Origin of the sequence: Luteimonas abyssi (genome assembly GCF_001482195.1) — a bacterium.
GTDB classification, from domain to species: domain Bacteria; phylum Pseudomonadota; class Gammaproteobacteria; order Xanthomonadales; family Xanthomonadaceae; genus Luteimonas; species Luteimonas abyssi.
In genome coordinates, this window is record NZ_KQ759763.1 from 2,278,285 (window position 1) to 2,334,894 (window position 56,610).

At 70.0% G+C, this 56,610-nt stretch carries 53 protein-coding genes, 1 tRNA gene and 1 pseudogene (1 of these 55 only partly in view); 25 read left to right on the forward strand and 30 right to left on the reverse strand.

Going from position 1 to position 56,610, the window contains the following annotated elements:
- On the reverse strand, positions 1-2,948 hold a 2,948-nt coding region (locus tag RG19_RS09585), incomplete at its 3' end, for an ESPR-type extended signal peptide-containing protein (protein ID WP_274377923.1).
- A gap of 185 nt (positions 2,949-3,133) precedes the next feature.
- A complete protein-coding gene (locus RG19_RS09590) occupies positions 3,134-4,084 on the reverse strand; it encodes an AraC family transcriptional regulator (protein ID WP_238376616.1) in 951 nt (316 codons plus the stop codon).
- Between the two features lie 567 nt (positions 4,085-4,651).
- On the opposite strand from RG19_RS09590, the gene RG19_RS09595 reads away from it, so the two are divergent.
- The 13 genes from RG19_RS09595 (at position 4,652) to RG19_RS09655 (ending at position 16,979) form a co-directional block, all read left to right on the forward strand.
- Entirely contained in the window at positions 4,652-4,852 is a 201-nt protein-coding gene (locus tag RG19_RS09595; RefSeq protein ID WP_058835083.1) for a Flp family type IVb pilin, read from the forward strand.
- Between the two features lie 9 nt (positions 4,853-4,861).
- A complete protein-coding gene (locus tag RG19_RS09600; RefSeq protein ID WP_058835084.1) occupies positions 4,862-5,386 on the forward strand; it encodes an A24 family peptidase in 525 nt (174 codons plus the stop codon).
- Positions 5,379-5,846 carry a TadE family protein gene (locus RG19_RS09605; RefSeq protein WP_058835085.1) on the forward strand — a complete coding sequence of 156 codons (468 nt, stop codon included), beginning with the start codon at positions 5,379-5,381 and terminating at the stop codon, positions 5,844-5,846. Before RG19_RS09600 ends, RG19_RS09605 begins: the two co-directional genes overlap by 8 nt.
- A gap of 61 nt (positions 5,847-5,907) precedes the next feature.
- Positions 5,908-6,903, forward strand: coding sequence for a Flp pilus assembly protein CpaB (gene cpaB, locus RG19_RS09610; protein ID WP_058835086.1), 996 nt, complete (start codon positions 5,908-5,910; stop codon positions 6,901-6,903).
- Positions 6,903-8,219: a type II and III secretion system protein family protein gene (locus tag RG19_RS09615; RefSeq protein WP_157515226.1), complete on the forward strand. Its 1,317-nt coding sequence runs from the start codon at positions 6,903-6,905 to the stop codon at positions 8,217-8,219. Before cpaB ends, RG19_RS09615 begins: the two co-directional genes overlap by 1 nt.
- Before the next feature lie 19 nt (positions 8,220-8,238).
- Positions 8,239-9,474 carry a P-loop NTPase family protein gene (locus RG19_RS09620; protein ID WP_157515227.1) on the forward strand — a complete coding sequence of 412 codons (1,236 nt, stop codon included), beginning with the start codon at positions 8,239-8,241 and terminating at the stop codon, positions 9,472-9,474.
- A gap of 29 nt (positions 9,475-9,503) precedes the next feature.
- Positions 9,504-10,826 (forward strand): TadA family conjugal transfer-associated ATPase, encoded by a 1,323-nt coding sequence (locus tag RG19_RS09625; RefSeq protein WP_238376688.1) that lies wholly within the window; start codon positions 9,504-9,506, stop codon positions 10,824-10,826.
- Entirely contained in the window at positions 10,823-11,764 is a 942-nt protein-coding gene (locus tag RG19_RS09630; RefSeq protein WP_058835089.1) for a type II secretion system F family protein, read from the forward strand. Before RG19_RS09625 ends, RG19_RS09630 begins: the two co-directional genes overlap by 4 nt.
- Positions 11,765-11,804: 40 nt before the next feature.
- On the forward strand, positions 11,805-12,740 hold the full coding sequence (locus RG19_RS09635; RefSeq protein ID WP_058835090.1) for a type II secretion system F family protein: 936 nt from the start codon (positions 11,805-11,807) through the stop codon (positions 12,738-12,740).
- Between the two features lie 157 nt (positions 12,741-12,897).
- Complete coding sequence (locus RG19_RS09640) at positions 12,898-13,566, forward strand: tetratricopeptide repeat protein (protein ID WP_157515228.1); 669 nt, start codon at positions 12,898-12,900, stop codon at positions 13,564-13,566.
- Complete coding sequence (locus RG19_RS09645; protein WP_238376617.1) at positions 13,563-13,982, forward strand: DUF3613 domain-containing protein; 420 nt, start codon at positions 13,563-13,565, stop codon at positions 13,980-13,982. The genes RG19_RS09640 and RG19_RS09645 overlap by 4 nt, the downstream gene beginning before the upstream one ends.
- A 7-nt stretch (positions 13,983-13,989) precedes the next feature.
- Positions 13,990-16,134, forward strand: coding sequence for a TadG family pilus assembly protein (locus RG19_RS09650; RefSeq protein ID WP_058835093.1), 2,145 nt, complete (start codon positions 13,990-13,992; stop codon positions 16,132-16,134).
- A 101-nt stretch (positions 16,135-16,235) separates the two neighbouring features.
- Entirely contained in the window at positions 16,236-16,979 is a 744-nt protein-coding gene (locus RG19_RS09655; protein ID WP_082672588.1) for a DUF2968 domain-containing protein, read from the forward strand.
- 202 nt (positions 16,980-17,181) lie between these two features.
- On the opposite strand, the gene RG19_RS09660 is transcribed toward RG19_RS09655, so the two are convergent.
- The 9 genes from RG19_RS09660 to ffh all read right to left on the reverse strand — a co-directional run bounded on the left by RG19_RS09660 (position 17,182) and on the right by ffh (position 23,762).
- A complete protein-coding gene (locus RG19_RS09660) occupies positions 17,182-17,607 on the reverse strand; it encodes an RNA-binding S4 domain-containing protein (protein ID WP_058836528.1) in 426 nt (141 codons plus the stop codon).
- 55 nt (positions 17,608-17,662) lie between these two features.
- Complete coding sequence (locus tag RG19_RS09665) at positions 17,663-17,944, reverse strand: hypothetical protein (protein ID WP_157515229.1); 282 nt, start codon at positions 17,942-17,944, stop codon at positions 17,663-17,665.
- 246 nt (positions 17,945-18,190) lie between these two features.
- Positions 18,191-18,610, reverse strand: coding sequence for a 50S ribosomal protein L19 (gene rplS / locus RG19_RS09670; protein WP_058836529.1), 420 nt, complete (start codon positions 18,608-18,610; stop codon positions 18,191-18,193).
- A 137-nt stretch (positions 18,611-18,747) separates the two neighbouring features.
- Positions 18,748-19,527, reverse strand: a complete 780-nt coding sequence (trmD, locus tag RG19_RS09675; RefSeq protein ID WP_058835095.1) for a tRNA (guanosine(37)-N1)-methyltransferase TrmD — start codon at positions 19,525-19,527, stop codon at positions 18,748-18,750.
- A 4-nt stretch (positions 19,528-19,531) separates the two neighbouring features.
- Positions 19,532-20,047: a ribosome maturation factor RimM gene (gene rimM, locus RG19_RS09680; RefSeq protein ID WP_058835096.1), complete on the reverse strand. Its 516-nt coding sequence runs from the start codon at positions 20,045-20,047 to the stop codon at positions 19,532-19,534.
- A 51-nt stretch (positions 20,048-20,098) separates the two neighbouring features.
- Complete coding sequence (gene rpsP, locus RG19_RS09685) at positions 20,099-20,359, reverse strand: 30S ribosomal protein S16 (protein WP_058835097.1); 261 nt, start codon at positions 20,357-20,359, stop codon at positions 20,099-20,101.
- Positions 20,360-20,410: 51 nt separating this feature from the next.
- Positions 20,411-21,253 carry an aminotransferase class IV gene (locus RG19_RS09690; protein ID WP_082672589.1) on the reverse strand — a complete coding sequence of 281 codons (843 nt, stop codon included), beginning with the start codon at positions 21,251-21,253 and terminating at the stop codon, positions 20,411-20,413.
- Positions 21,250-22,317 (reverse strand): NAD(P)H-dependent flavin oxidoreductase, encoded by a 1,068-nt coding sequence (locus RG19_RS09695; RefSeq protein WP_058835098.1) that lies wholly within the window; start codon positions 22,315-22,317, stop codon positions 21,250-21,252. Before RG19_RS09695 ends, RG19_RS09690 begins: the two co-directional genes overlap by 4 nt.
- A 74-nt stretch (positions 22,318-22,391) precedes the next feature.
- A complete protein-coding gene (gene ffh / locus RG19_RS09700; protein ID WP_058835099.1) occupies positions 22,392-23,762 on the reverse strand; it encodes a signal recognition particle protein in 1,371 nt (456 codons plus the stop codon).
- A gap of 579 nt (positions 23,763-24,341) precedes the next feature.
- Here ffh and RG19_RS09705 point away from each other — a divergent pair.
- The 5 genes from RG19_RS09705 to RG19_RS09725 all read left to right on the forward strand — a co-directional run bounded on the left by RG19_RS09705 (position 24,342) and on the right by RG19_RS09725 (position 30,076).
- Positions 24,342-25,130 carry a cytochrome C assembly family protein gene (locus tag RG19_RS09705; RefSeq protein WP_058835100.1) on the forward strand — a complete coding sequence of 263 codons (789 nt, stop codon included), beginning with the start codon at positions 24,342-24,344 and terminating at the stop codon, positions 25,128-25,130.
- Between the two features lie 102 nt (positions 25,131-25,232).
- Positions 25,233-25,691, forward strand: coding sequence for a MarR family winged helix-turn-helix transcriptional regulator (locus tag RG19_RS09710; protein WP_058835101.1), 459 nt, complete (start codon positions 25,233-25,235; stop codon positions 25,689-25,691).
- A gap of 2 nt (positions 25,692-25,693) precedes the next feature.
- Positions 25,694-27,196 (forward strand): efflux transporter outer membrane subunit, encoded by a 1,503-nt coding sequence (locus RG19_RS09715; RefSeq protein WP_058835102.1) that lies wholly within the window; start codon positions 25,694-25,696, stop codon positions 27,194-27,196.
- Positions 27,193-28,476, forward strand: a complete 1,284-nt coding sequence (locus RG19_RS09720) for an HlyD/EmrA/EmrK family protein (RefSeq protein ID WP_082672590.1) — start codon at positions 27,193-27,195, stop codon at positions 28,474-28,476. The genes RG19_RS09715 and RG19_RS09720 overlap by 4 nt, the downstream gene beginning before the upstream one ends.
- A 25-nt stretch (positions 28,477-28,501) precedes the next feature.
- On the forward strand, positions 28,502-30,076 hold the full coding sequence (locus RG19_RS09725) for a DHA2 family efflux MFS transporter permease subunit (protein ID WP_058835103.1): 1,575 nt from the start codon (positions 28,502-28,504) through the stop codon (positions 30,074-30,076).
- A gap of 81 nt (positions 30,077-30,157) precedes the next feature.
- Here the strand turns inward: RG19_RS09725 and radA are convergent, their stop codons facing one another.
- From radA to murJ, 9 genes are all read right to left on the reverse strand, one after another.
- Entirely contained in the window at positions 30,158-31,567 is a 1,410-nt protein-coding gene (gene radA, locus RG19_RS09730) for a DNA repair protein RadA (protein WP_058835104.1), read from the reverse strand.
- 309 nt (positions 31,568-31,876) lie between these two features.
- Complete coding sequence (locus RG19_RS09735) at positions 31,877-32,185, reverse strand: hypothetical protein (protein ID WP_058835105.1); 309 nt, start codon at positions 32,183-32,185, stop codon at positions 31,877-31,879.
- Between the two features lie 81 nt (positions 32,186-32,266).
- The gene (locus RG19_RS17250; protein ID WP_162267065.1) at positions 32,267-32,998 is read right to left on the reverse strand and encodes a 2OG-Fe(II) oxygenase; all 732 of its coding nucleotides are present in this window, start codon (positions 32,996-32,998) and stop codon (positions 32,267-32,269) included.
- A gap of 82 nt (positions 32,999-33,080) precedes the next feature.
- Positions 33,081-33,156: transfer RNA gene (locus RG19_RS09740), tRNA-Thr, on the reverse strand.
- A 61-nt stretch (positions 33,157-33,217) separates the two neighbouring features.
- Positions 33,218-34,165, reverse strand: coding sequence for a 4-hydroxy-3-methylbut-2-enyl diphosphate reductase (ispH, locus tag RG19_RS09745; RefSeq protein ID WP_058835106.1), 948 nt, complete (start codon positions 34,163-34,165; stop codon positions 33,218-33,220).
- A 302-nt stretch (positions 34,166-34,467) separates the two neighbouring features.
- Positions 34,468-34,968 (reverse strand): signal peptidase II, encoded by a 501-nt coding sequence (gene lspA, locus RG19_RS09750; protein WP_058835107.1) that lies wholly within the window; start codon positions 34,966-34,968, stop codon positions 34,468-34,470.
- Between the two features lie 136 nt (positions 34,969-35,104).
- Positions 35,105-37,915 (reverse strand): isoleucine--tRNA ligase, encoded by a 2,811-nt coding sequence (ileS, locus tag RG19_RS09755; RefSeq protein WP_058836531.1) that lies wholly within the window; start codon positions 37,913-37,915, stop codon positions 35,105-35,107.
- Positions 37,916-37,985: 70 nt separating this feature from the next.
- On the reverse strand, positions 37,986-38,984 hold the full coding sequence (locus tag RG19_RS09760) for a bifunctional riboflavin kinase/FAD synthetase (protein WP_082672593.1): 999 nt from the start codon (positions 38,982-38,984) through the stop codon (positions 37,986-37,988).
- 109 nt (positions 38,985-39,093) lie between these two features.
- Positions 39,094-40,710 (reverse strand): murein biosynthesis integral membrane protein MurJ, encoded by a 1,617-nt coding sequence (murJ, locus tag RG19_RS09765; RefSeq protein WP_082672594.1) that lies wholly within the window; start codon positions 40,708-40,710, stop codon positions 39,094-39,096.
- Between the two features lie 200 nt (positions 40,711-40,910).
- Here murJ and rpsT point away from each other — a divergent pair, with 200 nt between their 5' ends.
- Positions 40,911-41,180, forward strand: coding sequence for a 30S ribosomal protein S20 (rpsT, locus tag RG19_RS09770; protein ID WP_058835108.1), 270 nt, complete (start codon positions 40,911-40,913; stop codon positions 41,178-41,180).
- A gap of 397 nt (positions 41,181-41,577) precedes the next feature.
- Here the strand turns inward: rpsT and cgtA are convergent, their stop codons facing one another.
- The 3 genes from cgtA to rplU all read right to left on the reverse strand — a co-directional run bounded on the left by cgtA (position 41,578) and on the right by rplU (position 43,863).
- A complete protein-coding gene (cgtA, locus tag RG19_RS09775) occupies positions 41,578-42,624 on the reverse strand; it encodes an Obg family GTPase CgtA (RefSeq protein ID WP_058835109.1) in 1,047 nt (348 codons plus the stop codon).
- A 645-nt stretch (positions 42,625-43,269) separates the two neighbouring features.
- Entirely contained in the window at positions 43,270-43,530 is a 261-nt protein-coding gene (gene rpmA / locus RG19_RS09780; protein ID WP_058835110.1) for a 50S ribosomal protein L27, read from the reverse strand.
- Between the two features lie 12 nt (positions 43,531-43,542).
- Complete coding sequence (rplU, locus tag RG19_RS09785) at positions 43,543-43,863, reverse strand: 50S ribosomal protein L21 (RefSeq protein WP_058835111.1); 321 nt, start codon at positions 43,861-43,863, stop codon at positions 43,543-43,545.
- A 279-nt stretch (positions 43,864-44,142) separates the two neighbouring features.
- Here rplU and uvrA point away from each other — a divergent pair, with 279 nt between their 5' ends.
- Both uvrA and RG19_RS09795 read left to right on the forward strand, forming a co-directional pair.
- A complete protein-coding gene (gene uvrA, locus RG19_RS09790) occupies positions 44,143-47,148 on the forward strand; it encodes an excinuclease ABC subunit UvrA (RefSeq protein ID WP_058835112.1) in 3,006 nt (1,001 codons plus the stop codon).
- A 50-nt stretch (positions 47,149-47,198) separates the two neighbouring features.
- Positions 47,199-47,606 (forward strand): acyl-CoA thioesterase, encoded by a 408-nt coding sequence (locus RG19_RS09795; RefSeq protein ID WP_058835113.1) that lies wholly within the window; start codon positions 47,199-47,201, stop codon positions 47,604-47,606.
- Between the two features lie 786 nt (positions 47,607-48,392).
- Here the strand turns inward: RG19_RS09795 and RG19_RS09800 are convergent.
- The 3 genes from RG19_RS09800 to RG19_RS09810 all read right to left on the reverse strand — a co-directional run bounded on the left by RG19_RS09800 (position 48,393) and on the right by RG19_RS09810 (position 50,478).
- On the reverse strand, positions 48,393-49,232 hold the full coding sequence (locus RG19_RS09800; protein WP_058836534.1) for a DUF4097 family beta strand repeat-containing protein: 840 nt from the start codon (positions 49,230-49,232) through the stop codon (positions 48,393-48,395).
- Between the two features lie 101 nt (positions 49,233-49,333).
- Positions 49,334-49,903, reverse strand: a complete 570-nt coding sequence (locus RG19_RS09805) for a hypothetical protein (protein WP_058835114.1) — start codon at positions 49,901-49,903, stop codon at positions 49,334-49,336.
- The gene (locus tag RG19_RS09810) at positions 49,900-50,478 is read right to left on the reverse strand and encodes an RNA polymerase sigma factor (RefSeq protein ID WP_058835115.1); all 579 of its coding nucleotides are present in this window, start codon (positions 50,476-50,478) and stop codon (positions 49,900-49,902) included. Before RG19_RS09810 ends, RG19_RS09805 begins: the two co-directional genes overlap by 4 nt.
- A gap of 162 nt (positions 50,479-50,640) precedes the next feature.
- On the opposite strand from RG19_RS09810, the gene RG19_RS09815 reads away from it, so the two are divergent.
- The gene (locus tag RG19_RS09815; RefSeq protein ID WP_058836535.1) at positions 50,641-51,402 is read left to right on the forward strand and encodes an enoyl-CoA hydratase/isomerase family protein; all 762 of its coding nucleotides are present in this window, start codon (positions 50,641-50,643) and stop codon (positions 51,400-51,402) included.
- A gap of 32 nt (positions 51,403-51,434) precedes the next feature.
- Here RG19_RS09815 and RG19_RS09820 read toward each other — a convergent pair whose 3' ends face one another.
- The 3 genes and pseudogenes from RG19_RS09820 to RG19_RS09835 form a co-directional block, all read right to left on the reverse strand.
- On the reverse strand, positions 51,435-52,397 hold the full coding sequence (locus tag RG19_RS09820; RefSeq protein ID WP_058835116.1) for a sulfurtransferase: 963 nt from the start codon (positions 52,395-52,397) through the stop codon (positions 51,435-51,437).
- A pseudogene (locus tag RG19_RS09825) lies at positions 52,394-53,223 on the reverse strand (NUDIX hydrolase). Before RG19_RS09825 ends, RG19_RS09820 begins: the two are co-directional and overlap by 4 nt.
- Before the next feature lie 148 nt (positions 53,224-53,371).
- Positions 53,372-54,073 (reverse strand): FKBP-type peptidyl-prolyl cis-trans isomerase N-terminal domain-containing protein, encoded by a 702-nt coding sequence (locus RG19_RS09835; protein ID WP_058835119.1) that lies wholly within the window; start codon positions 54,071-54,073, stop codon positions 53,372-53,374.
- 216 nt (positions 54,074-54,289) lie between these two features.
- On the opposite strand from RG19_RS09835, the gene RG19_RS09840 reads away from it, so the two are divergent.
- The 3 genes from RG19_RS09840 (at position 54,290) to nth (ending at position 56,293) form a co-directional block, all read left to right on the forward strand.
- Positions 54,290-55,072 (forward strand): enoyl-CoA hydratase/isomerase family protein, encoded by a 783-nt coding sequence (locus RG19_RS09840; RefSeq protein ID WP_058835120.1) that lies wholly within the window; start codon positions 54,290-54,292, stop codon positions 55,070-55,072.
- 19 nt (positions 55,073-55,091) lie between these two features.
- On the forward strand, positions 55,092-55,469 hold the full coding sequence (locus RG19_RS09845; RefSeq protein WP_058835121.1) for a hypothetical protein: 378 nt from the start codon (positions 55,092-55,094) through the stop codon (positions 55,467-55,469).
- Positions 55,470-55,612: 143 nt separating this feature from the next.
- Complete coding sequence (gene nth, locus RG19_RS09850) at positions 55,613-56,293, forward strand: endonuclease III (RefSeq protein WP_058835122.1); 681 nt, start codon at positions 55,613-55,615, stop codon at positions 56,291-56,293.
- Between the two features lie 232 nt (positions 56,294-56,525).
- Here the strand turns inward: nth and RG19_RS09855 are convergent, their stop codons facing one another.
- Positions 56,526-56,610 carry the end of a porin gene (locus RG19_RS09855; RefSeq protein ID WP_058835123.1) on the reverse strand. 1,223 nt of this gene lie beyond the right edge of the window, so only the last 85 of its 1,308 coding nucleotides appear in the window; the start codon falls outside the window, past its right edge; the stop codon is at positions 56,526-56,528.

The window sequence follows — 56,610 nt, forward strand, 5'->3', positions numbered from 1 at the left end:
GTGACGTTCCCGGCCGCATCCAGGCCGGCGCCTGCACCGAGATAGCCGGCCAGCGCGAGGTTCGCGCCGTACAGCTGCGCACCGGTGACCGCATCGGCACTGACCGCGGTCACCGCACCCGCGGCCACATTACCCAGGCCGACCGGCGCACCGCTGCCGTCGCCGGTCAGCGTGACCCGGTTGATCAGGTTGCCGTCGACATCGACGTCGTAGCGCACCGCCAGGCGGTCCAGTTCGCCGGCGATCTGGGTGACGTTGGCCAGCGACGTGCTGACCGAACCGAACGCGCTCCCCACGTCGCTGTAGTTGCCGCTGCCCAGCGTCCCGTCGGCGCCCACTTCATTGAGCAGGTAATCGGGGGCGGTGACGTTCCCGGCGGCATCGAGCCCCGCGCCCGCGCCGAGATAGCCGGCCAGCGCGAGATTGGCGCCGTACAACTGGGCGCCGTTGACCGCATCGGCACTGACCGCGGTCACCGCACCCGCGGCCACATTGCCCAGGCCGACCGGTGCGCCGCTGCCCGTCCCGGTCAGGGTGACCCGGTTGACCAGGTTGCCGTCGACATCCACGTCGTAACGCACCGCCAACCGGTCGAGCTCGCCGGCCACCTGGGCGACGTTGGCCAGCGAACTGCTGACCGAGCCGAACGCCCCGCCCACGTCGGCGTAGTTGCCACTGCCGAGCGTGCCGCCCGGGCCGACTTCGGTGAGCGCATAGTCGGGTGCGGTCACGTTCCCCGCGGCATCCAGCCCGGCGCCGGCACCCAGATAGCCGGCCAGCGCGAGGTTGGCGCCATGCAACTGCGCACCGGTCACGGCCTCGCTGCTGCCGGCCGCCACGGCGCCGGCCGCGACGTTGGCCAGCGTCGTCGGGCCGGTACCGTTGCCGAAGGTCACCCGGGTGAAGTCCGGCACGCCACCGATTTCGTCGTAGCGCACCGCGAACACCTCGACGGTGTCGATCAGTTCGATGGCGCCCCGCAACTGGGCGACGTTGACCGCATCGGTATCGGCGCTGCCCGCGGCGAGATGGGTGAGCTGACGCTCCTGCCCGGCACGTCCGATGGACACCTCGCCGGCGGCGTTCTGCGCGGCGGTCAAGCCGTATGCCGTGTATCCGGTCTGCGGGCCGCGATCGGCCGCGGAGCGATAGCCGAGCGCCACGCTGTTGACCTGGCTCGACGTCGCCTCGGACCCCAGGATGGTCTGCGCATGCGCGGTGCCCAGCGCGCTGTCGCCGACCACCACCGAGTGGCCCAGTCGCGCGTTGTAGTCGGACGTCGGCACACCGGTCGGGTCGAGAGGATCGTTCAGGCCATTGCCGGGAAAGGCGATCGAGGCATCCACCCGCGGCAGCTCGTGGCGGGCATTGGCGCCGATCACGACTTCCTTGGAGCCGTTCGCGTAGGCGCCGTCACCGACCAGGACCTGGAAGTCCTGGGCGGGGTTGACCGCCCAGCAATCGGTGCTCACCAGGCCCAGCAGGTTGGCGCACCGCGACGCCCAGCCGGGCGCCCGGTCGGGCAGGACCAGGCCGAGCAGGCCGCCGGCGGCACCGTTGTTGATGTTCTGGATGTAGCTGTCGGAGGTGACCCCGCCGATGAGCGTGAGATGCGAGCTGCCGCCGGTGCTGGCGTTGCCCAGCGAGCCCAGCAGCGTGCCGACCGGCGTGACGTTGGCCACCGGAAGGCCGAGCACATTGGTCACCGCGTACGCCTGCATCACGTTGGCGCTGTTGACCGCGAGGTTGCCGTTGCGCACGAAGCCGTCGCCGCCGAACAGGCTGGCACCGGTCGGCCCGACGAGCTGGCCGACCCCGCCCACCAGGCCGCCGGTGCCGATGACAAGGCCGGTGTTGGGCTCGTAGGGACGCGGGAACTTCGGGTTCGAGGGTGGAATCGCCTGCGGTTCGACCGGATCGAAGATGCCGCCGACCACGTTGCCGACACCGCCCGCGACGCCGCCCACGACCGGAGCGACCACGCCATTCACCACGCCGCCGACGACATTGCCGACGCCGCCCACCACGGGCCCGACCACGTTGTCGACGACACCGCCGATACCCCCGACCACGCCACCGATCAGACCGCGTCCATGCGCCGTCTCGCGCTGTGCGAACACCGCCAGGTCCACTTCGGCGCCGTCCTCCGGTGCATCCGGGTCTCCGCTGCCGATCGCGGCGGTCGCCTCGGCGGCCGTCCCGAGCGTCAGCGCATGATCGCCGGTACGCACATCGAGCCCTGCGTCGACGTCGAGTGCGATATCCAGCTCCAGGCCGAGACCTTCTTCGCGCGCGAGCAACGCGACCGGCGCCGCGTGGACCGGCAAGGGCGCCGGCGCGCGCGGTGCCTCGTTCATGGCGACCGCCGTGCCGGCCGCGAGACGCGCGGTCACCGACGTGGCGGCCTCGGGCAGCACGCGGGCCAACGCGGCTCCGGTGTCGACGCGCGTCTCCACCGCGGCCTGCACCCGCGGCGTCGCGGCCGACGCCTGCCGGACGACGGCGCGCGGTGTCTGCGCGATGGCGACCAAGGCTTCACGGGCCGCCGGCACGACGCTCGGCGGAACACGAGAAGCGACGGCCGCATCCGCCTTCATGCTGGGGGGAGCATGGACCGGAGCGGATGCGGCCGCCGCAAGACTGACGCCTGCCGAACCCGCAGCGCCTGCGTCGACCCTTCCCGCGGCGGATGCGGCGACCGCGACCGGTTGCGGCGCATACTTGTCCGCCAACGCGAGCATGTCCGACATCCGCGTATCGACCGTGGCGCTGGCCGTGTCGACGTGCAATGCGAACGAAAGACCGATGAACAGCGCGGCCAGCACGCAACGCAATTCGCGTTCACGGCCGACGGGACCCGCGAGTCCGCGGCGTGCGGACGCGAGTTCGGAGCACACCACGAGCATCCGGCGCTCGCGGTTCCAGATCAGACGATAGATGCGGTTCATGGCGCCCCCCAGGCGTTGATGACGTGGACGAGGGCGCTCTGTGCGTGCCTCGTGGGGGGATTACAGCGTCGGGACTGCGCGCCGCTTGCGCTGCAACGGCACATCGTGCCGCCTTTCCGGCAGGCGCTTCAGCGAAAGCGGCAGGACGATGAGCGTAATCGGCAAACGTCGTCCTGGCCGCCTCGTCAGTTCAACGAGGCGCCTTCATCGTGTGGTGGGTGGCGCATCAACGTTTCGCTGGGCAGCTCGCCGAACACGCGTCGGTAATTGTCGGCGAATCGCGACAGATCCCAGAGGCCGCAGGCGAGCGCGATCGCCTTGACCGTCCTGCGCGCGCCGTCGGCCATCGACAGGCTGCGGCAGGCCGCGCACAACCGCAGCATCGACAGGTATCGCGTGGGCGACAGCCCCAGCATGTGCTCGAACGCGTAGCGCAGCGCGCGCTCGCTGACGCCCGCCGCCGTGCACAACTCCTGCAGATAGATGTCGCGACGCATGTGTTGGCGCATGAAGGCTTCGGCACGCTGCACGATCAAGTAGTGCGAGTGGTGCGCGCGCGGGCAGACCGGACGTTCGCGCGTACTGGCCGCCAACGCTGCCTGGATGTGCTGTTCGAGCAAGGCCTCGACTTCGTCGTCGAGCAGGCGACCGTCGACCACGCGACGCGCCAGCCCCTCGCAATGCATCCGCAGGCGCTCGCCCCAGCCCCCGCCTTCGGTGCGGAACAACGAGAGCGCCCGCGACGGCGGCAACCCCTCCCGCAGGCTGAGCTCGGTGAAACGGCGCTGCAGGCGGCGTACAGGCATCAACACGAGCAGGACGTGCGAGTTCTCGGACAGCACGAACTCGCTGATGCCCTCGGCCAGCACGGTCAGCGCGAGGCCGGACGACAACGGCGTGCCATGGCACCAGCTCTTCGCCGGGTCGGTGGACTGCACGAAGCCGACCATGCACCAGTCCAGCGGCAGCATGAAGCGCCCCCGGAACCGGAAACCGGTCCTCGCCGAAAGAAACAGTGCACCGTCGTGGACGCGCGATTCGAGAGCCACGCGTGGATTGCCGCCATCGAGCAGCGTCAGTTCCAGATCGCAGACCCGCAACACGCCGGTCAGCGTGGCCAGATCCGTGGATCGCATTCCTTCGGTCGATTCGATGTCGGTCGCCATCCAAGCAGCCCCCCATTCTTCCTGGGAGAGCACCATCCGCAGCATCGCCAACGGTCCGGATCCGATCGCATCCTGTTGTCCGCCCGCATCCTGCGGCGCGTTTGAGGCTCCGGTTCCTACCGCCGGTCGGTCGACCGGCAAGGCGAAGCAGCGTTTGGGGCCCCCCGACCCAACTTCGACGTTGATCTAATCAGTCCACCCGTCCGGACAATGCACATTTTCGGCAGTCTGCGGCGCCTGCTCAACGGCCCCCGCACGATGGATCGGGTGTTTTCCGTTTGCGTTCATTTTCTTCACACGGAATTTTCACGTCGGTTGCCGAATTTGTGCAGCGAACACGCATCCATCGTGACGAGGATGTGTTCAACGCGCCGTGGAGCGCGTGAGGTGCGCGACACGGGGGAAGCGCACTGTCCGGAGCCGACGCTCGCAGACCGCAGCTTCGACATCGGGTATCCGCCCAGGCTTCCCTGACCAACGTCCGCCGCCTCACCGGGGATCCCGGCCATCTCGGCCGGCGAAGCGAGGAGGAGTGACATGGAAAGGTTCAAGGCGTTTCTGAAGGAAGAGGACGGGGTGACCGCGCTGGAGTACGGTCTGCTCGCGGCGGTGATCGCGGGGGTGCTGGTCGTCGCGGCAGGGCCTGCGATCGGCGGCTTCTTCGAAGAGCTGTTTACTGCACTCGGCAACGCGGTGAGCAACGCCGTGGGAGAAGCTGGCTCGGCCGGCGACCCCTGAGCCGCCGCAGTGACCGCGACCCTGCTGATCGCGATCGTCCTGGGCTGCCGGATCGTGGCCGGCGACCTGTTCGAACGACGCATCCCCAACCGCTGGTTGCTGGCCGCGCTGCTGGGAGGCCTCGCGTGCCACCTGGCTGCGGCCGTCGCCGGTGACACCGGCGCTGCCGGTCGTGCGTTGCTGGGACTGGCGATCGGCGTCGCGGTCCTGCTGCCCTTCCACCTCCTGGGCTGGATGGGCGCGGGGGACGTCAAGTACTTCGGCGTGATCGGCCTGCTGCTCGGGCCGCAGGCGCTGCCGGCGGTCTGGGTTGTCGCCAGCCTGATCGCCGGCGGGCATGCGGCCCTGCTGCTGGCCGGACGGCTGCGTGTCCTGCGGTGGCTGCATCCCCTGCGCACCGACGCCGAAACGCCACTGAGCGCCGCATCGCACAGACCGGGACGGGTGCGCACCCGCGGCATTCCTTACGCCGCCTACCTGTCGGTCGGCGTCTTCGCATGGATCGTCGTGCACCTGGGAGGCCTCCATGGCTAGGCACCTGCACAACCGGCGCCGCGCACGTGGCGTGGCGACCCTCGAGTTCGTCTTCATCCTGATCTTCGGCGTGATGCCGCTCGTCCTGGCCACGGGCACCGGGGTGCTGGTGATGGCCGCCCATCAGGCCGTGACCCTGGCCGCCGCCGAGGGCGCGCGCGCATCGCTCGGCGACGGCACACCGAGCCAGCGAAAGGCCCTGGCCTGCGCGACCGCCGCGTCGGCGATGGCGTGGCTGCTGGAGTTCTCCGACGACGACGATGCCTGCACCAGCGGCGCCATCCGGGTGGAGTCGGTCACATGCGGCACCAGCGACCTGCCGGGCGACTGCATGCGGGTCCGTACGCGCTTCGAATACGGACGCCACCCGCTGCTGCCGGGAACCGGACGCCTCTACACGGCAGCGTTCGACGGCCCCGTCCAGTCGGTGGCCATCGTCCGCCTCGGCGATCTCGACTGAGGGCTCACGACATGCTCCGCCCCCTCGCCCCTGCGACCCTGGAAGCCCATCGATGCACCGGATGACGCGTATCGCCGCCCTCGCCCTGGTCGTCGTGTCGATCGTGCTCGCCGCGACCGCGATCGGCCTGGCGCGCAAACCATCGGCGGCCGCTCCCATCCCGGTCCTGACGGACGTGGGACGGACCGAGCGCACACCCGCGGTCACGGTGATCGTGGCGGCGCGCGATCTGCACGCGGGGCACCCCATTGGCGCCGAGGACGTCACCACCACGCGCGCAGGCGATCGCCCGGCTGGCGCGCTGCCCAGCGAGGATGCGGCGGTGGGCAAGGTGTTGCTGCGCGACGTCGCCGCCGGCACACCGCTGGCGGTCGACGATCTCGCCCGCGGAATCGCCGCCAGCCTGCGCGTCGGCGAGCGCGCCGTCGCGGTACCGGTAGACGAACTCAGCGGCGTCGGCCATCGCATCGCGCCCGGCGACCTGGTCGACGTGTTCGTCCATCTCCGACTCGGCGAACGCGGCGAGGAGCGACGCCAGACACGATTGCTGCTGTCGCGCCTGCGCGTGCTGGGCTATGGTGGCGACGACCTCGCTCCCGCCCCGGCCCGAGAAGACGAGACCGCCTTCGACGACGACCCTCGCGCAGCGACCATCGCCGCGAGTGCAGGCGCGAGCGCAACCAGCCGTCGCCGCGAGACGACCGCCGCACGCAGCGCCATCCTCGCCATTCCGGTGGATCAGGTGCAGCGGCTGCTGCTGGCCTCGCAACAGGGGGCGTTGTCGCTGGCCCTGCGCCACCCCGCGGACACCGCGGTCGCCGATGCGGACCTGTTTCCGCAGCCCCGCCGTGTGTTGAGTGCCCGCCGCGACCTCCAGCCGGACGATCGCGACGCGCTCGCCCGGCCCGAGAACATCGCCTATGCCGGCACCGATCTGGATGCGCTCGCCGGCAGCGCCGCGGCCGCGCCCCCACCGCCGCGTCCGGCCGAGCGGCCGCGTACGGCAAGCATCGAAATCATCCGCGGCGATGGCCGGCAGTCCGGGGGCACCCGATGATGCGCCGCGCGCTACTGCCACCGACGCGCCTGCTCGCCGGCTCGCTCGTCGCCTGGTCCTTGCTGCCGGCGTTGTGGCTCGCCCTGTTGATCCCGGCCGTCGCACAGACGCCGGTGGTCCTGGAGACCCACGAGCAACGCCCCTGGGCGCTGCCCGCCGACCTGGAGCGCATCGCGGTGGCCAATCCCGAGGTGGCCGACGTCCTGCTCCTGGACGGTCGCCGCAACGCCCTGCTGCTGGGCCGCTCTCCGGGTCAGACCACCCTGCTGGTCTGGCGCCGCGGCCAGGGCGAACCGACGCGCACCCGGCTGGAAGTGCGCGCGCCACTGCAGGCCGCGCTCGCGACCGATCCCGCACGCGTGCAGGCCGACGGCGGGCATGCGCTGCTGTCGGGCAGCTTCCCGGACATGCTCGAACACGAACGCTATCGCCAGGCCGCGGCGATCGCCTCGGGCCAGGAAGCGGTCATCGACCAGTCCAGCGTCTCCGCCGGCGTCGTGCAGGTCGAGGTGCGGGTGGTCGAGTTCAACCGCAACGTCCTGCGCCAGCTCGGCCTGAACTTCCAGAACCGCAACGGCGGCTTCCGCTACGGGTTCACCAGTCCCGGCGTGGGACGCGCCGACGGCGGCGAGGGCGACCTGCTGTCGTCGGCATTCCGGATCGCCCTCGGGTCCGACCGCAACAGCTGGAGCGCCAGCCTCGACCTGCTGCAGAGCAACGGCATGGCGCGGATCCTCGCCGAGCCCACCCTGGTCGCCCTGTCCGGACAGAGCGCGAGTTTCCTCGCCGGCGGCGAACTGCCGATCCTGGAGCCGCAGGGCCTGGGCACCACGACAGTGGCGTTCAAACCGTTCGGCATCGGGCTGACCGTCACGCCGACGGTGCTGTCGCCGGACCGGATCGCACTCAAGGTCGCGCCGGAAGCCAGCGATCTCGACTACGCCAACGGCGTGACCCTCGACGGCGTGCAGATCCCCGCCATCACCACGCGCCGTGCCGATACCACGGTGGAGCTCGGCGACGGCGAGAGCTTCGTCATCGGTGGGCTGGTCAGCAGCACCCTGAGTTCCACCGTCGACAAGATTCCCTTGCTGGGCGACCTCCCGATCATCGGCAGCTTCTTCCGCAATCTCGACTATCGCCGCCAGGAACGCGAACTGGTCATCGTGGTCACGCCGCGCCTGGTGCGCCCGCTGGCGCGCGGCACCGAACTCACCCTGCCCGGCGACCGGGAAACGCAGCCCCGGCATTCGCCATGGGCTTCCTGGCTCCTGCATCCGGCCGGCTCGGATCCGCTCCCGGGTTTTTCCAGGTGACCGGAGGCCTCTGTCGATCATGTCCGCACTCCGCTCGCCCACCCCGATGACCGCGCCGACGCCCGTTCCGATCCTTTACGGCCCGGACGAGCTACCGGCGCAACGTCTGCGTACGCGCGCGGGCCTCGAGGTCCGATGGCTCGACAGCCGCGGCCATCCGGCCGAGACGCTGCCCGAGGACACGCTGATCCTGCTCGACTTCTCGCATCCCGGGGCCGCCGAGGCCGCCCGTCTCGCCAGGGATCTTTCCGGTCGGGCCTTGGTGGCGGTGGGCACGACGTCGGGCGAAAACGCGCAAGGCGTGATCGCGGCGTTGCGTGCCGGCGTACGCGACTTCATCGACCTGGACGCGAGCGCCGCCGACATCGCCCTGCAACTGCGCCGGCTGCACGCCGATATCGCCTCTCCGCACGTGCGGTCCGTGGCCATGACGCCACCCCGCGGGCGGGTCGTGGTGGTGCTCGGCGTGCGCGCCGGCCTCGGCACCAGCACGCTGGTCGCGCATCTCGGTGCGCTGGCCGCATCGGCACTGCACACGCGGCCATCCCCGTCCGGCGACCTGACGGCCCTGCTGATCGACCTGGGCCAGCCTGTCGGCGATCTCGGCCTGTATCTGGACCTGCGCGGCGACTTCGGTCTCGAACAGGCGCTGCGCGGACCCGAGCGCCTGGACGCCACGCTGGTACGCAGCGCGATGCCTCGGCACGCCAGCGGCGCCGGTCTGCTCGCGCCGGCGCAGGCATCGGCCGAGGGCCTCGACCCGCTCCCCCTGCTGGTCAAACTCCGTGCGCTGTATCCGCTGACCCTGGTGGATCTCGCAGGCCCCAGCCACCGGCACTGGCCCACCGGCCTGCTGCGCGAGGCCGATGCGGTCTGGTTGCTCGCCGACCCCGCGGTCGGCTCCCTAGTGGCCCTGGATGCCGCGCTCGCCGCCCTGCGCGCGACCCGGGGCGGGGACACCGGCGTGGGGCTGGTGATCGCACGTCACGACCAGGATGCGGGGCTTCCTCCACCACAGATCGCAGCACGCTTTGGCTTGCCGCTGCTGGGGGTCATCCCCGAACGCCTACGCACTCTGCGCGCCGCCTCGAACCTTGGTCAGCTGCTGCAGGACGCCTATCCGCGCGATCCATACCTGGCGGCGCTGCGCCTTCTGCTGCCGCATCTCCATCCTTTCATCGCCCCTCCCGGAAACACCGGGAGCGGGCGCCTCTCCCGCCTGCTCGCGAGGCTGCACGCATGGACAAGAAGGTAACGCCGATCACCAGCCGGCTGGGGCCGATCATGAACCGACGCACGTCCAGCGAGGGCAGCGATCCCAGCCCGACGTTCGAGCACAGCGAGCAGTTCCAGGGCGTCCTGTCCGCGGCCCACGAGCATCTGCTCAACCGCATCGAGGACGAACGCCTGGATGTCGATGCCTGGGCACCGGATACCACCGAACGCTACGTGCGCGGGCAGACCGTCGCCTTCATCGAGGAGTGGCGGATCCCGATCAACGAGGGCGAGATGGATCTCGTCGTCCAGGCCCTGTGCAAGGAACTCAACGGATTCGGCCCGATCGACGATCTCCTGCACGATCCGAGCATCGAGGACATCCTGATCAACGGCCCTGGCGAGATCCATGTCTCGCAGGGCGGCATGATGCGCCGGGTGCCGGCCCGCTTCAGCGACGATCGCCACCTGCTGCGGATCCTGCGCCGCATTCTGGCCCCGCTCGGCCGGCGCCTCGACGACTCCAGTCCGATGGTCGACGCGCGCCTGCCCAACGGCGGACGCCTCAACGCGATCATCTCGCCGCTCGCGGTCGATGGGCCGATGGTGTCGATCCGGAAGTTTCGTCAGGACCCGTTCTCGCCCGAGGAACTGCTGGCGAAGGGAAGCTTCGACCGACCGATGCTGGCGATGCTGCAGGCGCTGGTGCTCGGCCGCTGCAACATCCTGATCTCCGGCGGCACCAGTTCCGGAAAGACCTCGCTGCTGAATGCACTGGCCGGGATCATCCCCGAATCCGAGCGTGTCATCACGATCGAGGACACCGCGGAACTGTCGCTCAAGCATCCGCATGTGGTCCGGCTGGAAAGCCGCATGGGCGGGCTCGACGGCAGCGGCGAGATCGGGTTGCGCGAACTGGTCCGCAACAGCCTGCGCATGCGGCCGGACCGGATCGTCGTCGGCGAGGTCCGCGGTCCCGAAGTCATGGAGATGCTGCAGGCCATGAACACCGGACACGACGGCTCGATGGCGACCATCCACGCGAACTCCCCACGCGACTGCCTGCACCGGATCGAGATGCTCGCCGGATTCGCCGGTTTCCAGGGCAACGGCGACAGCCTGCGACAGCAGGTCGCCAGCGCGATCGATTTCATCGTCCAGATCGGGCGGTTGGGCAACGGCCGCCGGGTGGTGCTGTCGATCACCGAGATCGTCGGCGTGAGCGACCGCGTGGTCACCACGCAGGAATTGTTCCGCCACGAAGCGCGCATCGGCGAGGACGGCGTCGAGCGCGACCGCTGGAACGGGCTCGGCTTCCATCCCCACACCCCGAAGCTGGAACCGTTCCGGCAATTCCTCCGCGATGCGTCCCAGGCCGAGCCGCTGCCGTGACCGGCGTGCTCGCCTTGCTGGCGGTCTCGGCGCTGGTGCTGGCCGGCGCGATGGAGCTGTGGTGGCAATCGACTGCCCAGGCCCGCCAGCGGGCGGCGCTGGCGCATACCGAGCGCAACCTCGGCACGACCGCGACCGCGGGCATCGCGACACGCCAGGCTGCCGGCGCGGCGGGCCGGACCGGGTCGCACCGCGCACAACCGGCGCCGGTGCTGTATCTGCGCGACCTGCTGCATCGCGCAGCGCTGAGCGAAGGCGGCTTCATCCTGGCCCTGTCGCCGGGAATGGCGCTGGCCGTCGTCGCCGCGATGCGGCTGGGGACCGCGTGGGCGGCGCTGCCGATGCTGATCGTCTATCTGCTCGGGCTCGGGTTCTGGCTGCACCGGCGCATCGATGCACTGCGACAGAAACTGCTGCGGCAGATGCCCGACGTGCTCGACGACATGGTCCGCATGGCAGGCATCGGCAACAGCCTGCCCATGGCCTTTCAGGCCGCGACGCAACACGCGCCGCCCCCGCTGCGTGCATTGCTCGACGCCACCCTGAGCCAGGTCCGCAGCGGCCAGGATCTGGATCGTGCGCTGCAGGCCGCGGCACGCCCGTACCGCATTCCGGTGTTCGACGTACTCGCCATCGTGCTGGGCACCGCGATCCGCGTCGGTGGACGCGCCGACCAGGTGCTGCAGCGCATGAGCGACTTCATCCGCGATCAGGAACAGGCGCAGCGCGACCTGCGCGCGACGACGTCCGAAACCCGGGCCTCGGCGTGGGTGCTGGGGTTGCTGCCGCCGGTCTGCGCGCTGGCGATGGCGATGTTGTCGCCCGATTTCTTCATGCCCATGATCGAGACATCGACCGGGCATCGCCTGCTGCTGGCAGCGCTGGTGTTCGAAGGCATCGGCGCGGTGTTCCTCTATCGTCTGGCGCGTTCGCTATGAACGCGGAGACGTCGATGCCGGTCCTCGCGGAGACGTCGCCATGAGCGGCGCGGCCTGGCTCGCCGCGGCCGTGGTCGCGCTCTGCGTGCTGATGGCCGGCGGAGGCGTCGCGATGTTCGTGCGCGATCTTCGTCAGCAGCGGGTCGCCCGCCATCTGCAGGGTGCCCTGCAAGCGCGCGCCGGTGCCTCGGAACGACAGGAGCAAACGCCACCGGCGCATTGGTGGTCCGGACTCGAGATCCTGGGACGTCGCCTGTCGGACGGACGCCTCGGTGCGCTGCTGTTGGCCGGCGAGGATCGCCTGCTGCTCGATCAGGCCGGCTGGAACGACCGCACGGGCACCGCGCTCTATCTGGGTGCGCGGGTCACGCTCGCGCTGTTCTTCGCACTGCTGGCGGTGGTCCTCGCGGCCCCCCGCGGCCCGACCGCCGCAGTGGCGATCGTCGGCGCGCTGGCCGCGGGCGTGTTGCTGCCCAAGATCGTGCTGCGCAGCTGGGCGGCGCGGATCCGCAAGCGCGCGGCGGAGGAATTGCCGCTGCTCGTCGACCTGCTGCGCCTGCTGCAGGGCGTCGGCTTCAGCATGGATCAGAGTCTGCAGATGCTCGGTGAGCAGCTCGGCGGCGCACTGCCCGTATTGGGTCGCGAACTGCGCGAGGCCAACACCGCCTATGCGCGCGGACGCAGCCGTCCGCAATCCTTGCGCCGGCTCGGTGAGTCGTTCGGCAGCGACGATCTGCGCAGCCTGGTGCAGGTGATCGTGCAGGTCTCCCAGCACGGCGGCTCCGTGCAGGAGCCCCTGCGCCAGTTCGCCGAGCGCCTGCGCGAACAGCGTCGCGCCTCGCTCAAGGAACGCGTCGGCAAGCTGTCGGTGAAGATGACCGTGGTGATGATGCTGACCCTGCTCCCGGCACTGATGCTGGTGCTGGGCGGTCCCGCCATCATCGCGCTCTCCAGTGCGATGAGCCGGATGAACTGAGGAGATGGGGATGAAGGCGTCGCGACCGGTTCCATCACTCGCACTGCTCGCACTGCTCGCACTGTGTGCGCTGACCGCATGTGGCAGCACGCCACGGCTCCCGCCCGCCGCCCTCGCGCCCGCCGTCGAGAGGACGGACGCGACCGACGACCGTGCCATGCATCTCGCGCTGATCGCGCGGATGCAGCACGAAGGGGCCTGGTACGCCTCGCTGGCGCACATCGACGCGCATCGCGCCCGGCACGGCAACAGCGCTGCGTTGCAGGTGTTGCGCGCGGACGCCCTGCGCGAAACCGGCCGCCTCGACGACGCCGACGCCGCATATCGTGGGCTGACCCAGGGACGCGAGGCCGCCGCAGCCTGGCACGGACTCGGACTGGTGACGGCCCGGCGCGGCGACCCGGCCACCGCCAGCACGCACCTGGAGCGTGCCGTACGTCTGGATCCGCTCAACGCCGTCTACGTGAGCGATCTCGGCTTCGCCCGCATGCAGGCCGGCCAGCATGCCGCGGCACGGGAGCCCTTGGCCCAGGCGGCGGAACTGGCACCGGCCGACCCGCGCGCGATCGCCAATCTCGCGACCTGGCTGATGGTCGGTGGCGATGTCGCCGGCGCGGCGCGGCTGATGGACGAAGCCGGCCTGCCCCCCGGGACCCGCGACGAGGTCCACCGCCTGTCGCAGGCACTGCGCAGTGCGCCACAGGCGCGCATGCCACCCGCCGCATCGGGCGGAAGCCAGCAGACCGCCTCCGGCGCGTTCTCGCCGCCGCGCACGATGTTGCAGCGCTTCGGCGGCGCCGACGATCTCCAGGAGGTTTCACGATGACATCCCCCCGCGCCATTGCGCCTTCCCGCCGCGTCGTCGCGACCGGCCTATGCATGCTCGTCGCGCTGTTGATCGCAGCGCCGCTCGCTGCGCAGCAGAAGCCCTTGACCGGTCGCATGCTGTCCACCCCGGTACCGCAACCCGACACGCTGCCCGTGGTGGATGTCCCCGATGCCGCCCGTCCCCCGCAGACGCCGTGGCCGACCATCGCACCCGGCCGCTCCGGAAGCGATTTCGGCGATGCGACCCGGTCTCTGTTCGCGCTGCAGGCCGACCCGCACCGACCCGGCGTCCAGCGCCCCGTGACCGGCGAACAGGCCAGCGCGGCGTACCGTCGCTATCTGCGCAGCTTCGAACACGACATCCCGGAGATGTTCGACATCAACGTCGCCGAACAACCGGCGCGCGGGCGCTGAACGCGTCATGCCCACGCCGCAGCCACGCCGCAACCGGGCCGCCGTCCAACGCGGCAGCATGGCCGTGACCATGCTGTGGCTGCTGGTCGGGCTGAGCGCCCTGCTCGGCCTGGTGGAAGTCGGCTACCTCTATTGGGCCAAGCGCGACGCGCAGAAGGTCGCCGACCTCGCCGCCATCGCCGGTGTGCAACGGATGGACCAATGCGTGGCATCGGACAACGCCGCCGCACGCGTCAATGCCGTCGACGATCACGGATTCACGGGCGAACTCGAGATCGCCTGCGGACACTGGTCTCCGACGCAGCCGCTTGAGCGCCGCTTCATCGAATCCGACGACGCCACCGTCAATGCCGTCCAGGTCGTCGCACGGCGCAGTGGCCTGACGTCGTTCTTCCTCGGCGAACTCGTGATCGTCGAAGCCCGGGCGGTGGCGCTTGCGACGCCGCCGACCACGGCGTTCTCGGTGGGTGCGCAGCTGCTGCGACTCAACGGCAATACGCCGCTGGGAAGCGTGCTGAAGCTGGTCGGCGCGGATCTCGACAACACGTCCGTGCTGGGCTACGACGGTCTGGCGCAGGTGAAGGTCACGGCGGGCGGGCTGCTCGAGGCACTGGGCCTCCCGCTCGACACCAGCATCGGCGTAGGCGAACTGGAAGCGCTGCTCGCGGCACGACGCGTCTCGCTGGCGCAGGTGCTCGATGCCAGCGCCCGTCTGGTGGCGCAGGACACCGGCGTGTCGATCAATCTGCACGCCCTGCACAATGCGCTGGGCGCCGCCCTCGACCTCGACGCGCCGTCGATCCAGCTCGGTGGCCGTGCCGGTGCCCTGTTCGCCAGCATCGCGTCCGCTGACGGTCTCGCCGCGGGCGCCCTGGAGACGGAACTGTCGGTGCTCGACCTGCTCAACACATCGATCATGATCGCCGGGCAGGGCCGCGCCGTCGCCATCCGGAGCCTGGACATCGCCGGGGTCAGGATCGACGGCGGTATCGTCGAGCCGCCCTCGCTGGGAATGGGCGGCGTCGGCACCCGGGCCTACAACGCGCAGATCCGCGTCTACGTCGACATCGATACCGACAACATCAGCGTGCCCCTGGTCCCGACGCTGCTGCGGCTGCTGGATACGCGGCTGCGGCTGCCCCTGCATGTGGACGTCACCAATGCCATGGGCACGCTCACGGAGATCCACTGCAACGCGGGCGACGACGCACCCGACACGGCGACCATCGACATCGAGTCCTCGATCCTGCGCGCCTGCGTGGGCCGGGTGGACCCAGCTGCGCGTTACTCGACCGCCGACGTGTGCGGAACCACGCTTCAGGACGAAACGCTGCTGCGATTGCTGGGCGCACCGCTGGTCCGCAACCGCATCGAGCTGCCGGCGCTCCATCACCAGGACAGCCTGACCCTGGCTGCGGGCGAGACCGGCTCGACCCGGGTCAATTCGCTCGCACTCGGGGATGCGGTCCAGCGATTGACCCGGGAATTGCTACGCGTACTGTCGAATATGCTGGCACCGCAAACAGCCACAGCCGGCGATGTCGCAAACGACCTTGCCCGGCAATACGCCGAGGCCGCACCGCGCAATGGGGGGCGCTACAGCGCGGACAACATCATCGCGCTGGCTCGGAACGGCTCGCCAGAACTCGGCCTGGCGCCGATCGGTGACTGGCAGGTGAGCAGGGGTGTCCCACGTTCGTGCGGCCTACTCTTTACATGCTGGCGCGACGGCTCGGTCTGGGAGGGCTACCGCGCGGCGGTGACCGGCCAGGGCCTGGGGGTGCTCGATGGTCTGCTGGGCACGATCCTGGGGGGACTCGTCATCAACCGCTGCGATTCGCTCATCGGCAACATCCTCAACTACAACGGCTGCGTTACCAACAACCTGGCCTCCTATCTGCAGACGGCCCCCGAGGGCGTGCTCGACGCTGCGGCCGCCGACATGACCACACAACCCGGTACAGCCCCCCTCGCGTGTGGCGGACTGCTGTGCAGGCTTCTGGGCCCGGTGATCGACCTGCTTCGCCCGGTCCTCAACGGCATCGGCGCGCTGCTCTCGTCCGCCCTCGCCGACCTGCTGGGCCTGGAACTGGGCAGGACCGATGTCCACCTGCAATCCCTGCAGTGCACACCGGCCCGGCTGGTGCAGTAGCCCGGGATGTCTGCGGCTGCTGGCCTTGTCAGAAGGACCTCGATCCGATGCTAGACTGCCGCCGACACACGTCGCACCTGCCGCCAGGGGAAAGGCCGCATATGTTCGCAACATGGAATCCGTTCGCTTCGTGCAGGCCGGGACGCGATCGCGTCGTCCAGACGCTCTCGCTCCTGCTTCTGCTGACCTTCGCCTCGTCGGCGCTCGCCGCACGCGGCGGCATGCGCACCACGCCGACCCCCGAAGCCACCGGCGCCAGCGCCGGCACCGTGGCCGGCAGCAACATGGAGGAGTTGCGGCTGCTGATGGAGGCGGAGCGGCTGACCGAGTTGCGCACCACCTACAACGGCAACTACGGCGCGAGTCTGCTGTTCTACCCGGACACGCTGAACTACTACATCGCGCTGTTTCGCGATCGCGACTTCTGGCGGGTGATCAAGACCAGTTCCGTCGAAGAGGCGGAGCGCCTGTACCGCACCTTCGTCGACCAGACCGAGGAGCTGGCCCAGGTCTATATCGACACCGTTCGGCTCGAGGCGGGCAAGCAGTACACCGAGCAACTGGTGTCGCTCAACGAGCAGCGCCTGCAGAGTCTCCAGCGCGAGATGGACGCACAGCGCCAACAGTCGGTGCAGGTCAACGCCGCCCTGCAACAGGCGCGCCAGCAGGCCGCCTCGCTCAGCACCGACCTGCGCGCCTCGCATCAGCAGCTCGACACCCTGAACCAGCGGATCGAGAGCCTGCAGGCACAGCAGGCGAACCCGGAGCTCATCCTGCCCTCGCAGCCGCAGCCGGAAGGCGCACCCCCGACCACCGCGCAGCCGCTGCCCGAACCGACGCCCTGAGGCATGCATGGGTCGCTCCCAGGACGCGACTCGCCGGGAAACGACCCGAAAGCGGAGAAGGCCGCACTCGTCGGCCCCCTGGGTCGTCCACGGACGCCCACCGCGGCGCCGGGTCCACGCCGTCGCACCCCTCGGCACCTCACTCAGGACGCGCTGGGTGATATCGCCGCCGCGGCTCCCCGCTGCTCCGGACGATCCGGATTCAATTCGCGTCGATGTCGCCCAAGGCGCGGATCAGACGCCTGGCCCGCTTGTCGGGCCGGGTCTCCGGCGGCCGGTAGCCGGCCCGACCCGCACGCAGCTGCGCCACCCGCTCCTCGCGCGCCTGTCGCGAGGCATCGGACTCCGTGTAGAGCATGCGCGCCGCGCTGGCCGGCCCACGCGTGTCCGACAGCGCGACGACCTCGATCTCGAAGATCTCCTCGCCCCGCTCCACCCGCAGTCCGTCGCCGATACGCAGCATCCGCGACGGCTTCGGACGCTGTCCGCCGACCGCCACCTTGCCGCCATCGACCGCCTGCTTCGCCAGACTGCGCGTCCTGAAGAACCGCGCCGCCCACAGCCACAGATCCAGGCGCACGCTCTGCGCCTGCTCCCCTGATGGGATTGCCTTGTCGTTGCTGGTCATACCGTTCCCGGCCGGACGCGCCATGCCCGTCGACGGGCACGACGACACCACAGCCTCAATCTCCGCGGTCGCGCCGGAAGTCGACGGGTGCGCTTTCGCGCGACGCCGCCTGGCTGCGCCAGAGCACGGCCGCCTCTTCGCAGGCGCGGCGTGCGTTCTCCGTCACCGAAGGATCGGCCCGTACTTCGGCCGAGTTGCCGCGCAGGTTCCGACAGTCGGCACGGTCGGTCGTGCGTACGTCCATGTCGGACAGCCGGTCGCCGGAAGTGGTGCACGCGGCCAGACCTGCAGCGAGCAGGGCGGACACCACCCACATCGATCCTCGAATCTGATGCACGGTCGCTCTCCTGTACGAACCATGGGCGCGCATCGCACGCCGCGCATCCGCATCCTACTCCGGAACCGCACTGTCCCCGGCAGCCGCCCCGCCCTGCGCGGTGGCCGAATCGACGCCATGCAGCGATTCCGGCGGAGGTGATCCAGTCAAGGTGACCGGCTCACGCCTCCCGGGCGCCGCACCCTGTCCGGAAACGCGAACGGCCACCCGGAGGCGGCCGTTCGGCGGGGCACGCGGCGCCCGGAATTACTCCGCAGCGGCCTCGGCGGCAGCAGCGGCCTTGGCCTTCGCCTTGGCGTGCGCGGCCAGATCTTCCTTGATGCGCGCCTTCTTGCCTTCCAGGCCACGCAGGTAGTACAGCTTGCCGGCGCGGACCTTGCCGCGGCGCTTGACCTCGACCGAGTCGATCGACGGGCTGTGGACCTGGAACACACGCTCCACGCCGAAGCCATGGGAGATCTTGCGCACGGTGAACGAGGAGTTCAGGCCGGCATTCTTGGTGCCGATGACCACGCCCTCATAGGCCTGCACGCGCTCGCGGTTGCCTTCCTTCACCTTCACGTTGACGACGACGGTGTCGCCCGGGGTGAAATCGGGAAGGACGCGCTGCGACTGCTCTTTCTCGAAGTCCTGCAGCAGGGTATTCAGGGACGGCTTGGTGGTCATGGTCTTGGCCTGTTGGTGTCGTTGTTCGGCGTGGTGCACGTGGACGCACGCTCTTGGCGGGCCGCACGGGGCGGCAGGTACTACGGGTACAGCTAGCCGCCTATTCTAGCCGGTTTCCGGCTGTCGGCGCCAGAGGGTCAGTCGCCTGCCCGGCCGTCGTCGTCGCGCGAAGCCCGGTAGGCGTCCAGCAGGCGTCGGTCCGCCGGCGACAGCGCCGCCTCGTCGAGCAGATCCGGGCGCCGCTCCCAGGTCCGGCCGAGCGCCTGCGTCCGGCGCCAGCGCGCGATTTCGGCATGGTTGCCGCCCAGCAGCACTTCGGGCACGTCGCCCAGCGCATGCTGCGGCGGCCGGGTGTAGTGCGGGCAGTCGAGCAGCAGGGCACCGCCCAGGGCCGGATCGGGCTCGAAGCTGTCCTGCGCGGCCGAGTCGGCATCGTTCAGGACACCGTCGCGCAGACGGGTCACCGCGTCGATCAGCACGGCGGCGGGAAGTTCGCCACCCGAGAGCACGTAATCGCCGATCGACAGTTCTTCGTCGACCTCGGCCGCCAGCAGACGTTCGTCGACGCCTTCGTAGCGGCCGCACAGCAGGATCAGACGCGGCAGATCCGCGAGGGCGCGCACCCGGGCTTGCGTCAGCGGACGCCCCTGCGGGCTGAGATAGACCACGTGCGCCGGCTGCGGATCGGCGGCGCGAGCCGCGGCGAGCGTGGCACGCAGCGGCTCGATCAGCATCACCATGCCGGGCCCGCCGCCGAAAGGACGGTCGTCGACCCGACGATAGTTGCCTTCCGCATGGTCGCGCGGATTCCAGCCGTGCAGCGCCAGCAGCCCACGCTCCTGCGCGCGCCCGACCACACCGAACCCGGCACAGGTCGCCACGAACTCGGGGAACAGGCTGACGACGTCGATGCGCATGGGATCAGAACTCCGGATCCCAATCCACCAGTAGGGTGCCGGCGTCGAGGTCGATCTCACGCACGTAATCGGGCCTCGCGAACGGGATCATCCGCTCGCGGGTGTCGTCGCGGACCACCAGCACGTCGTTGGCGCCGGTGGAGAATACGAACGCGACCCGGCCGAAGACCACGCCGTCGAGGTTGGAGACGCGCAGGCCTTCCAGATCGACCCAATAGAATTCGCCCGGCGCAGGCGGCGGCAATGCATCGCGCGACACCCAGATTTCGGTCCCGCGCATCGCGTCGGCGGCGTCGCGGTCGGCCACATCCGGCATCGTCATCACGATGCCCTTGGGCGACGGACGGCCGCGCGCGCCCTGCAGCGTGCGCTCACGCCCTTGCGGGTCGCGCAGCGTCCACGGCTGGTAGCGGAAGATCTCGGTGTCGGGATCGCTGAAGGATTCCAGGCGCAGTTCGCCACGCACGCCGAAGGCGCCGTGGATCCTGCCCATGAGGACGCGCCGGACGGGTTCGCTCATGATGAGATCGGCTCGGGCCGCGCTGGGCGCGGCCCGTCAGGCCGAGCGGCCTCAGGCGGCCGGCTGGGCGGCCTTGCCCGCTTCCTTGTACAGGGCGCGGACCTTGTCGGTCAGCTGGGCGCCCTGACCCACCCAATGGTCGACGCGCGCGGTATCGAGCACGACGCGCTGCTCGTTGCCCGCCGCCACCGGGTTGTAGTAACCCAGGCGCTCGATGTTGCGACCGTCGCGCGCGCTGCGCGAGTCGGTGACGATGATGTGGTAGAACGGGCGCTTCTTGGCGCCGCCGCGGGTGAGACGGATCTTGACCATGGTGGTTTCTCGGTGTTGCCCAGTCGCCAGGATGGCGAGGTAAGCCGGCGATTATAGCGGCCCTGTCACGCCAACGGTAGGGGACACCTCTTCGGCGCCCGGAATGGGCGTCCAGGGAGTACGGGTATCCGCCTCCGCCGCCAGCGCCTGCAACGGCCCGGGGTCCTGCATCGGCCGCCCGTCGATGGCCGCCAGCGGCTGAACCCCACGCGCATTGCAGGCCAGTCCCGCCAGCGACGGCAGCCGCTCCAGCGGCACGACCGCCTCGGCCTGCGGCACCCCCATCGCGGCGAACGCGGCCTGCAGCAGGCGTTCGCGCGTGCCGCGCAGTGCCGACGCTCGCGGCCACAGCACCCGCACGCCGTCCCAGAGCGCCAGATTCCAGACCGAGCCTTCGCAGACACGCCCCCCATCGTCGACGAACAACGCGTCGTCGAAGCCTTCCGCGCGTGCAAGGCGTCGATGATTGAACAGGGGGAACGTCCCGACATGTTTGATTTCGGGCAGATGACGCATGTAGCGATAGCCGCGCAACCTGAGCGGTTGCGTCTCGGGCGCCCACGGCAGGCCGGCCGCGACCAGGATGCGCGTCGGCGCATCCGCGGGAGATGACGCGGCCTCGGGGAAAATCGTGATCCGGAGCGTGGCGTCCGCCTGGCCCAGCGCGTCCAGCGCGGCCCGCATCGCCGCGAAGATCCGCGCAGGCGCCTCGTCCGTGCCGAACAGCTGGCGGCTGGCGTCGCGCAGGCGCTCGACATGGAGATCCAATCCCTGGACCGCGCCATCGCGCACCTGCAGCGTGGTGAAGTGACCGTCGTTGAGCAGCGCGGGGGTCGCCAGATCCCCCGCGCTCGCAGCCCGTCCGTCGCAATGGACCAGGCGCCAGGGGGTCATGCCAGCAATGCGCGCGCCTCGCGCCACCAGGCTTCGACCAGGCCTTGCGCCGATGCCGACCGGGCCAGCCATGCGCCCTGCCCCGCCCACGCCTGCATGGCGTCGATGCGGCCCTCGCGCGCGGCCGCGGTGCGCATCGGCCCGGTCAACGCGCGCTGGACGGGGTATGGCCGCGGAGGCGGCGCCGCTTCCGAAGCCGCGGCACGTACGTAGGCGGTGTCCAGCGCGCGACCCGCACGCCCGGAGAAGGCGCGCGTGAGCATCGTCCGCTCCGGCCCGGCATCCGCCAGCGCCTCCTGCCAGGCGGCAGGAATAGCGGCTTCAGGCGAACGCAGCAGCGCCGTGCCGATCTGGACTGCGCTGGCGCCGAGCGCGAGCGCCGCCGCAATGCCGCGGCCGTCGCCGATCCCGCCAGCCGCGATCACCGGCACCTCCAGCACATCGACCAGACGCGGCAACAGGGCGAAGAGCCCGACCGCCTGCGATTCGGCCTTGGCCGCATCGAAACTGCCGCGATGGCCGCCCGCTTCCGCACCCTGCGCGACCACGGCATCGGCGCCCGCCGCCTGCGCGGCCAACGCCTCCTCCGCCGTCGTCGCACAGGCGAACCAGGCGATACCGGCCGCGCGGAGACGCTCGACCTGGTCGGGCCGGAACAGTCCCATGATCGAAGACGCCACCGCCGGACGCGCTGCCAGCAGAACGTCGAATTGCGCATCGAAATCCGCCGGCACGGCGTCGCCCGCAGCCACCGGCACCGGCGGCCCCCATTCGCCCAGGAAGGCCCGCGTCCGCGCCTCAGCCCCGGCATCGCGGGCGGGCGGCGGATCGGGCACCCAGAGATTGATCTGTGCCGGACCGCCACCGGCGTCGCGGAAAGCATCCATCCACGCGGCGATCTCCGCAGGCGAGGACAACACACCGCCGAACGCCGCCATCCCGCCCGCCTCGACCACCGCGCGCGCCAGGGGCACCGCCGGCACGCCGGCCATCGGCGCCTGCAGGATCGGGGCGCGCAGGGCGTGCCGGTCGACGAATTCCTTCCAGCGCGGATGCATGCTCATCGACTACTCCCGGACGAAACGCGAACCATCCGCGAAAACGAGCGCACCGCAGCGACGGGCGCGGAACGCATGCCTCAGCGGAACGGCGGCATGCCGCCGCGGCCACCCATCATGCCCTGCAGGCCGCGCATCATGCCCTTCATGCCGCCGCGGGCCATCTTGCCCATCATCTTCTCCATCTGCTGGTACTGCTTCATCAGCTTGTTGACGTCGGAGGGATGGGTGCCGGAACCGGCGGCGATGCGCGCGCGACGCGAACCGTTGAGCAGGGTCGGATTGCGGCGCTCCTTCTTGGTCATCGAATTGATGATCGCGATCATCCGCGGCACTTCCTTGCCGGTGACCTGCTGCTTGAGATGTTCGGGTACCTGGCCGATGCCGGGCAGCTTGTCCATCAGGCCGCCGATACCGCCCATGCCCTGCATCTGCTCGAGCTGATCGCGCATGTCGTTGAGGTCGAACTTCTTGCCCTTGGCGACCTTCTTCGCGAGCGCCTCGGCCTTGCTGCGGTCGACCTGCTGCTCGACCTGCTCGACCAGCGACAGCACGTCGCCCATGTCGAGGATGCGGCTGGCGACGCGGTCGGGGTGGAAGACGTCCAGGCCGTCGGTCTTCTCGCCGGTGCCGATGAACTTGATCGGCTTGCCGGTGATGTAACGCACCGAAAGCGCCGCGCCGCCGCGGGCGTCGCCGTCGGTCTTGGTCAGCACCACGCCGGTCAGCGGCAGCGCCTCGCTGAAGGCCTTGGCGGTGTTGGCCGCGTCCTGGCCGGTCATCGCGTCGACCACGAACAAGGTCTCGACCGGATCGATCGCGGCGTGCAGCGCCTTGATCTCGGTCATCATCGCCTCGTCGATGGCGAGGCGGCCGGCGGTGTCGACCAGCAGCACGTCCACGTACGACTTGCGCGCATCGGCGATCGCCGCGCGGACGATGTCGACCGGCTGCTGCGACGCCTCCGACGGGAAGAACGTCACCCCGACCTGCCCGGCCAGGGTTTCGAGCTGTTCGATGGCCGCCGGTCGATAGACGTCGGCACTGACCACCATGACCTTCTTCTTGCGCTTGTCCTTGAGCAGCTTCGCCAGCTTGCCGACCGTGGTGGTCTTGCCCGCACCCTGCAGGCCGGCCATCAGGATCACCGCCGGCGCCGGCACGTTGAGATTGAGTTCGGCGGCCTGCGCGCCCATCACCGCGGTGAGCTCGTCGCGCACGACCTTGATCAGCGCCTGGCCCGGGGTCAGCGACTTCAGCACTTCCTGGCCGACCGCACGCACCTTGATGCGCTCGATCAGCGCCTGCACCACCGGCAGCGCGACATCGGCCTCCAGCAGCGCGATGCGCACCTCGCGGGTGGCCTCGCGGATGTTCTCCTCGGTGAGGCGGCCGCGCCCGCGCAGGCGCTCCATGGTGCCGGACAGACGCTGGGTCAGGGATTCGAACATGCGGGATCTGCGGGAGGAAAAGCGGGCCACCAGTATACCTTCGGTCCCTTTCAGTCCCTCTCGGCCCCGTTCGCGCACACCGCGCCGTAAGACGCGGTGGCGTCGGGGCGCCTGCCCCCGAATGCGGATGTCCCCAGGCGACCGCCATCCGGCCACCACCTCCCCGGATGTCTCATCCGGGGGCGGGCCCCGGCGCTTCCGAGGCTCGCGGTCTTTCGGAGACACGAGCGCCGCAAGGGGATCGGAGCACCGCTTTTCCGAACGTTCCGCAAGCCGACGCCCCGTCGGGACCGGTGGCCTTCTCGGCGAAATCAACGAGGAGGCCGCCGCCGCATGGCGGTGGCCGGGGGACATTCGCGCGAGGAGGCCACCGGTCCCGGCGGGGCCCGTCAGGTCGCTGCGCGTTGAAGCGAAGCGTCATATGACCGTGCCCGGGAACATCGTGCGAGGAAACCACCGGTTACGGCGGCGCCCGTCAGGTCGCTGCGACACCCGGCGAAGCCCTCGCCTTCGCTTTCGCCGTCGCGCTCACCGTCCAACCAGGCACGAGCCGCGCCGAAGCTGTGCGACACTGCATCGATGACAATCGTTCTCATCGCCTCCCTGCTCTACGTCGCGGCGGCCGGCCTGCTGGTGCGCACCGTCGCCCGCGACGCGCCGACCGCCGGCGCGACCTGGGCACTGCCGGCGATGGGCGCGGCGTTCGCCCACGGCATCCACCACCTCCTCGCCTGGCGCGACATCGGCGGCGCCGACCTGCACTTCTTCGCCGCCCTCTCCCTGGTCGGCCTGGGCATGTCCCTGCTCACCCTGCTGTTCGGCATCCGCGGACGCATGGCCGCGCTCGGTGTACTGGTGTTCCCGCTCGCCGCCGTCTCGCTGCTCGCCTACGCCGGCACCGGCCACCGCAGCGCCGAAGGGCTCGACTGGCGCCTGCAACTGCACGCATGGTTCGCCCTGCTCGCCTACGCCACCCTCGCCATCGCCGCGCTGCTGGCGGTGCTGCTGTGGATGCAGGAACGCGCCCTGCGCCGGCGCGAATACCACCGCTGGCTGCGCGCCCTGCCGCCGTTGACCGAACTCGAAGCCCTGGTGTTCCGCAGCATCGCCGTCGGCTTCGTCCTGCTGACCGCCACCCTGCTCACCGGCGTCCTGTTCGTGCACGACTTCTTCGCCCAGCACCTCATCCACAAGAGCGTGCTGAGCGTGCTGTCGTGGCTGGTGTTCGGCGCGCTGCTGTTCGGCCGCTGGCGCTACGGCTGGCGCGGCACCTCCGCGGTCGGCTGGACCCTGACCGCGATGGCCCTGCTGGTGCTGGCCTTCTTCGGCAGCAAGTTCGTACTCGAACTCGTCCTCCAGCGCACCTGACCGGCAGTGACCGGCGCGACACGGCGCCGGCGCCTGAACGCATGCTTGCCGCGCAAATACTTGCCTTGACAACAATTGCGGAGGCGAGGAAGATGCGCCGCCATGGACAGCTCCCGCCCCTGCGCGTCTTCCAGCGGCTCCACCCTCGGCCTGCTGTTCCGGCAGGTGCGCGACGCGATGTGGGCGCGGATGGCCGACGAACTGAGCCAGGCCGGACACGAACTCAGCTTCAGTCAGTACGTCACCCTGAAGAAGCTCGCCCTGGGCACCACCAGCGCCACCGATCTCGCCCGTGCCGCGGAACTCAACCCCGGCGCGATGACCCGGCTGATCGACAAGCTGGTCGCCCGCGGGCTGGTCGCCCGCCACGCTGACCCCGGCGACCGTCGCGCCGTGCGGATCGACCTCACCGACGCCGGCCAGGCCATCTGGCGCGACATCGACCAGTGCGGCAACCGCGTGCGCGAGCGCGCGATGGCCGGCATGGACGATGCCGAGCGCCAGCAGCTGATCCGTCTGCTCGAACAGGCACGCGACAACCTCTCCTTTCCCGGACGATGACCATGTCCTACCCGCAGACACGCGCCCCGCGCCGGGCGCGCGCGACCGCGTTGCCGATCGCCACGCTGCTCGCGGCGGCCCTGTCGCTGGCCGGCTGCGCCAGCACCGGCGGGCTGACGCCGCAGCTGGCACCGGCCGACGCCGACGGCCTCGCCAGCGCACGCAGCCTCGGCGTGCCGGCGTTCAGCGCCGCGGACTTCCCGCGCGGCGCCGGCTGGACCGCCTTCGGCGACCCGCAGCTCGATGCCCTCGTCGCCGAGGCGCTGCGCGAGAGCCCGACCCTGGCCGCCGCCGATGCGCGCACGCGCAACGCCCGTGCCCAGGCCGGTCTGGCCGATGCCGCACGCCGCCCCACCCTGGACGCCAGCGCCCGGCTCAGCGGCGTGCGCCTGCCCGCGACCCTGGCACCGGAACCGATCGGCGGCGACTTCAACGCCAGCGGCATCCTCACCCTCCAGTTCGCCTGGGCGCCCGACCTGTGGGGCGGCCGACGCGCGGCGTTCGAGGCCGCCGCCGGCGAGGCGCGTGCCGCCGAGGTGGACGCGCAGGCGGCGCGGCTGGCCCTGTCGGCGAACGTCACCCGCACCTACATCGCCCTGGCCGAGGCCTTCGACGCGCAGGACGTCGCCGAACGCGAACAGGCGCGCGCCACCGCACTGCGCGACCTCGGCCTGCAGCGCGTGCAGGCCGGCCTCGACAACCAGCTGCAGGTGCGCAACGCCGAGACCACGATCGGCATCGCCCGCCAACAGGCACAGGCCGCCCGGCAGCAGATCGACGCCTTGCGCAACGCGTTGGCGGCATTGCTCGGTCAGGGACCCGACCGCGGCCTCGACATCGCCCGCCCCCGGGTGTTGAACGCGCCGGCGCCTGCAATCCCCGCCGTGCTGCCCAGCGAACTGCTCGGCCGCCGCGCCGACGTCGTCGCCGCACGCTGGCGGGTGGAGGCGGCCGCACGCGGCGTGGACGCGGCGCAGGCCGCGTTCAAGCCCAGCGTGAATCTCGCCGCGCTGGCGGGCCTGGCCGCCGGCAGCCTCGCCGACCTGTTCGGCAGCGATGCCGCGCTCGCTTTCGGCGGCCCTGCGATCAGCCTGCCGATCTTCGACGGCGGCCGCCTGCGCGCAGGCCTCGCCCAGCGCGATGCCGAGTACGACCTGGCCGTGGCCGCCTACGACCAGACTCTGGTCGACGCCCTGCGTGAGGTCGCCGATGCGCTGCAGGCCACGCGCGCGTTCGATGCCCGCATCGACACCGTCACCGATGCGGCCGACGCCGCACGCCAGGCCTTCGGCCTGGCCGAGACCCGCTACCGCGCCGGCCTCGGCACCCAGCTCGACGTGCTGGCCGCGCAACGACCGCTGTTCGAACTCGAGCAACAGCTGGCATCGCTGCGCGCGCAGCGGCTGGGCGCGTCGGTCGATCTCGACCGCGCGCTCGGCGGCGGCCTCGCACTGCCCGCACCTCCTCCTTCCACGCACGACCTCGCCGGGGCGACCACGCCATGACCTCCGAAACCGGACCCGACACCACGCCCTCCCGCGACGACCGCGCCGCGTCCGCCGCCACCGCCACGCCCAGTCCGGATGCCACCGCCGCGGCAGGCGCATCGCCGACCGCACCCGCCGGCAACGGCAGGCGCCGCCGCGCGCTCACCATCCTCGCCACCGTCGCACTGGCGGCCGGCATCGGCTGGGCCGCGTGGTACCTGCTGGTCGCGCGCTGGCACCAGGACACCGACGACGCCTACGTGCAGGGCAACGTGGTGAGCATCGTGCCGCAGGCGATGGGCACGGTGGTCTCGATCGACGCCGACGAAGGCATGCGCGTGGAGGCCGGCCAGGCCCTGGCTCACCTGGATCCCAACGATGCCCAGGTGGCCTACGACCAGGCGGTCGCGAACCTCGCCGGCACCGTGCGCCAGGTGCGTGGTCTGTACAGCAGCGTGGACGCCGGCCAGGCCGAACTGGCCGCGCGTCGCGTCGCGGTGCGCCAGGCGCGCGAGGACGTACGCCGCCGCGAGGGCCTGGTGGCCGGCGGCGCGGTGTCGGGCGAGGAACTGGCGCACGCGCGCGACATGCTCGCCGGCGCCGAAGCGGCGCTCTCGGCGTCGCAGGGCGAGCTGTCGCGCAGCCGTGCGCTGGTGGACGCGACCGAGATCGCCGGCCAGCCGCAGGTGCAGGCCGCAGCGGCGCAGGTGCGCCAGGCCTGGCTCGAGCTGCAGCGCATGGCGATCGTCGCGCCGGTGTCGGGCCACGTCGCCCGCCGCGAGGTGCAGTTGGGCCAGCGCGTGCAGCCGGGCACCACGCTGATGACGATCGTGCCGCTGGAACAGGTGTGGGTGGAAGCCAACTTCAAGGAAACCCAGCTCACCGACATGCGCATCGGCCAGCCGGTCGAGGTGCGCGCGGACCTGTACGGCGGCCGGGTCCGCTACACCGGCACCGTGGCCAGCCTGGGCATGGGCACCGGCAGCGCGTTCTCGCTGCTGCCGGCACAGAACGCCAGCGGCAACTGGATCAAGATCGTGCAGCGCGTGCCGGTGCGGATCGAACTCGATCCCGCGCAGTTGGCCGAGCATCCGCTGCGGCTGGGCCTGAGCATGCACGTGGACGTGTCCGTGCGCGACCAGGACGGCCCGGTGCTGGCCCTGGCCGAGCCGGCGCGGGCCGCCCCGCTGCTGTCCACCGACGCCTACGCCCGGCAACTCGCCCAGGCCGACGCGCTGATCGCACGCACCATCGAGCACAACCTGCCGCCCGCCACCGACGCCACCGCCCGCCGCTGAGCCGCCCGCCGGACCCGAGGCCACGATGTCCACGACCACCGCTGCCCCGTCGGATGCGTCCCCGCCGGCCGCGCCCACCGCGTTCCGTCCGCCCAACCTGGCGTTGACGACGATCGGCCTCGCGCTGGCATCGTTCATGCAGGTGCTCGACATCACCATCGCCAACGTCTCGCTGCCCACCATCGCCGGCAACCTCGGCGCGAGCGCGAATCAGGCGACCTGGGTGATCACGTCGTTCGCGGTCAGCAACGCCATCGCGCTGCCGCTGACCGGCTTCATGGTCCGCCGGTTCGGCGAGCGCAAGTTGTTCATCTGGGCGACGTTCGCCTTCGTCGTCGCGTCGCTGCTGTGCGGGCTGGCGACCAGCATGGGTTCGCTGGTGGCCGCCCGCGCACTGCAGGGTTTCGTCGCCGGACCGATGTACCCGGTCACCCAGGCGCTGTTGATCTCGATCTATCCCCCGCACAAGCGCGGCCAGGCGATCGCGCTGCTGGCGATGGTGACCGTGGTCGCGCCGATCTGCGGCCCGATCCTGGGCGGCTGGATCACCGACAACTACAGCTGGGAATGGATTTTCTTCATCAACGTGCCGATCGGCATCTTCGCGAGCGTCGTGGTCGCCAACCAACTGCGCGGGCGCCCGGAGAAACTCGAACGGCCGAAGATGGACTACGTCGGCCTGATCACCCTGATCATCGGCGTGGGCGCGCTGCAGACCCTGCTCGACCTCGGCAACGACGAGGACTGGTTCAACTCCACGAAGATCGTGTGGTTGGCGATCGCCTCGGTCCTGGGCTTGGCCGTATTCCTGATCTGGGAGCTCACCGAGAAGGACCCCATCGTCAACCTGCGGCTGTTCCGGCATCGCAACTTCGCGTTCGGCACCATCGCGATGGTGCTGGGCTACTCGGCGTTCTTCGCCGTCGGCCTGCTGGTGCCGCTGTGGCTGCAACGCAACCTCGGCTACACGCCGATCTGGGCGGGCTTCGCCACCGCGCCGATCGGCATCCTGCCGGTGCTGCTGACCCCGCTGGTGGGCAAGTACGCCACCCGCTTCGACCTGCGCATCCTCGCCAGCTTCGCCTTCGTGGTGATGGCGTTCACCAGCTTCATCCGCTCGGGCTTCAACCTGGAGGTCGACTTCCAGCACATCGCGATGATCCAACTCTGGCAGGGCCTCGGCGTGGCGCTGTTCTTCATGCCGGTGCTGACCATCCTGCTCTCGGATCTGGAGCCGCACGAGATCGCCGCAGGCTCCGGCCTGGCCACGTTCGTCCGTACGCTGGGCGGCAGCTTCGCGGCGTCGCTCACGACCTGGGCCTGGAACCAGCGCAGCACCATCCACCATGCGCAACTGACCGAGCATATCCCCGCGCACGATCCCGCCATGCAGCAGACCGTGACCGCGCTGGGCAATGGCGACCTGCAGCGCGGCGCGATGATGCTCGACCGGATGATCGCGCAGCAGGCCGCGCAGATCGGCTTCAACGAGATCTTCCACCTGATCGGCATCCTGTTCCTGGTGGTGATCGCCTTCGTCTGGGTGACGCGTCCGCCGTTCGCGGCCAAGATGGGCGGGGCCGCCTCGGGCGGACATTGAGCCAACGACTGCGATACGTGGGATGCGTCACCACGCCACCACCCGCCCGCGACGGGAGCCACGCCACGGTGCTCGCAGCGGTCAGATGCAGGCTTCGAGCGCGTCGGCCAGACGTTCCACCGCGATGACGTCCAGACCCTTCAAGGTACCGGCCTTCGGTGCGTTGGCCTTGGGCACGATCGCGCGCTTGAACCCGTGCGTGGCCGCCTCGCGCAGGCGTTCCTCGCCGTTGGGCACCGGCCGGATTTCGCCGGACAGGCCGACCTCGCCGAATGCGATCGTCTTCTCGGCCAGCGGCCGGTCCTGCAGGGACGACAGCACCGCCAGCAGCACCGGCAGATCCGCCGCGGTCTCCTGCACGCGGATGCCGCCCACCACGTTCACGAACACGTCCTGGTCGCCGACGGCGATGCCGCCGTGCCGGTGCAGGACCGCCAGCAGCATCGCCAGGCGATTGCCCTCCAGACCAACCGCGACCCGGCGCGGATTCGACAGGGGTGAACTGTCGACCAGCGCCTGCACTTCCACCAGCAACGGACGCGTGCCCTCGCGGGTCACCATCACGCAGCTGCCCGGTTGCCGCGTGCTGCCGCCCGACAGGAAAATCGCCGATGGATTCGGCACTTCCTTCAGGCCCTTGTCCCCCATCGCGAAGACACCGAGCTCGTTGACCGCGCCGAAGCGGTTCTTGAACGCGCGCAGCACCCGGAAGCGGCTGCCGCTCTCGCCCTCGAAGTACAGCACCGCGTCGACCATGTGTTCGAGCACCCGCGGACCGGCGATGCCGCCTTCCTTGGTGACGTGGCCGACCAGAAACACCGCGGTGCCGGTTTCCTTCGCATAGCGCACCAGCCGCGCCGCGCTCTCGCGCACCTGGCTGACCGAACCCGGTGCCGCGGTCAGGGTCTCGGTCCACAGGGTCTGCACGGAATCGGCCACGATCAGCTTCGGGCGCATGCCGGCGGCATGTTGCAGGATGGTCTCCACGCCGGTTTCGGCCAGACCCTGCAGGCCGTCGAGCGGCAGATCGAGACGCGCGGCGCGCCCGGCGACCTGGCCCAGCGATTCCTCGCCGGTCACATACAGTGCCGGGAACGTGGCCGACATCTTCGCCACCGCCTGCAGCAGCAAGGTCGACTTGCCGATGCCGGGATCGCCGCCCACCAGCACCACCGCACCCTCCACCAGGCCGCCACCCAACACCCGATCGAGCTCGCCGATGCCGGTGGACACCCGCGCGTCCTCGATATGGCGGACCTCCTTGAGCGCGGTGATCTTCGGCGCCTCGGCTTTGCCGGCCCACCCGGCGCGGCGCGTGGCGGGACCGGCCGCCCCCTTCGTGGCCGGCTCGACGACGAACTCCGCGAGTGTGTTCCAGGCGCCGCATCCGGCGCATTGCCCCTGCCACTTGTTGTGGTCGGCGCCGCACTCGGTGCAGACATACGCGGTGCGTGGTCGACCGGCCTTGGGCGCGGCAGCGGGACGGGTCATGGCGGACGGCGGCGGTGAGCAGGCGCACAGGGTAGCCGCCCCGGGTCGCAACGTGCGAGACGACGCCTATGGACGACGTCGGGCATTTCGTCTGCGTGTTCGCCTTCGGCGCCGATGGCTGCGTCGACGCGGTGGAAATCACCGGAGCCGAAGGTATCGCGGCTGAACCCGGGGTGCGACGCGTTCGAGCAGGTCGCCGGCTGTATCGCAGCGCGCCTGCCGAGGATCTCTCGGCACCGCCCCGCCGGCTTCGCCTGCGCTGTGAATTCGGGACGTCGTCCTGGGCTGGTGAACGGGATGCCTGCCGCGTCAGGCCGCGACGGCGGCCGGACCGGGGCCGAAGTAGACCGGCACCGGGGGCGGTGCCAGCTCCCTCGGCGGCAACAGCAATGCGGCGAAATCCTCATCGGACAGTACGCTGTAACCGCAGGCGTCGAGATCGCTGCGCACGCCCCGCCAGCCCGGCAGGTGGATCGCCTCGCCCACCTGCTGGGTCCAGCCGTGGACCACACCGCCGAGCGCATCCATCGCATCCTCCGGAAGTCGCGTCCCCGCGGGGGCCACGATGTAGCCGTCCACGTTGCGAGTGATGAAGATGTCGATGCTGTTCTGGTCCATGCCACGTCCTCCGAAGGAGGCGACACTTTGCCGAGCGGCCTGCTTAGAAATGGTGAAAGCCGGATGGCCGATCGATGACGGTCAGGCCTCGCGTAACCAGCCCGTCACCGACAACCGGCTGGTCTCGACGAACGGCGCCACCGCGCCGACGAGGTGCGGACGCGGCACGCGGAACAGCGTCAGCGTGTTGAAGCCAGGCACCACCGTATCTTCGACCCGCCCCGCCTCGTCGAGGAACTGCAGCTGTCCGCCTTGGTCCGCACCCCAGTCGGGGGTCAGGCCGAGCACGTAGGCCGCGACCCGGCGCTTGGTCGGATGGGCGTCGTCGTGACGGGTCAGGAAGTGGCCGCGGCGATAACGGGTCATCTGCCCGTCGCCGAACGCGATCGCGGCCTGTCCTGTGATCGCTCGCGCCAGCGCGAGGAAAGCGCCGCGCTGCAGCAGCTCCCGGAATCCGGCCAGGGCGGGGGGCAAGGGACCGGCGTCGTAGTCGAGGTCGTACAGGGGGTGACGCTCGTATCGGTACTGCATCCCCCGACCCGCTTCGGCGAGGATCAATGCGTCCAGTTCCGCACGCCGCGCCACCGGCAACCGCTCGAATTCGGCGACATCGAAGTCGTAGTGACGTCCGTCGATGCGGGCGACCAGCGCCCAGCGCGGCCAGGCCAGGAGTTCGGCGCGCAGCGCCTGCGCATAGGCGTCGGCGAGGATGTTGCCGACGACCACCCGTCCGGTCTCGGCGAAGCGTCGCCGAAGCTCGACGAGATCGTCGCGGGATGCGAGCGGCCCATGATTCTCAACGGGGGGCGACACGGATAGATCCATGCACGCGAGTATGCCGCGGATGTCCCGCGCGCGCGGAGCGGCGATGCGATGCGATGCGATGCGGGGAAAATGGTGCCGGAAATAGGAATCGAACCTACGACCTACGCATTACGAATGCGCCGCTCTACCAACTGAGCTATTCCGGCACGGAAGACACGCACCACGGTGCGCCAAGGGAACGGATTCTAGATTTCGCCCGGAGCCGCGTCAATCGACCAGTTGGACCCGAAGCTCCTTGGGCAACGCGAACACCATGTTCTCGGGCTGGCCGTCGAGCTCGCGGACATCGCCGCCCCCCAGCGCGCGCAGACGCGCGACCACCCCCTCGATCAGGATGTCCGGCGCCGAAGCGCCCGCGGTCACGCCCACACGGGTCCGCCCGACGACCCAGGCCGGGTCGATCTCGTCGGCACCGTCGATCAGATGCGCCTCCACGCCGTCGCGCTCGGCCAGTTCGCGCAGACGGTTGGAATTGGAACTGTTCGGCGAGCCCACCACCAGCACCAAGTCGCACTGCTGCGCCAGATCGCGTACCGCATCCTGGCGATTCTGGGTGGCGTAGCAAATGTCGTCGTTCTTCGGCCCCTGGATGGCCGGGAACTTGGCCCGCAGCGCGGCGATCACCGCCTGCGTATCGTCGACCGACAGCGTGGTCTGCGTGGTGTAGGCCAGGTTTTCCGGTTGCCCCACGTCCAGCGCGGCCACGTCCGCTTCGTCCTCGACCAGGTAGATTTCGCCGGCGCCGGCATCCCGCCACTGCCCCATCGTGCCTTCGACCTCCGGATGACCGGCGTGGCCGATCAGCACCACGTCGCGCCCGGCGCGGCAGTGGCGCGCGACCTCGAAATGCACCTTGGTCACCAACGGACAGGTCGCATCGAACACGTTCAGGCCACGGCGTCCGGCCTCGGCACGCACCGCCTGGGAGACGCCGTGCGCACTGAAGATCACCGTGTTGCCGTCGGGCACCTCGTCGAGTTCTTCGACGAAGATCGCACCGCGCGCGCGCAGGTCGTCGACCACGTAACGGTTGTGCACCACTTCGTGACGGACGTAGATCGGCGCGCCGAGCACCTCGATGGCGCGGTTGACGATCTCGATGGCGCGGTCGACACCGGCGCAGAAGCCGCGGGGATTGGCGAGAATGATGTTCATGACCCCCGGATTCTAACGAAGCCGCGACCTTTCAGGCTGAAGCGCAGGCAGGGTGTCGGCGCCCGCCCGGCACGATCGCCCCTCTCCCGTTCACGGGAGAGGGGTTGGGGTGAGGGAAGCGACGCGAGGCGGTGCTTAGAAAAACGCCCTCATCCGCCCCTGCGGGGCACCTTCTCCCGCCTGAGGGAGAAGGGGTTTGGTCACGACATGCCCGGGGCCCCTTTCTCCCGCACACAGGAGAAGGCGCCTGGTCACGACCTGCCTGGGGCGCCTCCTCCGGCAACGGGAGGAGGAGAAACGCCTCACCCGGCCTTCTTCTCGCCCTGGAAAATCCCGAACACCGCGATCCCGATCGCGCCCCCCACCACCGCCATGTCGGCGATGTTGAACGCCGGCCAGTAGTAAACGCGCCAGTGCCACTGGATGAAGTCCACCACATGGCCGTGGATCTGCCGGTCGATCACGTTGCCCAGCGCACCGCCCACCACCAGCGCGAACGGCAACGCGGTCCTCCAGTCCGCACGGGGCGTGCGCGACAGCCAGAACGCCAGCAGGCCGCTGATGCCGATCGCCAGCACGGTGAAGAACCATTTCTGCCAGCCGCCCGCGTTGGCGAGGAAGCTGAACGCCGCGCCGGTGTTGTAGGTGCGGTACCAGTTCCAGAAGCCCTCGATCACCGGGATCGCGGTGTACTCGGGCAGGCTGGTCAGCACCCACCACTTGGTGAGCTGGTCGAGACCGATCACGAGCGCCGACAGCAGCAACCAGATCAGGGCGTTCGGTTTGGGGCGCAGGGATGTCATCGAAGGGATCCGCGGTGGGCTGGTGGCCGGTCGGCCGGGCTGGACGGCCCTGGAGCGCCGTCGTCACGTGTCTATTCTGGGCGATCCGCCCGCAGGGCGGCCGCGACGCCGGCGTCACCGGCGCCGCGATGGGGCTTCAGAACCAGTGCCGGTCTTCGCCCGCGCCGTCGATGTTGTCGATGCAGCGCCCACACAGCTCCGGATGCGCGACATGCGCACCCACGTCGGCGCGGTGTTGCCAGCAGCGCACGCACTTCTTCTTCTCCGTCGCACGCGCCACCACGCGCAGGCCGTCGGTTTCCTCGTCCGCGTCGACCACGGTCACGTCGCCGCTGATGAGGAAGAAACGCAGTTCGTCGATGAACGGCGCAACCCGGATCTGGTCCGACACGCCGGCGCGCAGCTCGATCTCGGCTTCAAGTGCGGCACCGATCTCGCCGCTGGCACGCATCGGCTCGAGCACCTTGGCGACGTGCTCGCGCAGCGCCAGCAGTCGCTCGAAATCGGCTTCGGACAACGGCGCGTCGGCCGGCAACGGCGCCAATCCCTCGTACCAGGTGCCGAACAGCACATGGTCGGGTCTCACGCCATCGACGGTCTGCGCCGGCAGGTGGCGCCACATCTCATCGGCGGTGAAGGTCAGGATCGGCGCGATCCAGCGCACGAAAGCCTCGGCGATGCGGTACATCGCGCTCTGCGCGCTGCGGCGTCCGCGCGAATCCTCGGGCATGGTGTACAGCCGGTCCTTGGTGACGTCGAGGTACAGCGAGCCGAGGTCGACGCTGCAGAAGTTCGACAACGCCTGCACGATTTCCGGGAAGTCGTAGCGCGCGTACGCATCCACGATGCGCGCCTGCAACTGGTGGGCGCGATGCACGATCCAGCGGTCCAGCGCGACCATGTCCTCGAGCGGACGCAGGTGGGTGGCCGGCTCGAACCCATGCAGATTGCCGAGCAGGAAGCGCGCGGTATTGCGGATGCGACGGTAGGCGTCGGCGCTGCGCTTGAGGATCTCGTCGGACACCGACATCTCGTTGCGGTAGTCCGCGGCCGCGATCCACAGACGCAGGACATCCGCGCCCATGGCATCCATCACCTGCTGCGGGGCGATCACGTTGCCCAGCGATTTCGACATCTTGCGTCCGTCGGCATCGACGGTGAAGCCGTGGGTCAGCACCTGCCGGTACGGCGCCACGCCGTCCATCGCCACCCCCGACAGCAGCGAGGACTGGAACCAGCCGCGATGCTGGTCGGAGCCTTCCAGATACAGGTCGGCCGGCTTGCGCAGGCCGTCTTCGGGCCGCTGCGCGAGCACGCACTCGTGGCTGACGCCGGAATCGAACCAGACATCGAGGATGTCGTTGACCTTCTGGTAGCGGCCGGCCTCGTCGCCGAGCAGTTCGGCGACATCCAGCGCGTACCACGCGTCGACGCCGTCGCGCTCCACACGCTCGGCGACCTGACGCATCAGCTCGGCGGAACGCGGGTGGGGCTCGTGCGTCTCGCGATCGATGAACAGTGCGATCGGCACGCCCCAGAAGCGTTGCCGCGAGATCGTCCAATCGGGACGTCCGTCCACCATGCCGGCGATGCGCGCCTGCCCCCATTCGGGCACCCAACGCACGCCTTGGATCGCCTTGAGCGCATCGCGGCGCAGGTGCGCCTGCGTCATCGAGATGAACCACTGCGGCGTGGCGCGGAACACCACCGGCGTCTTGTGGCGCCAGCAATGCGGGTAGCTGTGGGTGATGGTCGCGTGCGCAAGCAGCGCGCCCCGCGCGCGCAGGCCTTCGACGATCAACGGGTTGGCCTTCCACAGGTGCACGCCGGCCAGCGTGGTGTCGTCGATCGGCGGCGTGGACGGCAGATACAGGCCGCGACCATCGACCGGATTGAGCACGTTCGCCGGCGTCTTCTCGACCAGGCCGTAGCGTTGCGACACCACGAAATCTTCCTGGCCGTGGCCCGGCGCGGTGTGCACGGCGCCGGTGCCGTCCTCGTCGGAGACGTGTTCGCCGAGCAGCAGGGGGATCTCGCGGTCGTCGTAGAACGGGTGCCGGAGGGTCAGCCCTTCGAGCGCGGCGCCGCGCTCGCGACCGAGCACCGTCGTCGCCTCCACGCCGTAGCGCGCCAGGGTCCGCTCGGCCAGCGCTTCGGCGATCACCAGCCACTGCGGACGGCCATCGCGCTGCGGGCCTTCCACCAGCACGTAATCGATCTCCGCGCCCAACGATACGGCCAGCGACGCCGGCAGCGTCCACGGCGTGGTCGTCCAGATCGGCACCGCCACCAGGGCCCCATCGGGCAGCGCGGCACCGAAACGACCGGCCAGACCCGCGGAGTCCACCGCCAGATAGGCCACGTCGACCGCGGGCGACTGCTTGTCCTGATACTCGATCTCGGCCTCGGCCAGCGCCGACTGGCAATCGAAACACCAGTGCACCGGCTTGAACCCGCGCGCGACGTGTCCGCGCTCGACGATCTTCGCGAGCGCACGCAGCATGTCGGCTTCATAGCGGAAGGTCATCGTGCGGTAGGGATTGTCCCAGTCGCCGGTCACGCCCAGGCGCCGGAAGCCGGCGCGCTGCAGATCGATCTGCTCGGCCGCGTACTCGCGGCACTTCGCACGGAACGCCTCGGCGTCGAGTTTCTCGCCCACTTTGCCGTGCTTCTTCTCCACCGCGTGTTCGATCGGCAGGCCATGGCAGTCCCAGCCCGGCACGTAGGGAGCATCGAAGCCGGACAGCAGCTTCGACTTCACCACCATGTCCTTGAGCACCTTGTTCACCGCGTGCCCGATGTGGATCGCGCCGTTGGCGTAAGGCGGACCATCGTGCAGCACCCATTGCGGGCGACCGCGTGCCGCCTCGCGAATGCGCTGGTACAGCCCCTCCTCTTCCCAGCGCGCCAGCATCTTCGGCTCGCGCTTGGGCAGGTCGCCACGCATCGGAAACTCCGTCGCAGGCAGATGGATGGTGGCTTTGTAGCGGTTGGCGTCGGCGCTCACGCAGTGACCTTCATGGCGTTTCGGTGTGGGAGGGGCCGCCCGCGACATCGTCGGCGGACATCAGGGGTCGGGCCAGCGGGGGACGGGTCAGCAGCGCGCGCGCCTGTGCGGCATCGCGATCCATCTGCACGACCAGACTGTCCAGATCGGGAAACTTTTCCTCGTCGCGCAGTCGGGCGACGAACTCGACCTCGATCCGGCGCCCGTAGAGGTCGCCGTCGAAGTCGAACAGGTGCGCCTCGAGCAACGGTTCGACGCCATCGACCGTGGGCCGGGTGCCGAAACTCGACACCGACGCACGCGGCGCATTCCCGACGCCGTGGACCCAGGTCGCATAGATGCCGCGCAACGCCGGCACCTTGCCGCCGAAGCGCAGGTTGGCGGTGGGATAGCCGAGCGTACGCCCCAGCTGGCGCCCGTGCACCACACGCCCGGAAATCGAATACGGGCGTCCGAGCAGCCGCGCGGCATGAGCGAAGTCGCCCGCCCTCAGGGCCTGCCGGATCGCCGTGCTCGACACCCGCTCGCCCTCGTGCAGCAGCGGTGCGATCTCGCCGGCACCGAAGCCCAGCGTGCGGCCCATGTCCTGCAACAGGGCGAGATCGCCGCCACGACGGTGACCGAAGCGGAAACCTGGACCCACCCAGACCTCGCGCGCGCCGAGCCGGCCGACCAGGACCTCGCGCACGAAATCCTCCGCGCTCATCGCCGCCATCGCGGCGTCGAAGCGCAGCAGTCCCACGGTGGACGCGCCCAGCGCCAGCAGTCCCTCGGCCCTCGCCCGCGGCAACATCAATCGCGGCGGCGGCAGGTCGGCGCCGAAGAACTCGCGCGGCAACGGCTCGAAACTCAATGCGACCGGCGCCACGCCGAAATCGCGGGCACGCGCGACGGCCTGCCGCACCAGCGCGCGATGACCCGGGTGCAGGCCGTCGAAAGCGCCGATGCAGACCACGCTGCCGCCCGGACACACCGGGCCGCCGTCGACGTCGCGAAATAGCCTGCTCATAAGAGCCCGGCAGTATAAGGCCTGCCCGCGGTCCCGAGGCGGCGCGCCGCCTTCCTGCGCCGGACGCACCCTGGAGATCGGGCGCGCACCCTCCACAGGCGCCGACCGCTCAATGCCGCAGGTGCCGGGGCCGAAGCCCGAACAGCGCCAGCGTCAGCAGATAGCAGACCGCCCCTGCCGCGATCGACACACCCAGCCAGCCGATGCGTGCCAGCGGCCCATCGATCGCCGTCCACGCCCCGATGCCGTACCGCACCGCCAGCACCACCGCACTCATGACCAGGCTCGCCGCGCCCATCTGCAGCAGGAACCGCGCCCAGCCCGCCTCCGGGCGGTACAGGCCGGAACGCCGCAGCGCGCGCCACAACAGGACCGCATTGAGCATCCCGGCCAGCGCGGTCGCCAGCGCGATGCCGCCGTGGGCGCCGTCCACGGCGCCCAGCCACAGCGGCGTGGTGATCGCGACCGTCAGCACGATGTTGGCGACCACCGTCCATATCGCCGCGCGCATCGGGGTCTTCGTGTCCTGGCGGGCGAAGAAGGCCGGCGCCAGCACCTTGGTCAGCATGAAGGCCGGTACGCCGAGGCTCATGGCGCTCAGGCTGACCGCCGCCATGCGGGTATCGAACGCGGTGAACTGGCCGTAGTTGAAGACGGTCGCGGTGATCGGTTCCGCCAGCAGCAGCAGGCCCAGACCGGCCGGCACACCGGCCAGCAAGGCCATGCGCAACCCCCAGTCGAGCGAGGCGTTGTAACCGGCGACATCTTCGGCGGCATGCCGGCGCGACAGATGCGGCAGGATCACCGTGCCCAGGGCGACGCCGAACAGGCCCAGCGGAAATTCGATCAGGCGGTCCGAGTAGTACAGCCAGTCCACACTGCCGGCCGCCAGCATCGAGGCGAACGCGGTCCCGACGATCAGGTTGATCTGCGCCACCGAGGACGAAAACAGCGTCGGCAGCATCAGCCGCCCGACCTTGCGCACTTCCGGATGCGAGAACCCCGGGCGCAACCGGGGTCGCAGCCCCAACCGCCCCAGCGACGGCCACAGCAGCGCCAGCTGCAGCACTCCGGCGATCAGCACACCCCAGGCCAGGCCTTCCGGCGGCACGTCGAAGCGCGGCGCCAGCCACACCATCGCGGCGATCATGGTGAGGTTGTGCAGGACCGGAGTGAACGCCGGCAGCCCGAACCGGCCATGACTGTTCAGGATCGACGCCGCCAACGACATCATCGAGATGAACAGCAGATAGGGGAATGTGATTCGCAACATCTGCGCGGTCTGCGCCAGCAACTCCGGCTGCTCCGCCCAGCCGGGTGCGAACAGGCGCGCGATCCACGGCGCGGCCAGCATGCCGAGCGCACAGACCATCAACACCACCGCGCACAGCGCACCGGCCATGTGGTCGACGAAGGATTTCAGCGCCGCGCGATCGCCGCGCTCCTTGATCTCGTTGAGCACGGGCACGAACGCCATCGCCATCGAGCCCTCCGCGAACACCCGGCGCAGGAAATTCGGCACACGGTAGGCGACGATGAAGGCGCTCATCGCACCACCGGTGCCGAACAGGGTCGCCTGCAGCATGTCGCGGGCGAAGCCTGCGATCCGGGACAGCAAGGTCATGCCGCTGAAGACCGCGGTCGAACGCAGCAGGCCGCGCCGGCCGGAGGACGCACCAGTCCGTGTGGATGGCGTCGAGTCGGCGCCGGGTTCGGGCGTGCTCATGCGTGCTGCCCCCATACCGCGAGGCTGCAACCTGAACGGGTAGCGGCGCCATCGCTCGCGTTCTCGCGCCCTTGACGTCGCCCCAGGTTGACCCGCACGCGTTGACCCCCCATAATTTCCGGCTCGTTTGTCAAGAGCGCCGGACGCTTCCGGGCGCCGACACCCCAGCCTCCGTCACTCCCAGTTTCCAGGATTCCATCGTGGCCAACATCAAGTCCGCAAAGAAGCGCGCCAAGCAAACCGTCGTGCGCAACCAGCGCAACGCCAGCCAGCGTTCCATGCTGCGCACCTACGTCAAGAAGGTCATCAAGGCCCTCGACGCCAACGACGCATCGGCCGCACAGGAGGCGTTCAACGCCGCCCAGCCGATCCTCGACCGTTTCAGTGCCCGTGGCCTGATCCACAAGAACAAGGCCGCCCGTCACAAGAGCCGCCTGACCGCCCGCATCAAGGCGCTCAAGGCTGCCTGAGGTCGGTCGCCCAGGTGTCGCGAGAAACCCGGCTCCGGCCGGGTTTTTTGTGCCCGGACAACCGACCCAAGACACCCCGCGCCCGCACAGCGCCGGCACCTGCAATCCTGCCAGCGCCTGCGCGGCACGCTTGCCCCCCTGCCGCCCGCGGGAGAGGAGTTGGGGTGAGGGCCGCGGCGTGCGGCGTCGCTCGAACAGCGCCCTCATCCGCCCTGCGGGCACCTTCTCCCGCGAGCGGGAGAAGGGAAGCGATCCAGCACCATCGCCCCTCTCCTGCCTGCGGGAGAGGGGTTGGGGTGAGGGCCCCGACGCGCGGCACGGCGCGAACAGCACCTCATCCGCCTTGCAGGCACCTGCTCCCGCGTTCGGGAGAAGCAAGATGCGCCTCTCCCGCGCCTCAGACGCCCTCGGCATCCGCCGCTTCCGCCGCCAGGCGCGCCTGCTCGTCGATCTCCGCCTGCACCCGGCGCATCACGTCACGGGTGCCCTCGTGGGCCAGACCCGAAATCAGGAACCACGGCGCCTGCCAGCCCAGCGCCTCGACGATGCGCCGCGCCTCGGCCTGCGCATCGTCGGCCGGCATCAGGTCGGCCTTGTTGATCAGCAGCCAGCGCGGCTTGTCGAGCAGGCCGGCATCGAACTTGCCCAGTTCGCGCTCGATCGCACGCACCTGGTCGACCGGGTCGCTGCCATCGAGCGGCTGGATCTCGGTGAGATGCAGCAGCAGGCGCGTGCGCTGGATATGACGCAGGAACAACGCCCCCAGGCCGGCACCGTCGGCCGCACCCTCGATCAACCCCGGGATGTCGGCCACCACGAAACTGCGATGCGGCTCGGTGCTGACCACGCCGAGGTTCGGATAGAGCGTGGTGAACGGATAGTCCGCGACCTTCGGCGTCGCCGCCGACACCGCGCGGATCAGGGTGCTCTTGCCGGCGTTGGGGAAGCCCAGCAGGCCGACATCGGCCAGCAGCTTCAGCTCCAGCCGCAGCAGGCGCTCCTCGCCCTCCTCGCCCGGGGTCGCCTTGCGCGGCGCACGGTTGACCGAGCTCTTGAAGTGCATGTTGCCCAGTCCGCCGCGGCCGCCCTGCGCCACCAACAGGCGCTGACCGTGCGCGGTGAGATCGCCGATGGTCTCGTCGGTGCCGACGTTGATCACCACGGTGCCGACCGGCACGGTGACGACGAGGTCCTCGCCGCCCTTGCCGTACATCTGCCGGCCCATGCCGTTCTCGCCGCGCTGCGCGTGGAAGCGCGTCTCGTGGCGGAAGTCGACCAGGGTGTTGAGGTTCTCGTCGGCCTGCAGCCAGACGCTGCCACCGTTGCCGCCATCGCCGCCGTCCGGGCCGCCGAGCGGGATGAACTTCTCGCGCCGGAATCCGATGCAGCCGTTGCCACCCCGGCCGGCGGTGACGGTGATTTCGGCTTCGTCGACGAGTTTCATGACCTGGGTGCTCGATGTGTAATGGACGGTGGGGTGGCGCGTGAAACGGATGGAGCGCGAATGGTCCCGCGCGCGGCGGCCAGTCTAACCGGCCCGCGCATGCGGCCGCCGGCATATGTGTCGCGACAAACCGGTGCCCGATTTCGGATCGGGCTCCGTGGCTGAACACGAAAAAGAAAAGGTGCTTCCCTCAAACGCGGACGCTCGGGATGACAGCAGGTGAGCGCGTGGGCTTCGGCAGGTACGGCGCCGAGACCGGGGCATGCTCCTCGTCTCGGTCGGCCATCCATGGCTGACTCGCCGCCGCAGACCATCCATAGCCTGCTCTCCGCATACCCCGGCCCCGACGCCGCGTCGGCCAATCACTGGCGCGGTCTCTGTTGCCGCTGACGACCGAAGCGTCGCCATGGACGTCGAGGTGAGCCGCGTCCAGGCGGCCGGGTATCGCGTCCAGCGCGCCATGGACGGCGCGCGCCCGAGTCAGGGCAGGATGCCCTGTCGAGGGAAGAGCGATGCCCGGCCGCCTGGGCGCGGCGTCCCAAAGAAACCGACGCAACCCGCGCCGCCCGCGGGCCGAACGACCCGGCGAAGGACCAAAGAAAAGCCCCGCCGGAGCGGGGCTTTTCCGGAACTGCATCGCGCGGATCAGGCCGCGTCGACGACGCTCACGGTGCGACGCTTCTTCGGACCCTTGACCGCGAACTCGACCTTGCCGTCGACCAACGCGAACAGCGTGTGGTCGCGGCCCAGGCCCACGCCCGGACCCGGATGGAACTGGGTGCCGCGCTGGCGGACGATGATGTTGCCGGCCTCGATGGCCTGGCCGCCGAAGATCTTGACGCCGAGGTACTTCGGGTTGGAGTCGCGGCCGTTGCGCGAGGAACCTACGCCCTTCTTGTGTGCCATGACTGCTGCTCCTTACTTCTTGTCGCCGGCGTTGATGCCGGTGATCTCGATTTCGGTGTAATGCTGCCGGTGACCCTGGCGCTTCATGTGGTGCTTGCGGCGGCGGAACTTGATGATGCGGATCTTGTCGGCGCGGCCGTGGGCCTTGACGGTGGCCGCGACGGTGGCACCCTTGAGGGCGTCGCCGAGGGTCACACCTTCGCCGTCGCCGAGCATGAGCACGTTGTCGAACGTGACCTCGTTGCCGGCTTCGATGTCGAGCTTCTCGACGCGGAGCGTCTCGCCCGACATCACGCGGTATTGCTTACCGCCAGTGACGATAACTGCGTACATGACCAATGCTTCCTTTGGTAGTTATTGTGGTCGCTGTCGGCATCGAGGCCGGACAGAAGCGGAATTCTAGGCCTTTCAGTCAGTTACGGTCAAGTCGCCCCCGGACCTGTCTCAATCCGCGAGACGGCCCCCGGTCAGCATCCCCCCGGCGCTGGAGATTCCGGCGTTTGCCCCCATCACGGGGGCTTCGGTAGGCTGCCCGATTGGCTTTCCGCCCCGGCCGTACGACCCCCCACCTTCCCGGCCCGGCCAGCCGGACGACCCCGGATTCCCGACCCGATGGCGATGGACTACATCCGCATCCGCGGTGCCCGTACCCACAACCTCAAGAACATCGATCTCGACCTGCCGCGCGACAAGCTGATCGTGATCACCGGCCTGTCCGGCTCCGGCAAGTCGTCGCTGGCGTTCGACACCATCTACGCCGAGGGCCAGCGCCGCTACGTGGAGTCGCTGTCGGCCTACGCCCGGCAGTTCCTCAGCGTGATGGAGAAGCCCGACATCGATCACATCGAGGGGTTGAGCCCGGCGATCTCGATCGAACAGAAGTCGACCTCGCACAATCCGCGCTCGACCGTCGGCACCATCACCGAGATCTACGACTACCTGCGCCTGCTCTACGCGCGCGTCGGCATCCCGCGCTGCCCGGACCACGGTTACCCGCTGGAAGCGCAGACGGTGAGCCAGATGGTGGACCACGTGCTGACCCTTGGCGCCACCGATGAAGGCCGCGACCAGCGCTGGATGCTGCTGGCGCCGGTGGTGCGCGAGCGCAAGGGCGAGCACGCCCAGATCTTCGAACAACTCCGCGCGCAGGGTTACGTGCGCGTGCGCGTCGACGGCGAGGTCTACGAGATCGACGCGGTGCCGACGTTGGCGCTGCGGCAGAAGCACACCATCGAGGCGGTGATCGACCGCTTCAAGGTGCGCGACGACATCAAACAGCGCCTGGCCGAATCCTTCGAGACCGCGCTCAAGCTCGGCGACGGCATGGCCGCGGTGCGCTCGCTCGACGCGCCCGACGCCGATCCGGTGCTGTTCTCTTCGCGCTACAGCTGCCCGGTGTGCGACTACTCGCTGCCCGAGCTCGAACCGCGCCTGTTCTCGTTCAACTCGCCGGTCGGCGCCTGCCCGACCTGCGACGGCCTGGGCGTGAGCCAGTATTTCGACCCGGCGCGTGTGGTCGTGCATCCCGAACTGTCGCTGGCCGCCGGCGCGGTGCGCGGCTGGGACCGCCGCAACCATTACTACTTCCAGCTCATCGCCTCGCTCGCCAAGCACTATCGCTTCGACGTCGACACCCCGTGGCAGGACCTCGGCGAGAAGGCCCGCCAGGCGGTGCTGTACGGCAGCGGCGACGAGGTCATCAGCTTCACGTACTACACCGAGTCAGGCAGCCGCAGCCAGCGCAAGCACCGCTTCGAGGGGATCATTCCCAATCTCGAGCGCCGCTACCGCGAGACCGAGTCCGGCGCGGTGCGCGAGGAACTGGCCAAGTACATCAGCGACCGTCCCTGCACCGACTGCGACGGCGCGCGTCTGAACCGCTCGGCGCGCAACGTGTTCGTCGCCGACCGTCCGCTGCCCGACATCGTGGTCCTGCCGATCGGCGATGCGCTGGCGTTCTTCGGCCAGATGACCCTGCCCGGCTGGCGCGGCGAGATCGCGGCGAAGATCGTCAAGGAGATCCGAGAGCGGCTGAGCTTCCTGGTCGACGTGGGCCTCGACTACCTCACCCTGGAGCGCAAGGCCGACAGCCTGTCCGGCGGCGAGGCGCAGCGCATCCGCCTGGCCTCGCAGATCGGCGCCGGCCTGGTGGGCGTGATGTACGTGCTCGACGAGCCGTCGATCGGCCTGCACCAGCGCGACAACGAGCGCCTGCTGGAGACGCTGACCCGCCTGCGCGACCTCGGCAACACGGTGATCGTGGTCGAGCACGACGAGGACGCGATCCGCCTGGCCGACCACATCGTCGACATCGGCCCCGGTGCCGGCGTGCACGGCGGCGAAGTGGTCGCCGAAGGCAGCTACGACGACGTGATCGCCGCGCCGCGCTCGCTGACCGGCCAGTACCTGTCCGGCAGGAAGAAGATCGAGATTCCCGCCCAGCGCCACAAGGCCAACGCCAAGATGGTGCTCAAGCTCAAGGGCGCCTCGGGCAACAACCTGCACGACGTTGACCTGAAGATCCCGTCCGGGCTGTTCACCGCGATCACCGGCGTGTCCGGCTCGGGCAAGTCGACGCTGATCAACGACACCTTGTACGCGCTGGCCGCGAACGAGATCAACGGCGCCTCGCACACGCCCGCTCCGCATCGCGAGATCGAGGGGCTGGACCTGTTCGACAAGGTGGTCGACATCGACCAGTCGCCGATCGGCCGCACCCCACGCTCGAACCCGGCCACCTACACCGGCCTGTTCACCCCGCTGCGCGAACTGTTCGCACAGGTGCCGGAGGCGCGTGCGCGCGGTTACTCGCCCGGGCGCTTCAGCTTCAACGTGCGCGGCGGCCGCTGCGAGGCCTGCCAGGGCGACGGCCTGATCAAGGTGGAGATGCACTTCCTGCCCGACGTCTACGTGCCCTGCGACGTCTGTGCCGGCAAGCGCTACAACCGCGAGACGCTGGAGATCCTCTACAAGGGCCACAGCGTGCACGACGTGCTCGACATGACCGTCGAGGACGCGCTGGAGCTGTTCCAGCCGGTGCCGGCGATCGCGCGCAAGCTCGAGACCCTGGTCGACGTGGGCCTGGGCTACATCCGCCTCGGCCAGCCGGCGACCACGCTGTCGGGCGGCGAGGCGCAACGCGTCAAACTGTCGAAGGAGCTCTCGCGCCGCGACACCGGGCGCACCCTGTACATCCTCGACGAACCCACCACCGGCCTGCACTTCCACGACATCGAGCACCTGCTGGCGGTGCTGCACAAGCTGCGCGACGACGGCAACACCGTGGTGGTGATCGAGCACAACCTCGATGTGATCAAGACCGCGGACTGGATCGTCGACCTGGGCCCCGAAGGCGGCCATCGCGGCGGCCGGATCATCGCGGAAGGCACGCCCGAGCAGGTGGCGGCGATACCGGGCTCCTACACCGGCCAGTTCCTGGCGCGGATGCTGCCCGCAACCGGCGCCGACGCGCACAGCGAGACCGCGCCGGCTGCCGACGCCTCGGCGACCCGCGCCCGGTCAGCGACACCACCCGCCGCCAGGCCGGCCAAGGCCGCAGCCAAGAAGACGGCCACCCGGAAAACCGCGAAGAAGACCGCCACCCGCCGCAGCCGATGAAGCCCAGGGTGCCCACCGTCCCACCCCCGACCCGAGCCCCGACCAAGCCGATGAGCGACGCCCCCAAACCCCTGTTCCGCATGCCGATCGCGCTGCGCTGGCGCGACCTCGACGCGTTCAATCACGTCAACAACTCGAACTTCATGACCTATCTCGAAGAGGCGCGGATCCGCTGGTTCGAGTCGCTCGACGAGGACTGGGTCACCGAAACCACCGCGCCGCTGCTGGCCGCGGTGCAGATGAACTACAAGGTGCCGATTCCCTATCCCGCCAACGTGGTGGTCGAACTCGCCTGCGAGCGGCTGGGCACCACCAGCGTGACGGTGTCGCATCGCATCGTCGGCGAGGACGGCACGCCGCTGTACGCCGACGGCCACGTGGTCATGGTCTGGATCGACCGCACCAGCGGCCGCCCCACTCCGCTCCCCGACGCCGTGCGCCGCGCCGCCGGGGGATGAGCCTGGACGGCGACGCGCGTGTCGTCGGGAGAGCGTAAGTCGTCAGGGATGCGTGCGTTGCACTCCGCGGGCGACGCGATGTCGCCAAGGCATCCTGGCCCACGGCGAAAGGCGCGAGATGCCCCGCTTCGTTCCGCGACGCGGCGAGCTGATGGGCCCCGCCGGAACCGGCAGCCTCCTCGCGCGAATGTCCCCCGGCCACCGCCATGCGGCGGCGGCCTCCTCCTTGATTTCGCCGAGAAGGCCACCGGTCCCGACGGGGCTTCGGCTTGCGGAGCGTGCGGTGCGCAGCCGTCGGAATGCCCTGCGGTGGGCTTTTTTATCGATGTCTTCTGGCGGATTCATCACCGATGAGGGCAGCGGACGAAAGCGACACGATCGAACGATCGTTCACCCCCCGACTTGCGAGCACAGCCCGACGCGGTAGAGCTTGAGGCGGCTGCCGGGCGTGTGGGCGTCCAGAGTCTTCGCCCCGACGATGGGGATTCACGGTCGTCCAAAACGTAAAAGGCGAGCGACCCGGTGACGACGCTCCGCGCGATCCGCAAGCCGATCCCCGTCGTGGCCGGTAGGCCGTTGCGCGAAATCAAGGAGGAGGCCGCCGCCGCATGGCGGTGGCCGGGGGACATTCGCCGCAAGGGCCTGCCGGCTACGGCGGGGCCCCTCAGGTCGAGACGAGAAGAAGCGAAGCGAGAACACCGACGCTCTTCACCGTCACCGTAACCGTTGCCAGCAATCCGCAACGGAGAGACACACCTCTTCCCGGACACGACGAGGACCGCCGCCTCAGCGCCCCAGAGACAGCCGCACGCTACCCGAGTGCGACTTGATCGACACGTCGCCGTTGCCGCTGCCGAGCTGGGTCCGCACGCTGCGCCCAGGACCGTACCGCGGCCGCTCGACCTCGCCGGCATCGGACTGGATGCCGCCGCTGAAGGACTGGATATCGAGCCGCGCGGAAGCGTTCGCCGGCAGCGTCAGCGCGGCGCGGCCGCTGACGCTTTCCATCGCCACGCGACCGCCCGGCGCCAGCGCGCGCGCGCCGACCTCCAGGCTGCCGGACACCGTCTCGGCACGCAGCCGCTCCACGCGCTCCAGTTCCAGCGCGATCGAACCCGACACCGTCTTCGCCTCGATCTCGCCCGTGATGCCGCCGCCTGCACGCACTCGGCCGCTGACGGTGTCCACCGACAGCCGGCCCGTCGTCAGGCGCGACTCGATGGCACCGCTGACGGTCGACAGCGACGCCTCCTGCGCGCGACCGGAGGCATCCAGCCGGCCGCTCACCGAGCGGGCCTGCAGGCGACGCAGGTCCGCATCGGCCATCTCGATCGACGCGCTGACCGTCGTGACCTGCAGCTCGGCCCCCTTCGGCACCCGCAGCTCGATCTCGGCAGGCGCCCCCCGCCCACTGCGCGGCTGGGCGACCTTGACGTGAATCCGGTTGCGGCTGGCGTCCACCTCCAACTCGAGATCCCGGCCAAGGCTGCCGGTGATGGCCACCTCGTCGCGATCCCAGCCCCGTACCCGCACGCTGCCGGCCACGTTCTCGACCTCGATACGTCCGCCGCTCGCGAGCGGATGGCGCTCATCCACGCGCGACTGCGCCCAGCCCAGCGCCGGCATCGCCAGCAGGCAAAGCAGCGCGAGCAGCACCGGCCACGTCGCGTGGACGCGGTTGCGCGGGACCACGTCCCTGGAAACCTGGTGGAGTCGGAGACGGATACTCATGGGGAAGTCCTCGGTGCGATGTTGAAGGCGCCGTCGAGCGACGCGAGACGGGTCAATTCGAGCCGCTGGTCGTAGGCGCGACGCAGTTGCCCGACCAGGAAACCGGCATCCGGGCTTTCGGCGATGGCGGCGTGGATGGCTTCGACACTGCGGTCGAGCTCGTCCAGCGCGGGGCGCAATTCGTCCGATGCGCGCGCGTCGGGCAAGGCGGCGATCGCGTTGCCGTATTCCGCGGCGATCGCCTCGGCCTGCGCCTCGGCGGGGGTGAGCACGGGATCGGCACCGGGCGTGTGCAGCATCGGCAGGACGGCCACCACCGCCAGAACCGCAGCCATCGCCATGCCGACACCGCCCCACCGCCGGCGGCGGCGCTGCCGGGCCGTCGCGGCTTCGGAGAGGGACGGTGCACCGGTGTGCATGCCCGTGTGCGCACCTGCAGCTCGCGGTTCGACGGCGATGCCCTGCGCCACCGCCTCCCAGACCCGGTCCGGTGGCGTCATCGCACGCGGCAGGTCGCGCAGCCTGCGCTGCAGGTCGTCGTCGCTCGGGACGTTCGGATGGGTCATGCGGGTTCTCCCAGGCGCTCACGCAACAAGCTGCGGGCGCGATGCAACTGTGCCTTGGAACTGCCGACGGCCATGTCCAGCGCCTCGGCGATTTCAGGATGGGTCCAGCCTTCGATGTCGTACAGCACCAGGACCGCACGTGCCCTGGGCGGAAGCCCCGCGATCAGGCGTTCCAGATCGAGGGCGGTGCCGGTGCAGCGCGGACGGGCGGCCAGGTCCTCGAGCGCGTCTTCGCCGTCGGCCAGGCGGTCGACATCGCCGCGACCGCGCAGTTCCATCAGCGCGGTGTTGACCGCCAGCCGCTGCAGCCAGGTGCCGAGCGCGCTTTCGAAGCGGAACCCCGGCAGCGCGCGCCAAGCCTTGAGGAAGGTTTCCTGCAGCACATCCTCGGCACGTGCGGCATGGCGGCCGCAGATGCGCCACACGACGGCATACAGCCTCGGCGCATGACGCTGGTAGATGGACGCGTACGCCGCCGCGTCGCCCGCCGCAGCGGCACGCGCCAGCGCCACGTCCTCGGCGGGGTCGAGGGGTGCGCTGGAGGCCGTGGCCGACGATGCGGTCTGTTGTGACATGCCGGGTTGGATGCGGCGGAGGGCCGAAAGGTTTAGAGCCGAGTCCGCGCGGAGCGTGCCGACGCGGGCGCGGGCGCAGTATGCCTGCCGCGGTCTGCCTTGTTGCCGCATCCATACGCCGGCGCATCTATGATGTGGCGTCCCTTCCTGTCGAGCCGCCCCATGGCCCTGATCGAGACCGCCGTCCACGAACGCATCCACGAACTCCGCCTCGCGCGCCCGCCGGTGAACGCCCTCGACCCCGCGCTGTGCGAGTCCCTGTGCGCGGCCATCGCCGGGGCCGTGGACGCCGGGGCCGACGGCCTGGTGCTGTCCGGCGGGCCGAAGGTGTTTTCCGGCGGTCTCGATGTTCCCCACCTGTTGTCGGTCCAGCGCGACCGTGCGGCCCTGCAAGCGGCCTGGACCTCGTTCTTCGACGCCGCTCGCGCCCTTGCCGGCTGCCCGGTGCCGGTGGTCGCGGCCATCGGCGGCCACGCGCCGGCCGGCGGCTGCGTGCTCGCGCTGTGCTGCGACCTGCGCATCATGGCCGCCGGCAGCTTCCGCATCGGCCTCAACGAGACCGAAGTGGGTCTGGCCCTGCCCCCCGGCATCCTGCGCCTGCTGCAACGGACCGTCGGCCTGCGCCAGGCCGAGCGTATGGGCGTCGGCGGAATGATGCTCGACGCCGACCAGGCCCTGGCCTGCGGGCTGGTCGACGAAGTCGCCGGCGTCGACGAAGTGCTGACGCGCGCGTTGGCGCATCTGCAGACGTTGGCCGCGCTGCCGCGCGCGCCGATGCTGGCCACCCGGGCCCTGGCGCGCGCCGATCTGGTCGACGCACTGGCACCCGAGGCCATCGACCTGCCGCGTATGCTCGAAAGCTGGTTCGCACCGGATGCCCAGGCGGCGCTGCAGGCCCTGGTGGCGCGGTTGGGCAAACGCTAGGTCATGCCCCGGCCTGCATCCTGACGCAGGCCTCAGGCGGATCCGGTCGCGACCGGGCGCGTGGGGTTCTCGATCCAGCCGCTCCACGATCCGGCATACAGCCGAGCGCCATCGAGACCGGCGTGCGCCATCGCCAGCAGGTGATGGCAGGCGGTCACGCCGGAACCGCACATCAGCACGGCCTGTCCGGGCTCGTGCTCGCCGAGCAGCGCCAGGAACTCCGCACGCAACACGGTCGCCGACTTGAAACGCCCTTCCTCGAGGTTCTCGGCATACGGCCGGTTCAGCGCACCCGGCACATGGCCGGCCACCCGGTCGAGCGGTTCGGTCTCGCCGCGGAAGCGCGCTGCGGCACGCGCATCTATCAGCGGCAGGCCGGCCTTCAGGTGGGCGCGAACATCGTCCGCATCCAAGGGCGGTGCGCGCCAATGCGATGTCGCCGGACGGATGGCCGGTACCGCGACGGCTGCCGGCGCGCCTGTCTCCTGCGGCAGGCCCAGTTCGCGCCAGCGCGCCCAGCCACCGTCCACCACCGCGACCTCGCGATGGCCGGAGGCTCTCAACAGGCACCACAGGCGCGCGGCCATCGCGCCGTCCCCATCGTCGTACAGCGCGACGCGCGTATCCGGTCCGATACCCCAGCCGGCGATGGTCGTCGCGAACGCGACGGGATCCGGCCAGGGATGGCGACCGGCACCGGGCCGATGCGGCCCGGACAGGTCGCGGTCGAGATGCGCATAGCGCGCGCCCGGGATGCGCGCGGTTCGCCATGCCGCCTCGCCCGTCGCCTCGACGGCCCCCGCACCCGCCGCAGGCGCGGACAGCGAGAACCTGCAGTCCACCACCACCAGCTCCGCCGGCGCCCGGCCCGTCGTCGCGCCGGCCCTCGCCGCTGAACCCTCCGCCGTCGCCCGCTGCCGCGATGCATCGAGCGCGGCATGCACCTCCTCGCAGGCGACCAGCGTCCGCCAGCTCGAAGCGGAGTGCGCGCTCATGCCGCCGCCTCCGACATCGCGGCCAGGCGCTGGCGCAAGTTGAACAGGATCGATGCGGTCACGCCCCAGATCCGGTGCGTGGTGACCAGGGGGTCGCTCCGGAACTGCAGGACCTGGCGTCGCCGGCCGTTGTAGTCGATGCCGATGCGCTCGAGGTTGGTGTCGGCGAGCAGGAACGCGAGCGGCACCTCGAACACCTCGGCGACCTCGGACGGATCCGGCCGCGGCGCGAACTCGGGCGCGATCCGCGCCACCGTCGGCAGCACCCGGAATCCGCTCACCGTCAGCAACGGATCGAGGAATCCAAGGGCCTGGACCTGGGTGCCCGGCAGGCCGATCTCTTCGTGCGCCTCGCGCAGGGCGGCGTCGAGCGCATCGCGATCGTCGGGCTCGCAGCGGCCGCCGGGAAAACTGACCTGCCCTGCGTGATGGCGCAGGCTGTCGTTGCGCAGCGTCAACACCACCCGCGGCCCGTCTTCGCGCGGCACCACCCCGACCAGCACGCCGGCGTCGGCATGCCGGCGTGCGGCCGGCAGCAGGTCGTGGACTTCGTCGAGATTCCAGCCCTCGCCCTGCGGCGGTCGCTGCAACGGATGCAGCGCGCGCGCCAGCGTATCGAACGAGAGCGACGGCGCGGTCATGTCCTAGCCGCCTCGCGCTCCGGCAAGACCACGTCCATGACGTGGGCACGTTCGGCATCGCTCATACGGGACCAGCGTGCGATCTCGTCGCCGGTGCGGTAACAGCCATCGCACAGGCCGGAGGGATCGAGCATGCAGACCCCGATGCAGGGCGTGAGCATGGGGGCGGAAGGTGGGACGCTCATCGCCTCATTCTAGTTCGTGCCCGTGTGACCGACCCGGCTGCGGGCAAAACGCCGCGTCGGCGGTCCACTCCGACCGCGCGCACCCCGGACGCAGAAACGCCGCCCGGAGGCGGCGTTTCTGCGGATCGGACGTCGGCCAGGGCGATCGTCAGTTGACGCTGACCAGCTGCACCTCGAACACCACGGCCTGGTTCGGCCCGACCGGCGACTGCGGCGTGTTGCCGTAGGCCTTGTCCGGCGGCAGCACCACTTCCCAGCGGGCACCGGTCTGCATCTGCGCCAGCGCCTCGCGCAGGCCCTCCAGCGGGATCTGGTCGATCCGCACGCTCACCGGACCGGCCTGCTGGCCTTCCTGCGCAGCGGTGGTGTCGACGAAGGTCTGGCCGGTGGTCAGGCTGCCCTTGTAGTTGATGGTGACTTCGCTGTTCGGGTTCGGGCGCGCGCCGCTGCCAGCCTCGATCACCCGGTACTGCACGCCGCCATCGAGCGCCTGCACGCCCGACTTCGAGCGGTTCTGCGCCAGGTACTGGTCGCTGCGGGTCTTGTTCTCGGTGGAGACACGCTCGAACTCCTGGCGCGCCTGGGCGAGCTGGCGCTGCTGCATGTTCTCGACCGCGCCGCGCAGCTGCTCGACCGGCACCGTGGGATCGCGCCGCGCATAACCGTCGCGAACGGCCTGGATCACGGTGTCGACGTCGATCTGCTCGCCGCTTTCGACGAGGTTGCGACCCAGGTCGTATCCGAGCGCGTAGCTCAGCTGACCCTGCTCGGTCGAGGTGTTCTGCGCCATGGCACTGCCGGCGCCGAGGGTCAGGGCCGCCAGGGAGACGGCAAGCAAACGCAACTTCATGCGGTGGATCTCCGAAATTTCGGTTGGGATTACGTCGCCGTGACCGCACGGGAAATCCGCACAGGAGCGCCACGAACGAACGCGTTAGCATAGCGGCGGCCGGGCTCAACTGCCAACGACAGCGCCCGATCTGACAGGCCGGAACGCGCCGAGTTCCCTCGACCTGCCCCGGCGTTCATCGATGTCGTCTTTCATTTAACAAAACCCGAACAAATCATGACCGAATCCCTGCTGCTGACTGCCGACCGCGGCGCCGTCCGGACCATCACCGTCAACCGGCCCGACAAGCTCAACGCGCTCAACGCCGCCACCCTCGACGCCCTGCTTGCGGCATTCGATGCGGCCGCGGCAGACGAGACGGTCCGGGTGATCGTGCTCACCGGCGCCGGCCCCAAGGCGTTCGTGGCGGGTGCCGACATCGCCGAGATGACCGACCTGCCGCCCGTGGCCGGCCGGGACTTCTCCCAGCGCGGCCAGCGCCTGATGCGGCGGATCGAAACCTTTCCCAAGCCGGTGATCGCCCGGATCAACGGCTTCGCCCTCGGCGGCGGCCTCGAACTGGCGATGGCCTGCCACCTGCGCGTCGCCGCCGACACGGCCAAGATCGGCCAGCCGGAAATCAACCTCGGCCTGATTCCCGGCTTCGGCGGCACCCAGCGTCTGCTGCGCCTGGCCGGACGCGCCGCCACGCTGGAACTGTGTCTGACCGGCAGCCCGGTCGTCGCCGACCGCGCCCTCGCCCTGGGGATCGTCAACAAGGTGGCGGCGGCCGATGCGCTGGACGAAGCCATCGATGCCCTCGCCGACCAGCTCGCCCAGGCCGCGCCGCTTGCGCTGCGCGGCATCCTCGACTGCATCCATGTCGGCGGCGAATGCGCGATGGAGGAAGGACTGGCCTACGAGACCGCGCAGTTCGGCCTGATGTTCGCGACCGACGACATGCGCGAAGGCACTCGCGCGTTTCTGGACCGTCGCAAGCCCGCCTTCGCGGGTCGCTGAGCGGCTTCGGCGTCCCGCCATGCCGGCCTCCTGCCCCGCCGCGTTGCCGACATCCGGCCTGCCCGACCCGCGCCGCCTGCTCGCACTGCTCGCCGACGACGATGTCGATGCCGCCATCGACGCCGGCCTGGCGTCGCTCGGCGACGAGGCGCTGGCACGTATGGCGCCCGACGAGGCGGCCACCCTCCGCGACGCGCGCGACCGCCTGCTGATCGCATGGGCGGCCCGCGCGCGCCACCAGGCGCGCGACGACAGGCACGCACGCCTGGCCGCCGACCGCGAGGCGAAACGACAGGCACGCACGGCCGCAGCCGCGCCTTCGGCCGGCCGGCCGGCACTGCCCCCGGCGGCAGCGGCGGCCCTGGCCCGGGCGACGGCGCGTGCCAAGGGGCGCTGACCGGTCGCCCCTGTCGGCAGACGCTCCCCTACGGCAATCGCAACCGGATCCGCACGGTCACCCATCACCCATCCGTCCCCATCCACGCAGGCCACGCGGCGGCCACGACCGTCGCCCGCCCACGCAGACGTTCCGACCTCGACATGCCGACCTCTTCACCCGCCCGCCGCCGTGGCCCCACGCTCACCCGGGCCGAGATCCGCGAGCTGTTCACCCGCCTCGCCGAACTCAATCCGAAACCCGTCACCGAACTCGAATACAGTTCGCCGTTCGAGCTGCTGGTCGCGGTCACGCTCTCGGCGCAGGCCACCGACGTCGGCGTCAACAAGGCCACCCGGCGGTTGTTCCCGGTCGCCAATACGCCTGAGGCGATCCTGGCCCTGGGCGAGGACGGCCTGAAGCGCTACATCGCCACCATCGGCCTGTTCAACGCCAAGGCCCGCAACGTGATCGCCGCCTGCCGCATGCTGGTCGAACAGCACGGCGGTGAGGTCCCGCGCGACCGCGCGTCGCTCGAAGCCCTGCCCGGCGTCGGTCGCAAGACCGCCAACGTCGTGCTCAACACCGCCTTCGGCGAACCCACGATGGCGGTGGATACGCATATCTTCCGCGTCTCGAACCGCACCGGTCTGGCGCCGGGGCGCAACGTGCGCGCGGTGGAAGACGCGCTGCTGAAGCGGGTGCCGCCCGATTTCCTGCTCGATGCGCACCATTGGCTGATCCTGCACGGGCGCTACGTGTGCAAGGCGCGCAAACCGGAATGTCCCACCTGCGTGATCCGCGATCTGTGCCGGTATCGCGACAAGACGCCTGCCGGAGACTGACGGCGACTGGCCAGCACGGCCGGCCTCGCTGGGCGCTGTCCTCGCAGCGACCGCGCTTCGATGCACCTGTTCCACCACGGCGCTACCGGGAATGCGGACCTCGCCTCAGCGATCCGGCGCGCTGCTTTCTCCGACAGGGCGGCCTTCGTTTTACCGGGGCCAGACACGCCGATGCCGCCTGCACCCCGGGGAGAGGACCGGGTCGAGGCGGCATCGGCGATCGCGCGGTGGATCAGAAGCTCAGCTGCGTACGCACGGCGAACTGATTGGTCTTGTCGCCGAGGAACTCGTTGTCGCCGCGGGTGTAGTTGAACATC

Excerpts from the sequence above, each read along its gene's own strand:
- nth (WP_058835122.1), top strand. The coding sequence starts at position 55,613 with ATGCCGACCTCTTCACCCGCCCGCCGCCGTGGCCCCACGCTCACCCGG.
- radA (WP_058835104.1), bottom strand. The coding sequence starts at position 31,567 with ATGACCCGTCCCGCTGCCGCGCCCAAGGCCGGTCGACCACGCACCGCG.
- rpsP (WP_058835097.1), bottom strand. The coding sequence starts at position 20,359 with ATGGTCAAGATCCGTCTCACCCGCGGCGGCGCCAAGAAGCGCCCGTTC.
- RG19_RS09725 (WP_058835103.1), top strand. The coding sequence starts at position 28,502 with ATGTCCACGACCACCGCTGCCCCGTCGGATGCGTCCCCGCCGGCCGCG.
- RG19_RS09800 (WP_058836534.1), bottom strand. The coding sequence starts at position 49,232 with ATGCCGGCGCTGGGCTGGGCGCAGTCGCGCGTGGATGAGCGCCATCCG.
- RG19_RS09605 (WP_058835085.1), top strand. The coding sequence starts at position 5,379 with ATGGCTAGGCACCTGCACAACCGGCGCCGCGCACGTGGCGTGGCGACC.
- murJ (WP_082672594.1), bottom strand. The coding sequence starts at position 40,710 with ATGAGCACGCCCGAACCCGGCGCCGACTCGACGCCATCCACACGGACT.
- ileS (WP_058836531.1), bottom strand. The coding sequence starts at position 37,915 with ATGCGTGGCGACCTGCCCAAGCGCGAGCCGAAGATGCTGGCGCGCTGG.
- RG19_RS09735 (WP_058835105.1), bottom strand. The coding sequence starts at position 32,185 with ATGGACCAGAACAGCATCGACATCTTCATCACTCGCAACGTGGACGGC.
- RG19_RS09655 (WP_082672588.1), top strand. The coding sequence starts at position 16,236 with ATGTTCGCAACATGGAATCCGTTCGCTTCGTGCAGGCCGGGACGCGAT.
- ispH (WP_058835106.1), bottom strand. The coding sequence starts at position 34,165 with ATGAACATCATTCTCGCCAATCCCCGCGGCTTCTGCGCCGGTGTCGAC.
- uvrA (WP_058835112.1), top strand. The coding sequence starts at position 44,143 with ATGGCGATGGACTACATCCGCATCCGCGGTGCCCGTACCCACAACCTC.
- cgtA (WP_058835109.1), bottom strand. The coding sequence starts at position 42,624 with ATGAAACTCGTCGACGAAGCCGAAATCACCGTCACCGCCGGCCGGGGT.
- RG19_RS09690 (WP_082672589.1), bottom strand. The coding sequence starts at position 21,253 with ATGACCCCCTGGCGCCTGGTCCATTGCGACGGACGGGCTGCGAGCGCG.
- RG19_RS09620 (WP_157515227.1), top strand. The coding sequence starts at position 8,239 with ATGTCCGCACTCCGCTCGCCCACCCCGATGACCGCGCCGACGCCCGTT.
- RG19_RS09660 (WP_058836528.1), bottom strand. The coding sequence starts at position 17,607 with ATGACCAGCAACGACAAGGCAATCCCATCAGGGGAGCAGGCGCAGAGC.
- rplU (WP_058835111.1), bottom strand. The coding sequence starts at position 43,863 with ATGTACGCAGTTATCGTCACTGGCGGTAAGCAATACCGCGTGATGTCG.
- RG19_RS09805 (WP_058835114.1), bottom strand. The coding sequence starts at position 49,903 with ATGACCCATCCGAACGTCCCGAGCGACGACGACCTGCAGCGCAGGCTG.
- RG19_RS09645 (WP_238376617.1), top strand. The coding sequence starts at position 13,563 with ATGACATCCCCCCGCGCCATTGCGCCTTCCCGCCGCGTCGTCGCGACC.
- RG19_RS09810 (WP_058835115.1), bottom strand. The coding sequence starts at position 50,478 with ATGTCACAACAGACCGCATCGTCGGCCACGGCCTCCAGCGCACCCCTC.
- RG19_RS09625 (WP_238376688.1), top strand. The coding sequence starts at position 9,504 with ATGAACCGACGCACGTCCAGCGAGGGCAGCGATCCCAGCCCGACGTTC.
- RG19_RS09820 (WP_058835116.1), bottom strand. The coding sequence starts at position 52,397 with ATGAGCGCGCACTCCGCTTCGAGCTGGCGGACGCTGGTCGCCTGCGAG.
- RG19_RS09590 (WP_238376616.1), bottom strand. The coding sequence starts at position 4,084 with ATGCGATCCACGGATCTGGCCACGCTGACCGGCGTGTTGCGGGTCTGC.
- RG19_RS09705 (WP_058835100.1), top strand. The coding sequence starts at position 24,342 with ATGACAATCGTTCTCATCGCCTCCCTGCTCTACGTCGCGGCGGCCGGC.
- rpmA (WP_058835110.1), bottom strand. The coding sequence starts at position 43,530 with ATGGCACACAAGAAGGGCGTAGGTTCCTCGCGCAACGGCCGCGACTCC.
- RG19_RS09595 (WP_058835083.1), top strand. The coding sequence starts at position 4,652 with ATGGAAAGGTTCAAGGCGTTTCTGAAGGAAGAGGACGGGGTGACCGCG.
- RG19_RS09845 (WP_058835121.1), top strand. The coding sequence starts at position 55,092 with ATGCCGGCCTCCTGCCCCGCCGCGTTGCCGACATCCGGCCTGCCCGAC.
- RG19_RS09815 (WP_058836535.1), top strand. The coding sequence starts at position 50,641 with ATGGCCCTGATCGAGACCGCCGTCCACGAACGCATCCACGAACTCCGC.
- RG19_RS09795 (WP_058835113.1), top strand. The coding sequence starts at position 47,199 with ATGAGCGACGCCCCCAAACCCCTGTTCCGCATGCCGATCGCGCTGCGC.
- RG19_RS09835 (WP_058835119.1), bottom strand. The coding sequence starts at position 54,073 with ATGAAGTTGCGTTTGCTTGCCGTCTCCCTGGCGGCCCTGACCCTCGGC.
- rimM (WP_058835096.1), bottom strand. The coding sequence starts at position 20,047 with ATGAGCGAACCCGTCCGGCGCGTCCTCATGGGCAGGATCCACGGCGCC.
- RG19_RS09720 (WP_082672590.1), top strand. The coding sequence starts at position 27,193 with ATGACCTCCGAAACCGGACCCGACACCACGCCCTCCCGCGACGACCGC.
- lspA (WP_058835107.1), bottom strand. The coding sequence starts at position 34,968 with ATGACATCCCTGCGCCCCAAACCGAACGCCCTGATCTGGTTGCTGCTG.
- RG19_RS09760 (WP_082672593.1), bottom strand. The coding sequence starts at position 38,984 with ATGAGCAGGCTATTTCGCGACGTCGACGGCGGCCCGGTGTGTCCGGGC.
- cpaB (WP_058835086.1), top strand. The coding sequence starts at position 5,908 with ATGACGCGTATCGCCGCCCTCGCCCTGGTCGTCGTGTCGATCGTGCTC.
- RG19_RS09650 (WP_058835093.1), top strand. The coding sequence starts at position 13,990 with ATGCCCACGCCGCAGCCACGCCGCAACCGGGCCGCCGTCCAACGCGGC.
- trmD (WP_058835095.1), bottom strand. The coding sequence starts at position 19,527 with ATGCGCATCGACGTCGTCAGCCTGTTCCCCGAGTTCGTGGCGACCTGT.
- ffh (WP_058835099.1), bottom strand. The coding sequence starts at position 23,762 with ATGTTCGAATCCCTGACCCAGCGTCTGTCCGGCACCATGGAGCGCCTG.
- RG19_RS09640 (WP_157515228.1), top strand. The coding sequence starts at position 12,898 with ATGCATCTCGCGCTGATCGCGCGGATGCAGCACGAAGGGGCCTGGTAC.
- RG19_RS09710 (WP_058835101.1), top strand. The coding sequence starts at position 25,233 with ATGGACAGCTCCCGCCCCTGCGCGTCTTCCAGCGGCTCCACCCTCGGC.
- RG19_RS09615 (WP_157515226.1), top strand. The coding sequence starts at position 6,903 with ATGCGCCGCGCGCTACTGCCACCGACGCGCCTGCTCGCCGGCTCGCTC.
- RG19_RS09840 (WP_058835120.1), top strand. The coding sequence starts at position 54,290 with ATGACCGAATCCCTGCTGCTGACTGCCGACCGCGGCGCCGTCCGGACC.
- RG19_RS09635 (WP_058835090.1), top strand. The coding sequence starts at position 11,805 with ATGAGCGGCGCGGCCTGGCTCGCCGCGGCCGTGGTCGCGCTCTGCGTG.
- RG19_RS09715 (WP_058835102.1), top strand. The coding sequence starts at position 25,694 with ATGTCCTACCCGCAGACACGCGCCCCGCGCCGGGCGCGCGCGACCGCG.
- rplS (WP_058836529.1), bottom strand. The coding sequence starts at position 18,610 with ATGACCACCAAGCCGTCCCTGAATACCCTGCTGCAGGACTTCGAGAAA.
- RG19_RS09695 (WP_058835098.1), bottom strand. The coding sequence starts at position 22,317 with ATGAGCATGCATCCGCGCTGGAAGGAATTCGTCGACCGGCACGCCCTG.